Source organism: Variovorax sp. M-6, from assembly GCF_052114385.1.
Classification (GTDB): Bacteria; Pseudomonadota; Gammaproteobacteria; order Burkholderiales; family Burkholderiaceae_C; genus Variovorax.
Genome location: NZ_JBFREQ010000041.1, coordinates 1 through 52,840, shown reverse-complemented (window position 1 = coordinate 52,840; position 52,840 = coordinate 1). Strand labels below are relative to the sequence as shown.

Sequence of the window (52,840 nt, the reverse complement as noted above, 5' to 3'; positions counted from 1 at the left end):
GTGGTCGGCGCGCACGTCACCGAGCATGCGCTGGTGCTTCAGGTGCGCGACCACGGCCCCGGCCTGCCTGCCGCGCTGCGGGGCCGCGAGCAGACGCTGTTCGACAAGTTCACGCGCGGCCAGGCCGAGTCGGCGACGCCCGGGGTCGGACTCGGGCTGGCGATCTGCAAGGCGGTGGTGAGCGCGCACGGCGGCGAGATCGCGGCCGGGAATGCAACGGACGGCGGGGCAGAATTCACGGTCACGCTGCCGAGGCGTGAACCGCCGAACACCGTCGAAGACGGCGCCAGGTAGTCAGCAGGCTATGCGGGCGGGCCCTGCTGGAGGCCAAAGTCATGCATCTGCATCCAGCGCCCCGTCGAATTCTCCAGCAGCACGACCGAGTCGCACACGGCTTCGACAGGGAATTCGAGGGTGCCCATGCGACGCTGCAGTTCGGCCGCTGCCGCCTCGGCCTGGGCGGCGTCGCCGTGTGCGACAGTCAGGTGCGGAACGACGACACCCTCATGGGCGCCCCCATAGGGCTGGAAGTCCGGGAAGGCTTGCGCCAGCGCGTTGGTCAGTGCGACGAATGGGGCGGCCGGTTCCGGCACGAGGTACGCGGTCGTGGGGAAGCGCGCGACCGCGGCCAGCGAAAAGAAGAAGGCCGGGACGCGGTCCAGGGCCTGCTGCGCCCGCTCGAGCACGGCCGGCGTGATGCGCTGCGGTGGCATGAACGGAACCAGCACCGTGATGTGTGCCGGTACGCCCAGGCTCGCGGTGGCGTCAAACTGCGCGCGCAGATCGGCGACGAGCGGCTCGGCCGCGGGAACCTTGACTGCAAACGCGGAAATCGCCATGGCGCGATCGTAGCTGGCCCTGGGCGAGCAGAAGCCCCAGCACGATGGCGAGCAATGGGAGGTCGCGGCGACCGCGAGCAAGAGTACCGAATCCATCGGGACCTAGGCGGATTTCGTCTCGCTCGAAAGCAGCCGTTGGCCCTACCTCCAGCTCGGCGGGATCAGCGCAAGCGCGTCCGGGTCGGACAGCGCGTACTGCCGCACATAGGGCTCACGGTCGAAAATCTTGGCGTGGACCATCGGATCGATCCTGGGCTTGCGCAAGTCCTGCTTGCCGAGGAACGTCTTGACGCTCTCCATCGAGTCCCACAACGCCAGGATAACCACCTCGACCGTTCCGTCCGCCTGATCGCGAAACAGCACCGTCGACCGTAGATTGCCTGGGCTCGCGACCAATTCCCTGAGCGTGTTTGCTTCGAGGAACTCGCGACACTCATCGCGCAGCGAGGACAGGATCCAGAAGCCGTAGGTGCGCAGGATTGTCTCGGTGTTGCGCGTAGTCATGTTTGGCTTTGAAGGGGTGCGGTGATCCTATCGGCAACGGGCGATGAAATCGCTGCACAGGCCGCCGAGTTCCGCCACAAATTCCGGGCTAACGCGAAATACCACGTCTTTTTGCCCTCCGCATGCCAAGCAGCAGCCAAGATACGAGCAAGGGAAGTTTTCCGGCATAGGCCCTGAAATGAAGGCGAAAGCTCGGAAGGCGTCGGATGAATGCTGAAGAATTCTCGAAGGCCCGCGTCCAGTTCGTCAGGCATGCAGGCGCGAAAGGCTTTACCTCAGCCTGTGGGTAGAATCCGGCCCGGCGTGCATTTGAAGAGAAGATCATTCGATCGATCCATCAAGTTTCTGACGCCTTTTTGTCGCAAGCGTTCGTGAGGGCGAGCGACAAACTCCCTCCATTTCAAAGGTTCCAGACTCAATGACGAAGTCCTACGCGCAAATCAAATCCGCCATCGCCAAACTTGAAAAAGAAGCGGCCGCGCTCCGTGAAGCCGAGACGACAAAGGTGGTTGCGCAAATCAGGGAGTCGATTGCCACGTTTGGCCTGACCGTCGAGCAGCTCTTTGGCCGTGGCGCCAAAGCATTGAAGACAGCCGCCGGCAAGGCCCTCGGCGGTGGCAAAGCCGTGCGCAAGGGCGCAGGCATTCCCAAGTACCGCCACCCCAAGACGGGCAAGACCTGGACGGGATTCGGCAAGGCTCCCGGGTGGATTGCCACGGTTCGCAATCGTGACAAGTTCCTCATCGACCAATCTGGCGTCGTTGCAGCCGCTTCAGTCGAAAAGGCCGTGGCGCCTGTCGCTGCGGTGGCGAACAAGGCCACTCGTAAGGCCCGCACGGTTGCAGCACCGGTGAAGAAATCGGTTCGTGCCAACAAGGTCGCTGCCGCTCCTGTCGCAGTTTCCGAAGCCAAGGCTGAAAAGCCGGTCGCGAGGAAGGCTGCACCAAGGAAGAGCGCTCCTTCGAAGAAGGCGGCACCGGCAAACAAGGCGACGGCCGGCGCCAAGGCGCCAAAGGCTGTTGCGAGCACCACCAAGGGGGCCGCCGCCAGGGCGACCAAGTCGAAAGCTGCAGCCAAGACCCGCAGCCCGCGCACGTCCACGAACGCTGCGGCACCTGTTGTGAGCTCCGCCACGCCGGAGACGGTTGCATCCGCGAGCTGATATCGCAATCGGCCTCCTTCGGCCGAAGAGCACACACGAACGGGCCGCTCTGCGGCCCGTTTCTTTTCAGGGAAGCTTCCAGCTCTTGTCGCCCAATTCAAAGGCCATGCACAGACGGCCGGTGATCGTCGAATCCCGCCCCTGAAGGTTGCTCAAGCGTCTCGAGAAAGACAGGTTCATCTGGCCCTCGGCCGATGCGGTTGGCGTCGATGACTGGCACGGCACCCCGTGGCAGGAATCAGCCCAAGAGATCGCGCATGCAGTGAGTCGTGTGCATGCTGCTGCGGGAGGTCACAAAATCGAACCGCCTGATGAGTTGGGAGTGAATGAGATGGCGGTCGTGGTCGACGGCGGATTCGCCATGAGTTTCGCGTCCGCCGACCAATAGATGCGCGACTGGTCGTAGCTCGCGGGATACAAAGCGCTCAGGCGAGGCGAAAGGCTTGCGCTCTGATCATTGATGAACTTTCATGGACGTCGCAGGAAGCGGCCCTGGCAGCCCGGGCTATGCTCGGCTCCGCATGCTCTCCCTCTGCTCGCTGCGGCGGCTCTTCGCCCACCTCGCTCCCGCGCTGGTCCTGCTGGCACCGGACGGTGCGTCCGCCGGTTCGATCTGCCTCGACGCCGCCGCCCGGCCCACGCCGCCGGCTCGTGCATTGGCATGGGCCGCCGCGGCGCAACGAGAGCACCAGGCCTTCGGTGGCCAGACCATGGACGCCGAGGGCCGGCTCACCGAATCCGGGCTTTCGGAAGCCGAAGACGTCCGCGCCACGCTCTTGGCCAAGGCGCCATGGGAGCGGGTGCTCGGCTACTGGCAGGCGGTCGATCCGCAGCGTCGCCGCTTGCCCTCCCTCGTGCGATTCGGCGCCCTGCGCCCGGCCGATCGGGCGCTGCTGAAGCAGGCGCTGAACCAGGCCACGGATGCGCATCTGCAAGGCCTCGGCGTGGGGCCTGACCAGGGCCTGGCGTCGCACGAACTGCGCGCCGTCGAGGCCGCGGTCGACCGCGTCGCCGTGATCGACACGCCTTGGTCCTCCGCCTTCATGAGCTGGCTCGCGCGCGAGGCCGGGCTTGGCGCGGAAGAGTTCGTGTTCTCCGAAGCGCATGCTGACTACGCAGGCGCCGCGTGGCAGGCCGGCCTCGACGAGGCGTCGGGCGGGGCCACGCCCTACGCGATGCGCGCCTGCGACATCACGCGCACGCCGCCGCGTGTCGGCGACCTGGTGTGCCAGGCGCGCGGCGCCGGTGCCGACCTGGACACCTTCGACAAGATCGGTGAGGCATTGGCTGGCCGCCGAGCCGGCGCTGCCGCGCTGCCGATGCACTGCGACGTGGTGGTGGCAGTGGACGCCACGGGCTTCGATACCGTGGGCGGCAATGTGCTGCAGTCCGTCACCTTGCGCCGGCTGGCCTTCGCGCCCGGCACGAAGCTGCTGGATCCGAGCTATCTTCCCAGGGGCTGCAGCGCGTCGCAGGCCGGCTGCGTCGATCGCCACATGAGCCGCCAGCCCTGGTCGCTGCTGCTGCAGTGGCGTTGAACCGGCGTGGGTGAGCCGGCGATGTTCGCCGCAGGATTTCGATGCCATGCGGGGGCGCCGCCGCAATGGGACCAAGGTCCCATAGGAAGAGGATGCATGGCGGGGATCCCGCGGGTACATTGCTTGCGCACCTGCTTCATCCACATCCCTTCAGGAGCGAGGACCGTCGCCATGCCATCGATCCGACCGTCAAGGCTGCCGCTGCTGGCGGCGCTCTTCATCACGGGCTGCGCCTCCGGCCCGCCCTTCATCGACCAGATGCAACCGGAAGCCGTCTCGATGGCGACCCGACGCGGCCAGTTCGAGATGAATTGCCCGGCCGCGACCGGCGAGATGCTGTCGCGCGAGACCGTGCAGCCGCTGGTCCAGACCTGGCGCTTCCAGGGCACGGTGCGCGCCGAATACACCATCGGCGTCTCGGGCTGCGGCCAGCGCCAGACCTACGTGGTGATCTGCCCGGAGAACGGCGCCGGCTGCTTCGCGGCCGGTTCGCGGCAGGGCATCCTGCGTTAGGGCCTTTCACACGCGCCGAAGAGAACGGTTGATTCAATGCGCGAGCGCCGCATCGCTCGGTGATGCGTCCTCGCTGCCGCTGCCCAGCACCGCATCGACCACCGCGCGCGACAGCGTCGGCGCGAAGGACTCGATGAAGGCGTAGACGTAGGCGCGCAGGTAGTTGCCGCGGCGCACGGCCAGCTTGGTCAGGTTGATGCCGAACAGGTGACCGGCGTCGATGGCGCTCAACTGCGTGTCGCGTTCGGTCTCGAAGGCGATGCCGGCGACGATGCCGACGCCCATGCCGAGCTCGACATAGGTCTTGATCACGTCGGCGTCCATCGCCGTGATGGCGAAGTCGGGCTTGATCGCGCTCTGGGCAAAGGCCTCGTCGATGCGGGTGCGCCCGGTGAAGCCGCTGTCGTAGGTGACCAGCGGGAAGCGCGCCAGCCGCTCGATCGTGAGCGGGCCGTCGAGCAGCGGATGCCCGGGCGGCGCGATCACCGAGTGCGTCCAGCGGTAGCAGGGCAGGGCGACCAGCTGCGGGTAGTCGCCCAGCGCCTCGGTGGCGATGCCGACGTCGGCTTCGCCCTCGAGCAGCATTTGCGCCACCTGCTTGGGCGAGCCCTGGCGCAGGTGCAACTGCACGTTGGGGAACTTGCCGCGGAACTCCTGCACCGCAACCGGCAGTGCATAGCGCGCCTGCGAGTGAGTGGCCGCGATCGACAGCGAGCCGCTCTCCTGTGCGAGGAACTCCTGCCCCGCCTGGCGCAGGTTGTGGCTTTCGAGCAGCACGCGTTCGATGATCGGCAGCAGGTGGTCGCCGGGCGCGGTGAGTCCGGTCAGGCGCTTGCCGGCGCGGGCGAACAGGGCGATGCCGAGTTCGTCCTCGAGTTCGCGGATCTGCCGGCTGACGCCGGGCTGCGAGGTGTGAAGCGCATGGGCCGCTTCGGTCAGATTGAAGCCGCATCGCACGGCCTCGCGCACGGAGCGCAGCTGTTGGAAATTCATGGGAGCCAAACGGAAAGCCGTGCCAAGCTGCACGAGGTGGCCGATTCTGCGGGCGCGCCTTCCAATGCCGAACTACCGATTCGTTGCTTCCAAATAAGCGAAACATCTGTAGCCCGTGTTTATGCGATTTCCGGCTATCGATCTGCCCGGATCGATGCGCGCGCCCGCGGCGACGGCGCTACGATTTTCGGCAGTGACACATTCCCATCTCCCATCGCCGCCCACCGGCAGGCGGCTCGGCTTCTTCAGCCGGCTGCTCGACGACGCACCGGCGGCCGAGCGCTACCGGCTGGCCGCCGAGCAGATCGCGCATGCCGAGTCCTTCGGCTTCGATTCCGCCTGGGTGGCGCAACACCATTTCCATGAGGCCGAAGGCGGGCTGCCGTCGCCTCTCGTCTTCCTGGCCTACGTGGCGGCGCGGACCCGGCGCATCCGGCTCGGCACCGGCATCGTGACCCTGCCGCTCGAGAACGCGGTGCGGGTGGCCGAGGATGCGGTGGTGCTCGACCTGCTCTCGGGCGGGCGGCTCGAGTTCGGCGTCGGCACCGGAGGCACGCCCTCGTCGTTCACCGCCTTCGGGTTGCGCAGCGAGGACCGGGCCGAGGTCTTCGCCAGCCACCTGGCGCTGCTGCGCGAGGCATGGGCCGGGCGCCCGCTGGCCGGCGGCGACCGGCTGTACCCGTCCTCTCCGCGCCTGCTCGATCGGATCTGGCAGGCGACCTTCTCGGTCGCCGGTGGCGCACGGGCCGGCGCGGCGGGCGACGGCCTGATGCTCTCGCGCACCCAGCCGCGCTCGGAGGCGGCGCCGAGGGCGTCGCTCGCCGACCTCCAGCGCCCGATCATCGATGCCTACCTGGAGTGGCTGCCCGAGGGTCGCGCGCCGCGCATCATGGGCTCGCGTTCGGTGTTCGTCGCCGACGATCGCGGCGAAGCGCTCCGGCTGGCCGAACTCGGCCTGCGCCGCAGCGTCGCCCGCCTGGGCGATCCGAGCCGCCCGGGCGCCGACGCCCCGCTGCAGGCGCTGATCGCGGGCTACGACATGCACGTCGGCACGCCCGCGGAGGTGATCGCCTCGCTGGCCGCCGACGCCACGCTGGAGCGCGTGACCGACCTGGTGTTCCAGGTGCATTCGGTCGACCCGCCGCATCCGCTGATCCTGCGCTCGATCGAGCTGATCGCCACCGAGGTCGCGCCCGCGCTCGGCTCGCCCGGCCGGACCACCGCGCGCAGCGTCGACCCCTCCACCCACCCGCTCACCGCATGACCGCTTCCTCATCGCCCGACCTGATCGACCAACTGGCGGGCCTCGCGCCCGGCCACCCGCTCGATGCCATCCGCGCCCGCCGGGCGCAGGCGCGCCTCCACAGCCAGCAGAGCTATCTGGGGCTGTTCGAGCCGGCACCGCCATCGGCCTCCGAATTCACGCAGGTGGAGCGCTTCGCGGTCGCCGCCTTCGTCGCGGCCTGGCATCGGCAGGCGCAGGCCACGCGTTTCTATGCGGAAGGACTGGCGCGCCACGGTGCGCCTCCGCGCCTGCGTGCGGTCGGGCTCGACACGCTGGCGATCTCGGACCTGATCCAGGGTGCGGCCTTCTTCAATTGGGCCAACCGGTTGATGTTGTCCCTGGGCGAGCCGGCCGTCAGGGACTGAGGCCGCCAGGGCGGCTTCGGGGCCCCCGGCTCCGCGGCCGGGAGATTCAGTGGATGACTTTTGCAGGGCGCTGCGGAACAATCGCTTCGGCCCGACATTCGCTGATCAGGAGACGACCCCATGTCCAAGTTCAAGAGATGGTCCGCCGGCGCGCTGGCGGCGGCCGCATTGCTGCTCGGCGGCTGCACGACCACCGGCATGGGAGGCGGCGAGATCGTGCAGAAGGGCCAGCCCGACAAGCCGGTGCTGTTCTCGTGGAAGAGCACCGACGGCGGCATCACCGGCACCATGACCGCCACGCTGCCCAACGCCACCTACCAGGGGCCCTTCCTGCAGATCACGCAGCAGACCCGCAGCGAGGCCATGGACCCGATGTGGGGCGGCGGCTGGCCGGCGGGCTGGTCCGACTGGTCCTACTGGGGCTACGGCAGCGTCGCGGGAATGGGCGGCATGGGCATGATGCCGGGCTTCGACCCGGTCCAGTTCGCCACGGTCTACAGCGGCAAGGTGATCGCCAACCTGAAGAGCGCGCAGGGCGGCCTGATGCGCTGCCGGCTGCACATGTTGCGGCCTCAGCAAGGCATGTCGGGCGGCGGCACCGGTGAATGCCAGATCCAGGGCGGCGCCACGATCCAGGCCAGCTTCTGATTTCTGCAGCGAGGCGATTCGGCTTCGCCGACCGGGCGATTGCCTGTCCGATATTGACCTGCGTCATGGATGCGCCGGGTCCGGGGTCGGAATAGGAACTAGTATGCCGATGCCATCTACCAAAGGTGTATCGGATCCATGCGGCAGAAAAAAAACTACGGCGGCGAACTCAACTTCTACCTTCTGAAGTGCCTGGTGGCGCTGGTCGATCACTCGCATGTTTCGCGCGCCGCGGAGGCGTTGTCGGTCAGCCAGCCGGCCATGAGCCAGTTGCGCGCGATCACGGGCGATCCCATTCTCGTCAAGGGCGGCAGCAGGCTCATTCCGACCGCCAAGGCGCTCCAGCTGCGCGAGTTCGCCGAGCGCATCCTCGGGGAAATGAGCGATCTGCTGGGCAACGCGGTCGCCTTCGACCCGCACAGCACACGCTACCAGTTCCGGATGGTCGCGACCGACTATCTGGAGTGTCTGTTCATGGATCGACTGGTCCAGCATCTCGGTGGCCGCTTCCCGGGGATCGCGATGTCGGTCCGGCATCCGGTTCATCCCTCGGAGTTCAGCAAGGTGCTGGAGTCCGGCGAAGTGGACTTCGCGGTCGGCATCCTGCCGACCAGCATGCGCGAGCTGCGCCACCGGCTGCTGTTCCGCGATCGCATCGTCGGCGTGGCGCGCGCGGGTCACCGGGCGATCGGCCGGACGCTGTCGCCTGCGGCATTCGCCGCGCTCGAGCACGTGGTGATCATGCCGAACACGACCAACACCTTTGGCGAGGCGGTCGACGTTGCGCTCGAGGCCCAGGGCCTGGAGCGCAACCGCCGCTTCGTCACGCCGAACTACATCACCGCTTCGCACCTGTTGGAGAAAACGGACATGGTGGCGCTCCTGCCCCTGTCGCTGGCGTCACGCTTTCGCGATCGCTTCGGGCTCGCCGAACTGGCGTTGCCGGTGGACGTGCCGGAGTTCGAAGTCCACATCTCCTGGCACGATCGCACCCACCGTCACGCTGCCCACATCTGGTTTCGCGACCAGGTGATGCAAAGCCTGGACCCGCGTCAGCAGGGGATCGGCATGTTACGCGCAGACACTTTTATTCGATAAGTGCATAGGCCACATCCCTGCGCAGCATGGACAAGGCGCAGCGGACTCTCAATACTTGGGCGTTGCCGTTGATTCGGTCAGAAAGGATCCCGAGGATCGGCGCAGCCGGCCGTCGGGACGTATGTATTGATAGCTCCCCTTTATGTCACGAACGATACGATCCGTTGATGACCTCGCCCAACTTCCCGACGCCGAATTGCTTGCTTGTCTTGGCGCCCTGCGAACCGCCATCCACGAGGCGAAGCGTCAGCACGCGTCTGCGCTGCGCGAGCAGCTGATCCCGCCGGGCTCGTCGTTCGATTTTCCCTCGTTCGACTGGCGTCCCCGGGGAGCCCAGCGCTTCAGCATGCCCGATCAGCTGAGTCGCGAGACGCCGATCGACGAAATCTCGATGCGCGTGGGCGCCCGGGATGCGCTCAAGAACCTCAGCATCTTCTGCATCGACGACCTCTCGGCGATCAGCGAAGAGGACTTGCTGAAAGAGGAGGCGATCGGTGCCAAGACGGTGGGCCGCCTGCGCGAGGCGCTGGCCCGCGTGGGTCTCGACTTTCTGCCGAATGCCAGCGCGCCTCAGGGCCAGCGCCGCGGCGCCGAGTGGGCGCTGTCGACCGGGGACGGCGCCGGGAAGTCCGAAGAGGCCGCGAAGCCACGGTTCGTGCAGGTGAGAGAGCTGCTGAGTGAACAAGCGCGCCAGGCCCGCGATTTGAGCGAGAGCATGGACTGGATGGGCCTGTATGCCTACCCTTCGCAACTGATGAAGCTCAAGCCTGGCGACGTCGGTATCTTTGTCTGTCCGCCCGCCTGGAGGGGGCGGCTCGGCACGGTGTGCGGTGTCTGGGTCAAGGGGCGCACCGACTGGGCGTCCGGCTTTCCGCCCGGCACGCCATGGAAGGAAGTGTTCTGGACCGAGGCACACGTCGACGGCCTAAAGGTGGTGCGCGCGCCTTTGCCCGGCCAGTCCGGCGGCGAGCCCAGGCAGTTCGTGTTCGCACCCCGCATCGCGGCATCGACCACCGGCTCGGGTCTGCCCAAGCTCGACCAGGTGGTTTCGCGCTGGCGCGGTCTTTATGGCGCGGGCTCGCGCACGGACCTGGCCAGCCACGACCGGGCGATGTCCGACTGACGCCGTGCCGTCTGGCGGCGCAGTCCGATCGGCGGGCCCGGCGGGGGCCTCGCCTCCGGCCTCACGGAATTCCGTGATTGCCGGGACGTGCCTCCGACAACCTGATGTTTTTTTGTCTCTTTTCACGGAAACAATTTGTATCTGATTGTGTCGTGATCAGCGGGCCCGCGCAACCGTGGAGCCATCCCGCTGCTAGCTCGCAAAGCCTCCGGCTATTTCGCCGCCGTGCCGTGCGCGACCGAATCGCGACGGACAATTTCCGCCACCAGCGCCCGGAACTGCTTCTCGAGAACCATCCGCACGACCACGGTGCCGATCACCGGCGGCACCGGGAACTCGGGCGCCAGGCCGCCCGAATAGGACAGTCGCACCAGGCCCGACGGCAGCGGCTCGACCGCATAGCGGCCCTCCATGGCCCGGAGATTGCCCCGCACGGCATGTGCGACGATCCGCCGCTGCGGCGTCTCGACCACCTCGAGCCGCACCTCGACCGGCTGCGCGAAGAACAGGAAGGCCAACTCCCCGGCCAGGTCGACCTGCAGCTTGTTGCCGTCGCGCTGCACCACCTTCGAACTGCGCATGTACGGGATGAATTCGGCGAGATGGTCGTAGTCGGAAATCACGGCCCACACCGTGCGCGGGTCGACCTGAAGCTCCGCCGAAGCTGTCACCGCGATGAAGCCGTCGCGGTTCGCTGCAGCGACGTCGACCGGTTGCGCCATCGCCCCGCCGACCGCGCCCGGCACCCCCGGCAGGAGCAGGGCCAGGGCCAGGAGGGTTGCGATCGCCCGGACCGGCATGGCGGTCAATCCGCAAGGTCGCCCGGCAGCGCGGCGCGGCGCGACCGGATCCTGAAGCGCAGGCTCAACCGGTCCTGAACCTGCACCGCGCCGCCGAGGATGGAAAACGGCACGATGCCGAAGTCCGACTGGTTGAATTCGAACGAGCCGCCGACCTCCATCGCGTCGCCTCCGGCCTCGACCAGCGCCGGGACCGCGAAGGTGCGTGTCACGCCGCGCAGCGTGAGGGTGACATTCAGGCGCACGCCGCTTGCTGTGCGATCGACGCTGGCGACGTGGATCAGGGCATAGGGGAACGCCTGCGTGTCGAGCACCTTGTCGAGCATGTTGGTGCGCGTGCCGGCGATGTCGGAGGCGCTCGGCTGGGTGTCCAGGCCGGCCTCGGCGCGGAGTACCGGCTCGTCGACCGCGAGTTCCGCCAGCGGCACGAAAAGATCGGCGCGGCCGGCCTCCGGTGCGACCCATCCCTGGACCGCATGGCTGGCCACCACGTGATCGTGGCCAAGGTGCCCGAGCGATCCACCGCGTCGCACCGTGATCACGACCAGCGATTGCGCGGTATCCACGCGATGAACCGGACGCCCCCGCGCTGCGGCTTCCTCGTAGGCCTTGCGAAGAGACATCTGCGGCGCCAGGGCTGTCGCCGAACTCGGCTCCCGCACCGTCTCGCGGCCCTGTTGCGCGCACCCGGCCACGACCAGCGCGAGCAGGACGACGAGCCGCACCGGCCGCAGCACGGTCATCTCAGCCGTCCTTGCGCAGCCGTACGCGGAACTTGACGGTCACATCGGGGCCGATCACGTCGGTCGCGACCCATTCGCCGGTACCGATGCCGAAGGGCGCCCGCTTGATCACGAACTCGCCGGCCATCGTCGCGCCGTCGCCGGCCGGCGTCCAGCTGAACGGCACGTCGACCGGCTGCTGCACGCCCTTGAGCGTGAGCGTGCCGTGTGCCACGTAGCGATTCGCGGCGCGGACGATATCGGTGGCGTGGAACTCCGCTTGAGGGTGCCTGGCGAAATCGAACCACTCGACGCCGGCGATCGCCTTGTTGATGTCGGCACTGGCCATGTCCGCGCTGACCACCTTGATGGTGACATCGAGCCGACCGCCGGCCGGAGCCTGCGGATCGAAGCGGGTGCGGACGTCGAAGTCCTTGAACACACCCGGCGCCGGAATGGTCTCGAAGGAGGTGATGAACTCCAGGCGGCTGCCGGACGGCTCCATCTTCCAGTCGGCCGCGTGTGCGAGCTGGAAGACCGCGCAGGCAAGCAGCGAAACGAGGCAGGCCAGTCTTTTCATTTTGAAAGGGTCCTTGCGGGCAGCATGCGGATCAGCACATTGTCCCGCCGGATGAAGTGATGGCGCAGCGCCGCGCCGATGTGCACCAGCAGGAGCAGGGCCAGCAGCACGCCGAGCGAGAAATGCACGAGCGCCGCGACTTCCGCGGCGTGCTTGTCGACCGCGGTGATCGACGGCAGCGGAACGCGCCAGAAGATCTTGAACGGCACCCCCGACGCGGAATTGATGACCCAGCCGGTGAGCGGCATGCCGAGCATCACGACATAGAGCAACAGGTGGCTCGTGCGGGCCGCTGCCCGCTCCCAGGCCGGCATGGCGGCTGGAAGCGGTGGCGCGGGGGTCGCCAGCCTCCACACGAGGCGCAAGACCACGAGCGCCAGCACCACCATGCCGATGGACTTGTGCCAAACGAAGAGATCGAGCTTGGTCGGAGACAGCCGCCAGGTCGCGGCCAGCCAGCCGAGCGCGAACTGCGTGAAGATCAGCAGCGCGACCAGCCAGTGCAGGAACTTGACGACCCCGTTCCAAGACGGTTCGATGTCCGATGCCTTCATCCAGAGCCTGTGGGGCGCGCGAACGCCCGTCCTTGTGATTGCTTCCTTCGCGGAAAGCGGCGCAACAGTGCCGCGCATCGGTCGGAGTATCTGCCGCCAAGGGCATCTCGGCTACTGCCGGTCGACTTCGCCCACTCCTTTTGCCGAGGCCGGTTCAAGCAGGAGAAAGCGGGTGTTCCCGGCCTCCTGGAATGGTAGGCCTGGCGCATCTCATTGGTATGAAAATCATACCAATGGCCACGTAAGCTTCAGCGATTGAAGTCCGCTGTGGGTACGCATTGACTCTGAAAAACAAAGATTGACCGACGCCGAATGACCTACACCCTCAAACACTTGCAAACGCTGCTCTACGTTGCGCGCTACGGAAGCTTCTCTGTCGCGGCCCAGAAGTTGCGTATCGCGCGCCCCGGCGTGTCGGTGCTGATCAGGGAGTTGGAGGAGCGTCTCGGATTCGCGATCTTTGAACGCACGACCCGCAGCGTGGTGCTCACGGAAGACGGGCGCGCCTTTCTTCCGTTTGCGGAACGTGTTCTGGATGAGTACCAGGCCTCGGTATGGGCTGCGCGCAACATGTCGCGGCGCGACAGAAGCACGCTGAAGATCGGCAGCAGCCAGTTGATGGCCAGCGTGCTGATGCCGGACGCGATCGTCGCCTTCAATGCCCAGGGCCTGCAATGCGACATCGATCTGGTCGACCTGCAGAACGACGAGGTCATCAACGCTGTCGTCTCCGGTCAGGTCGAGATCGGTGTCGGGCCGGAGCGCCAGATCCCCGATGCGGTGTCAGCCCAGGTTCTCTTCAGTTCGCCGTTGGGATGCCTCTGCGCGGCTGAGCATCCCTTCGCGCTGGGGAAGCAGGCGAGCTGGCACGACATGGTCAACCAGACCATCATTTCCAGCGATCGGGGCGGCGCGCTCATGGTCATGCACGAACTGGACTATGAAATGCGCTTCAGCCCGGCGATTGAAGTGCGCAATGCCATGAGCGCCATTGCGCTGGTCTCGCGCAATCTCGGGGTGATGATTGCGACCTCCTTCGTCGAACCGCTGTTGTCGCCGTTCAACGTGCAGATGATCCCGCTGGTGGAACCCGTGATTCACCGCCGGACGATGCTCTACGCGCGCGCGGACGCGCAATTGACACCCGAGGCACGCGCCTTCTCCGACGTGCTCTTGCGCATGCCCGTGCCGGCGAGCCGCCAGCCCGTGCGGCGCGGAAAAAGATCCCCCTAGTCCCTTGTCAAACCGAAACGCCATGCCCAACCTGCCTGCCCCGCTCCGCGCTCTGCCTCTTCCCATCATCGCGGCGCCCTTGTTCATCGTGAACACCGCGCAAACGATCATCGCGCAATGCAAGGCCGGCGTCGTCGGGACGATGCCCTCGCTGAATGCCCGGCCCATCTCCCAATTGGAAGACTGGCTGGCGGAGATCTCGGAAACCCTGGACGCCCACAACCGCGCCAATCCGGAGCGTCCCGCTGCGCCCTACGGCATCAACCTGATCGTGCACAAGACCAACGATCGAGTGGAAAAAGACCTGGAGATCATTTCGCGCTTCAAGGTGCCGCTGGTCATCACCTCGCTCGGCGCGCGCCCCGAAGTGAACACCGCCGTGCACGACTACGGCGGCGTGGTGCTGCATGACATCATCAACAACAGCTTTGCGCGCAAGGCCATCGAAAAGGGCGCGGATGGCCTGATCGCGGTGGCGGCCGGCGCCGGGGGTCACGCCGGCACCAAGAGTCCCTTTGCGCTGATTCAGGAGATCCGCCACTGGTTCGATGGCCCGCTCGCACTGAGTGGTGCCATTTCGACCGGCGGCTCGATCCTCGCGGCCCAGGCCATGGGCGCGGATTTCGCCTACATCGGCTCCGCGTTCATCGCGACCCACGAGGCGCGTGCGAACGATGCCTACAAGCAGGCCATCGTCGACGGCGACTCGGACGACATCGTCTACTCGAACCTCTTTACCGGCGTACCCGGCAACTACCTCAAGAGTTCGATCCGTGCCGCCGGCATGGACCCCGACAACCTGCCGGCCAGCACGACCGGCATGCAGATCGGCAGCGAGCGCGCCGACCAGAAATGGCAGAGCCTGAAGTCCGGTGGCGCCTCCGAGCGCGCCCCAGTGACCATCGCGGCCAGCACCGGCGCCAAGGCCTGGAAGGACGTGTGGGGCTGCGGCCAGGGTATCGGCAACGTGACCGAAGTGTGCTCGGTGCCGGAGCTTGTGGCGCGCCTGGTGCGCGAGTACCACGAAGCGCGCGAGCGGCTGCTGGCAACCGCGTAGGTCCAGGACTCCAACGGAGCCTGTTGCCAGGCGATGCATGCGCGCCTGGCCTGCAGATCAAGAAATCAACAACACGGAGACATCGATGCCGCAGAAAGAAATTCAACGCCGGACTTTCACAAGAACGATGCTGGCATGCGCCGTTTCGCTCGCGCCACTGTCGCAGCAGGCGCTGGCGCAAGCTGCGCCTTACCCGAATCGCCCGCTGAAGATCATCGTCTCGTTTGCGGCGGGCGGCGGCTCGGACATCGCGGCGCGGCTGTTGGCCAAGCCCCTGTCGGAAGCCCTGGGCCAACCCGTGATCGTGGAAAACAAGCCTGGTGGCGATGGCACGATCGCGGGGCTGGAGGTGGCCCACGCGCCGCCGGATGGTCACACCTTGTTCCTCGCCACGGCCAGCCCGATCACCTACGTGCCTTCGATCCAGCTGACCAAGCCGCCGTACGACCCCTTGAAGGCCTTCGCCCCGGTCACGCACTTTACCTACTACACCTACATCCTCGTTGTTCACGAGAGCGTGCCTGCGCGCAACTTCAACGAGTTCGTTGCCTACGCCAAGGCCCATCCCGGGAAGATCTCGTATGGCGCAGGCAACGCGACCACGCATCTGGCCCTGGCGCAGCTGGCAAAGTCCAGCAACCTGGACATGACGCACATCCCGTACAAGGGCGACTCGGTGGCGCTGCCGGATCTTCGCGCAGGCCGCATCCAGGCCATGTTGGTGGCGCCCGACGCGATCTCCCAGATGGAAGGCCGAGTCAGGGCGATAGCGGTGCTGGGCGAGAAGCGCTCGCCCCTGATGCCCGAGATTCCAACCTTTGCAGAACTGGGTGTTCACGGCGTCGACATCGCACCCTGGAGCGGCATCTTCGTCACCGGTGGCACGCCGGCGCCCATCGTCGAGCGGCTCTCCGCAGAGCTGAACAAGATCTTCAAGTTGCCCGAGATCCAGGCGCAACTCAACCGCGCCGGCTCCACGCTGCAAGGCAGCAGCCCCGAGTACCTCCGTGATCTCGTGCAGTCGCAACTCGTGATCTGGAAGTCGGCCGTCAAGGCCGCCAACATCCCCACCCACTGACATGACCGTTCAATCACCTTCCGCAGCGCCATCCGATGCCATCGCGGCTTCTGCGCAGGCAGGAGCGGCCCCGGCGGTTTCGCACGCAGTCTCCGCTGGCAATGCAATGGTCTTCGTTCCCAGCGGAAGAACCGTCGGCTTCGACGAACTCGAACGCGAGACGAACAAGGTGGCGCGTGCCCTGAAAGCACTGGGATTGCAGGCGGGGGATGCGGTGGCGATCTGCCTTCGCAACACGCCCGAGCTGGTCTACGCGATGGCTGGGGCGATGCGCGTCGGCCTGTATTTCATCTTGCTGCCCTCCAACGGCTCGGCCAGCGACCTGGCCTATATCGTGCGCGATTCCAATGCCCGGCTGGCGTTGGTGGGCGCGGACATTTCCGCCTTGAACGGCCTGCAGGACATGCTGGCGAAGGAGCCGGCCGTGCCTGTGTACGTGCAGCGCAGCGGTGCCAACGAGGGCGAGCACCTGGCGCCTCGTGCATGGGACCATTTGGTACAAGAACAAGCCGATACCTTGCCGCAGGAACTTCGGCCCGGCCGGGAAATGCTGTACTCCTCCGGATCCACGGGCCGACCCAAGGGCGTGAGAAAGCCGATGCCCACGGGCGCCTGGAACGCGCCGGATCCGCGCAATGTGGCACTCGCACGCCAGTTGAACATTGATTCGTCGTCGAGATTCCTTTCCACCTCCCCGCTGTACCACAGCGCACCGCTGCGCTTCCTGCTGGCCGCGTTGAACGCCGGCGCTACGAGCGTGGTCATGGAGCGTTTCGATGCCGAGCTGGCGCTGGCATGCATCGAGACGCATGCGTGCACCCACAGCCTCTGGGTGCCCACCATGTTCCAGCGCATGCTGCGGTTGGATGACGCCACCCGGACGCGCTATTCGGTGCGCTCCATGACCCACGCCGTTCACGGGGCCGCGCCTTGCACCATTGCGGTCAAGGAAGAAATGATTGCCTGGTGGGGACCGGTTCTCCACGAGTACTACTCCGGCACCGAAGGCGTGGGCGCCACATGGATCAGCTCGCCGGAGTGGATGGCGCACAAGGGCTCGGTCGGCCGCCCGCAGGGTTGCGTTGCGCATGTCCTCGATGACGAAGGCGAGGAAGTTGGCGCGGGTGTCGACGGCAACATCTACTTCGAGAGCGAAGGGCAATTCAGCTACTGGAACGATCCCCAGAAGACCCGGGCCGCGACGAGCAAGGAGGGTTGGCGCACCTTCGGTGACATCGGCTATCTGGATGCCGACGGCTATCTCTATCTGACGGACCGGCGCGACTTCATGCTGGTGTCCGGTGGCGTGAACATCTACCCGCAGGAAGTGGAAAGCGCACTGTTGGAATATCCCGGCGTGACGGATGTGGCCGCCTTCGGCGTGCCCGACGATGACCTGGGTGAGCGGCTCGTGGCGATCGTCGAGCTGGTCGGCGCAAGCTCGCCCCCACCCACCATGGCGGCCGACATTCAAGCCTTCTGCCGCGAGCGCATGGGCAAGATCAAGGCGCCGAAGCAGATTGTCTTCGTCCGGCAGCTGCCCCGCCATGAGACGGGAAAACTGCAGAAGAAGCGCTTGCGCGAGCAGTTCCTGCGCGGCGAGTTCGCCGGATGAAGAAGAACAACCCGCTTCAATGCATTCACACCGAACTTGAGCTACCCGGAGAAAAAATCATGTCTGAAGTTGTGCTGACCGAACGCGACGGCCATGTGCTGATCGTGACGCTGAATCGCCCCGAGGCACGCAACGCCTGGAACCCGGCGCTCGTGCAAGCCTTGCGCGAGATCTGGCTGGACTTCGCCAGCTCCGACGAGCGCGTCTGTGTCGTCCGGGGGGCCGGGGCGATGTTCTCCGCCGGCATCGACCTGAAGGACACGCCCTCCGAAGGCGCCTGGGCCATGCCCAACATCGGTGTGCCTTGCAACAAGCCCATCCTCGTCGCCGTGGAGGGCGCTGCCATCGGCTATGGCGCCGTCATGTGCCAGTACGCCGACATGGTGTTCGCCGGGGCGGACGCGTACTTTCTCTACCCCGAAGCCAAGCTGGGGCTGTTCCAGGGCCTGATGGGCGGCTTCCCGGGCCGCCTTCAGTACAAGGGCGGACTGCAGTGGCTGCTGACGGCCGACAGCATCTCCGCCGAGCGCGCCCGCGAGATCGGCCTGATCAACGAGGTGGTGCCGCCCGGCCAGGCCTTCGATCGGGCGCTCGAAGTGGCGCACAAGGTGGCGCGCAACGCGCCGCTGGTGGTTCAGTCCATGAAAGCCATGGCCTTGAGCACGGTCACGAAGGGGCCGATGGAACAGAACTTCCACATCAACCGCGGGATCGAGCAGATCATGGCCAGCGACGACGGCAAGGAAGGGATTGCATCGTTCCGGGAGCGGCGTAGCGCCGAGTTTCGAGGTCGGTGATGCTTGCGCTGTGGTGCTCGCGCGATATCGGCCACCGTGCCCGCGCGGGAGCATAGGCGCCGAAGTGGTCCTCCCATTTCGGGAGGATTGGCCCTGCGCGAGCCTGGGTGAGGCGCTGCCTCGCTACTGCCCGACGACCGACCAGCCTGCCTGCTGGTTCGTCTTGTCGTTCTCGTACTCCCAGCGCGTGCCGCAGGCGTCGCACCGGTAGCTGGTAACGTTGACGGTGTGGCCGCCGCGGTCGCCGTCGCTGCGCTCTTCCTTGCGGCTGGACAGCTGCACCAGCTCCGCGTGCCCGGGTGCGCGGCGCCAGTTGCGCTGGATGCCGGCGCACGAGGCGCAAAGCACCATCCTCTTCAATTCGGCTTGTCGGTTGGACTCGTTCGCCATGCGGCTTGTGCTCTCTCTCTGGAATGGTTCGCTCGGTCGAGCATGTTAGCGCGCACGGACCGGGACGTCGCGGCCGCGACCCGGCACAATGAATGCACCATGCGTCCCCGGCATCTCGTCCTCGTGATGGTCACCATGCTCGGCGCCGTTTGCAGCGCCGAGGTGCTTCGCTGCGCGGACGCCGCGGGCCATGTCAGCTACACCGACGGTGCCTGCCCGGCAGGCGCCCGCCCCGTGGGGCGTGTGGCAATCCCGGAGCCGGCCGATCCGGCCGTCGAGGCCGACCGGCCGAGACCGTTGCAGCGCGAATCGACGGAGGCCGCCGCGCGCCCGCCACCGGCACCCGCAGGCCCCATCGTCATCGACTCGCGCGGCAACAGCGGCAGCGGCGTCGAGCCGGCCGGCGATTCGCGCTGGAGCGATCGCGGTGTCGATTCCTGGGTGCCGGACGATGGCTACGCCGCCCCGGGCGCCTATCGCCGGTCGCCGCCGCCGCGCGACATGCGGCCGCGCATCCGCCGCTGCGATGAAGCAGGTTGCGAGGACAGGCAGGGCAACCGATACAACCATTCCGGGCAGCTGGAGCGCTACCAGAGCCTCGACGGGAAGACCTGCCGGCCCATAGGGACGACCACGGTCTGCCGCTGAGCGTGTTCGTGCGCCGGCGTTGCCGCTATCTGGGGCAGTCGCCGCCGACGGACACGCTGCCGTCCTTGCACTCGGTCAGCATGGGTTCGCCGCGCCGGCGCGGCGCAGCGGTCTCGGGGCTGAAGCCGGCGCCGCGATCGCGCTGATAGACGATCTTGCGGCTGCCGAGTTCGCAGCTGCCCACCACCTGGCCTTCCGCGGGCGCCGCGGCATCGACCGTGGTGACCGTGAAGCGCGCCACGCCGGCCGCGGCGATCTTCGCTTCGATCTGGGCGCGCAGGGCCTCGCAGTTCTCGGCGGCGCTGGCGGCGCCGGCGAAAACCCAAGCACAGCCAATCAGCCAGGGTTTGATCATGGGCGTCGATGCTCGCACGCGCCGCCGCGATCCGCCAGCGCTTCCGGTGCGCGGCCTCGAAGCGGATGTAGCGAAAGGTAGCCACGCACCAAGCTGCGGCACGCTCGACCTGAAAACGCCCCAATATAGGGTTTTCCCGAACTTGTGCCGCACTCCCTGCCTTCATAAACTGCGCAACATTCCAGTAAATCAAATGTCATTCCATTAAACGGAATGATCAAGCAATGAGTCAGCACTTGCCCCAGACGGGCAGTTTCACGGCGCAAGACGGTGCCGTCCTTCGTTTCCTCGAGCGTCCGGCGCCTGCGGCTTCGTCCGGCACCGCCGTGCTGCTGCCGTCTCTTTTCTTCGGCGCATCGATGTTCGACGAGGCGGTCGCGGCCCTGCCGGTCGCATGGCGCGTGGTCTGCCCCGACCACCGCGGACAGGGCGGAAGCGAATCCGGTGCGCGGGCGCCGACCATGGTCCAGCTCGCCGCCGACATCGAGGCGCTGGTCGAGGCCCTGGGCGACGGTCCGGTGCACCTGGTCGGCAGCTCGATGGGCGGCTACGTCGCGATGGAACTCGCCCTGCGCCGGCCCGACCTTCTGCGCTCCTGCGTGCTGTCGTGCTGCACGGCCGAGGCCGAGCAGCAGCCCGAGCGCTTCGCCGCGCTCGAGGCCGCGCTGCGCGAGCAGGGGGCGGCCGCGCTGGTCGAGGGCCTGGTGAACACGATGTTCGGCAGCCGGTTCATCGAGTCCGCCAGTCCGGCGCTGGCCCGCTGGCGCCGGCACTTCGCCGCCCTCGACAGCCGCATTCCGGACGCCGTGCACGAAGTCTTCGCCCGTGCCGGCCATGTCGAGGACCTGCCGCGCCTCGCCATGCCGGTGCTGCTGTTCAGCGGCGCGCTGGACCGCGCCAAGAAGCCGGCCGACATGCAGTTCATCGCCGAGCGCGTGCCCGGCAGCCGCCACCTCGTGCTCGATGCGTCCGGCCACACGCCGCCCATCGAGCAGCCCGAGCGCTTCGCCAGTGAACTGGCGGCGTTCTGGGCCGCCTGACGCCCCATCCCCCCATTCCAATCACAACAGTCCTCATGTCCTCAGCATCCGTCACCACCACGTCAGGGTCGGCCTTCGCGGCCGATGCCCTGCCGTTCACCGACCTGGCCGTGTCCGACCAGCGCCCCTTCGAAATCCGCGACGGCGCGGTCTTCCTGCGCGGCAGCGTTTCGCGTTCCTCCGGCAGCCGCGCCTTTCCGGCGCGACTCGTTTGCCACGAGACCGGCGCCCGCGACATGGAGCCGATGAGCTTCGGCCCGCGCGGCACGCTCTACAGCTACTCGACGGTGCACGTGTCGTCGTCGCGTCCCACGCCCTACACCATCGGCTACGTGGACTTCGACAACGGCGTGCGCGTGCTCGCCCAGGTCGAGGCGGGCGGCGAGACGCTCGGCTGCGACCAGCCGGTCGAACTGCGCGCCGACGGCGCCCGCTGGTTCGTCTCGCCCATCGCCGCACAAGGAGCATCCGCATGAGCCAGGCCTACATCGTCGGCGCCGCCATGATTCCGATGGGCAAGCACCGCGAGTCCAGCTATTCGGGCCTGGCCCTGCCGGCCGTGCTCAACGCCTTGGCATCCGCCGGCATCGCGCCGTCCGAAGTCCAGTCGGTGGTGTGCGGCCATGCCTTCGGCGGCATGCTGACCGGCCAGCGCATCGTGAAGGAAATGGGCATCGCCTCGGTGCCTGTCACCAACGTGGACAACGCCTGCTCGGGCGGCGCCACCGCGCTGCACCTGGCGTACAAGGACATCCAGGCCGGCCGCCACGAGATCGTGCTGGTCATCGGCGTGGACAAGCTCACGCAGTTCGGCGGCGGCACCCTGCCGCTGGTGCTGGAAGATCCCGAGGTGCAGCAGGGCATGGTCATGCCCGCGCTGTACGCAATGCGCGCGCGCCGCTACCTGCACGAGCGCGGCGCCCAGCCGTCGGACCTTGCCGAGGTCAGCGTCAAGGCCCGCCGCCACGGCGCGAAGAACCCGTACGCGCAGTTCCGCAAGGAAGTCACGGCCGACGAAGTGCTGGCCTCGCGCTACATCTGCGAGCCGCTGACGCTCCTGCAGTGCTGTCCGACCGGCGATGGCGCCGCCGCCGTGCTGGTGGTGTCGGATGCGGTGCGCAAGCGCCTGGGCCTGCCGGCGGTGCGCATCGCCGCGTCCATCCTGCATTCGGGCTCGATGACCACCGGCTTTCGCGACATGCTGCGTCCCGAGATCACCTACCACTCGGCCAGCGACGCCTACGAAGCCGCAGGCATCGGCGCGGCCGACGTCGACGTGGTCGAGCTGCACGACGCCTTCACCATCGCCGAGCTGGTCTATTACGAGGCGCTGGGCCTGTGCAAGCCGGGCGAGTCGGCCGACTATCTCAAGTCCGGCAAGACAACCTACGGCGGCGACGTGGTCGTGAACCCGAGCGGTGGCCTGCTGTCCAAGGGCCACCCGGTCGGCTGCAGCGGCGTCGCGCAGGCGGTCGAGATGTACTGGCAACTGACCGGCCAGGCCGGCGAGCGCCAGGTCGACGAGGCGCGCATCGGCTTGTCGCATGTCACGGGCGGCGGCATCGCCGGCCTCGATCACGGCGCCTGCACCGTCCACCTGTTCGAACGCACGCTGTAATGACCGATACGAACCTTTCCGCGGCGGTGGCCGCTTCCGAGGGCGCCGGCACCGGCACCGTGAGCCGTGCGCTGGCGCTGCTGACCGTGCTGGCCGATGCCGGCGGCAGCGTGACGGTCAAGCAGGTCAGCGACTCGATGCAGGTGCCGCCTTCGACCGCGCACCGCCTGCTGCAGTTGCTGCGCAAGGAAGGTTTTGTCGACGCCGCGGCCGGTGGCCAGTACGGCATCGGCCCGCAGTTCTACCGCGTGGCGGCGCGCGTCGTCGGCGGCAAGTCGCCGACCGCCGTCGCCCAGCCTGCGATCGAGGCGATTGCCGGCATCTTCAACGAGACCGTGGTCTTCGGGCTCTACCTGCCGACCGAAGGCTCGCTGAGTTTTGCGGCGCGCGCCGACGGCCAGCAGAAGCTCAAGTACCAGATCGACCTGCACCAGCCGCTGTCGCTGGTCTGGGGCGCGTCGGGCAAGTCCGTGCTGGCCTTCCTGCCCGAGCCGGTGATTGCATCCATCCTCGCGGCCGAGGGTCCGTCGCCCGCGACCGGCGCGTCGCCGCCGCTTCCGGCTGCGCTGGCCGCCGAGCTGGCCGAGATCCGCGCGCGCGGCTGGGCCGTCAGCGAAAGCGAAAAGCTGCCCGACGCCCGTGGCATCGCCGCACCGGTGTTCGGTCCGGCCGGCGTCATCGGCTGCATCTGTCTCACTTCTCCCAAGGCGCGCATGCCGCACGCCAGCATCGATGCCATCGGCCAGGAGGTCGCCGCGCGCGCCAAGGCGTTGTCGCACGACCTCGGAGCCGTCAACAAATGAATCCCGAATCTTCCCGTCCCCAGCCGCTCGCCGGCTACCGCATCGTCGACCTGACGACTTTCCTGTCGGGCCCGTTCTGCACGCAGATCCTGGCCGACCTCGGCGCGGAGGTCGTCAAGGTCGAGGCGCCCGAAGGCGACTCCAGCCGCGCGATCCCACCGCACTTCGTCGGCAGCGACAGCGCCTACTACCTCGGCATCAACCGCAACAAGCAAAGCGTCGCCATCGACATCAAGCAGCCCGAGGGGCTGGCACTCGTCAAGCGGCTCATTGCCGAAGCCGATGTCGTGGTCGAGAACTACCGTCCCGGCGTGGCCGCCCGCATCGGGCTGGACATCGCCGCCCTGCGTGCCGCCAAGCCGGCGCTGATCTGGGCGTCGGTCAGCGGCTTCGGCCAGACCGGCCCGTGGCGCGACAAGCCCGCCTACGACATGATCGTGCAGGCACTGTCGGGCGTGATGAGCCTGACCGGCGAGCCTGGCCGCCCGGCCGTCCGCCTGGGCATCCCGGCCGGCGACATGGTGGCCGGCATGTACGCGGCGATCGCGGTCAACGCCGCGCTGGCCGATCGCGAACGCAGCGGCGAAGGCCGTGTCATCGACGTGTCCATGCTCGACTGCCAGCTTGCCATGCTGTCCTACCAGAGCACCTATGCGCTGGTCGCCGGCACCACGCCGCAGCCGCAGGGCGCGCGCCATGATTCCATCCCCACGTACCGCTCCTTCGTCGCCGGCGACGGCCGCGAACTGGTGGTGACCGCGAACACCGAACGCATGTGGAAAGGCCTGTGCGAAGCGCTGGGCCTGGCCGCGCTCGTGGCCGACGAACGCTTCGACAGCGGCGGCAAGCGCCTGAAGAACCGCGAGGCCTTGTGGCCCCTGCTCGAAGACGCATTCCGTGCCCGCGCCGCGGCCGAGTGGATCGCCCCGCTGCAGAACAACGGCGTGCCGGTCGCGCTGATCAAGAACGTGCCCGAAGCGCTGCAGGATGCGCGCGAGTCCGGCCGCGGCATGGTCCTGCCGCTGGACGGCACGCACGGCGAGCACATCGAGGTCGTCGGCAACCCGATCCGTTTCGTCGGCGAAGCCGAACGCGTTGCGAGCTACCCGCCGCGCCTGGGCGAGAACGCCGGGCAGGTGCTCGCCGACTGGCTGGGCACGGCCGCCGGCGAGGTGGCCGCCCTGATCGAACGCGGCGTGCTGGTGCAGCGCGAGCCGGTCGCTGCATGACCTCCGTCGTCGCGATCCGCAGCGCGGCCGAATCGCTCCGCGGCTTCCGCACGGAAGTCGTTCGCAGCGGCGACGGCACGGCGGGCACGGTGCTCGCCCTGCATTCGCTGGGGCTGGACCGGCATGCCTTCGACGCCCTGCGGCTGGCGCTGGGCGAGCGCTGGCGCGTGGTGTCCTTCGATCAGCGGGGCCACGGCGCCAGCGCGGGCGAGGCCAGCGCCTCGCTCGAGCAGTATGTGCAAGACGCCGGCGCGGCCCTTGCGACCTGCGGCGACGCGCCCGTGCACCTGATGGGGCATTCGATGGGCGGCGCCGTCGCGGCACTGCTCGCGGCCACCGTCCTGCGCGAAGCACCCGGGCGCATCGCGTCGCTGGCGCTGCTGTCGACGCCGGCGGGCGGCGGCGCGGTGTTCGAACAGCGCGGCGCCGACGTGCTGGCCGGCGGCGTGGCGGCCGCGTCGGTGCAGACCATGGCGCGCTGGTTCGGCGAGGTCGGCGCCGCGCGGGATGCCGCGCCGCAACGCTATGCGCGCGCCGCGCTCGCCGCCATGCGGCCGCAAGGCCTCGCCGGCGCGTGGCACGCGTTGTCGCGGTTCCCCGGCTATGCCGGCCTGGTGCATGACCTGCCTTCCACGCTGTGCATCGCCGCCACCGACGACCTCTCCACGCCGCCCAAGGCCATGCAGGCCATCGTCGATGCATTCGCCGCGGCCGGCCGTGCGGACCAGGTCGACTTCTCAACACTTGACGGCGGCGGCCACATGGCGCCGCTGTTCGCCGCCCCGGCGCTGGTCGAGGCGCTCACCGCGCACTGGCGCCAACGCGATACACACCGATGACTTCCACCACTGATTCCTTCCAAGGCCGCATCGCGGTCGTCACCGGCGGCGCCGCCGGCATCGGCCAGGCCGTTGTCCAGGTGCTGCACGACCTCGGCTGCGTCGTCGCGTCGATCGACCTCGGCGTCGATGGCGTGCCCGCCGGCGCGACCGCGCTGGTCGCCGACGTGCGCGACCAGGCCGCGCTCGACAAGGCCATCGGCGCCTTCGGCGAGGCGCACGGCCGCATCGACATCCTCGTCAACAACGCCGGCGTGAGTTTCGTCGGCACCATCGAAGACGGCAGCGACGCCGACTGGCACCGCATCTTCGACATCAACGTCGTCGGCATGATGCGCGCCACCCGCGCGGCCTTGCCCTGGCTGCGCAAATCGGCAGATGCCGCGATCGTCAACATGTCGTCCTGCACCGCCGTCAACGGGCTGCCGCAGCGGGCGCTGTACTCGGCCACCAAGGGCGCGGTGCAGTCCATGACCATGGCCATGGCCGCCGACCTCGTCACCGAAGGCATTCGCGTCAACTGCGTCAGCCCCGGCACCGTCGACACGCCGTTCATGGCCGAGCTCGCCGCCCGTGCGCCGGACCCCGCCGCCAAGCGCGCGCAGTTCGAGGCGCGCCAGCCCACGGGCCGCATGGTGTCGCCGCAGGAAGTCGGCGAGGCGGTGGCCTACCTGGCCCGTGCCGGCGCCCATTCGTCGGTCGGCAGCGTCATCAACCTCGACGGCGGCATGACGGCGCTGCGCATGCCGCGCTGACCGCCGCACTCCCTTCTTTCTTTCAACACCTCATTTTTTCTACAAAGAGCATCGTCATGGATTTCAAGGACAAAGTCGTCGTCATCACCGGTTCGGGCCAGGGCATCGGCCGCGCATACGCGCAGGAGTTCGCCAAGGCCGGCGCGTCCGTCGTGGTTGCCGACCTCAACGGCGAGCAGGCCGCCAAGGTCGCCGGCGAAGTCGTCGCCGCCGGCGGCAAGGCCATTGCCGTGACCGTCGACGTGGCCGACAAGGCCAGCGCGCAAGCCATGGTCGATGCCGCGATCGCCGCCTTCGGCCGCGTCGATGTGCTGATCAACAACGCCGCGATCTTCTCGACGCTGAAGATGAAGCCTTTCGAGGAGATCGATGGCGACGAATGGGACCGCGTGATGGCGGTCAATGCCCGCGGCGTGTTCTTCTGCGCCCAGGCGGCCTCGAAGCCGATGCGCGCCCAGGGCAGCGGGAAGATCATCAACATCTCGTCGAGCGTCGTCGTCACCGGCCGCGCCAACTATGCGCACTACGTCGCATCCAAGGGTGCCGTGGTCGCGCTGACGCGCGCGCTGGCCACCGAGCTCGGCGATGCCGGCATCAACGTCAACGCCATCAGCCCGCACGGCATCGTGACCGAAGTGCCGCGCGACACCATCAAGCCGGAGCAGTGGGACGCCATCCTCTCGGCCCAGGCGCTCAAGCGCAAGGGCGACGTGAGCGACATGATCGGCGCGACCATGTTCCTGGCTTCCGACGCCAGCAAGTACATCACGGGCCAGACGCTCAACGTCGACGCCGGCCTGCGCTTCAACTGAACATTCCCGACACAAGGAGACAAGCATGAGCACTTCAACGGCTCAGATCGAGCGCGCCACCAGCCGCCGCCATCGCATCGCGGTCATCGACGGCCCGAACATGTCCAACCTTGGCGCACGCAGCAAGAAGGTCTACGGCAAGATCGGCTCGCTGGACGAACTCAAGGCCTACGTCGCGGCCTTCGGCACGCGGCTGGGCGTCGACGTCGAGGCCTTCTCGTCCAATCACCAGGGCGACATCCTGGAGTTCATCCACGGCTCGGCCGAGCGCGTGGACGGCTACATCATCAACCCGGCCGGCCTCACGACGGTGGGCGAGGGCGTGCGCCATGCGCTGGAAGACACCGGTCGCCCGGTGATCGAGGTCCACTTCGCCAACATCTCGGCCGCTGCCGGCGGCGCACGCGGGCTGGGCGGCGGCAGCATCCAGTCGAGCTTCACGCACACCGCCACCGGCATGTGCATGGGCATGCGCCAGTACAGCTACATCGGCGCCCTGACGGCGATGGTGCTCGCGCTGGACGACGAGGACTTTCTCGGCAGCGCGCATGCCGCGGCCGACAAGGCCTGACCCCCGATTCGCCCTCGTTCTTCCCGCCAATCCCGCCTTCCCGGTCCGCCCATCGCGGCACCGTGAAACGGCGCCCCTATCCGGAGATATTTCATGACCACCCTCAACCGTCGCCACCTCCTGTCCGGCTCCGCAGCGCTTGCCAGCGCCGCCTTGCTGCCCCGCTTCGCCTTCGCCGCCGAATTCGAATTCAAGATCGCCAGCGACACGCCCGCCAGCCACCCCTGCAACGTGCGCACGCTGGAAGCCTGCGCGCGCATCAAGGAAGAAACGGGCGGGCGCGTCGACATCAAGCTCTTCCCGAACAACCAGCTCGGCAGCGGCCCCGACATGCTGAACCAGCTGCGCTCCGGCGCCCTGGACTACTTCATGTACTCCACGCAGCTCGTCGCTCCGCTGGTCGCCGCCACCGCGCTGCCGGGTGTCGGCTTCGCGTTCAAGGACACGGCCACCGCGCTCAAGGCGATGGACGGCGAGGTGGGCAGCCACTTGCGCAAGCAGGTCGAAAAGGCCGGCCTGATCGCCATGCCGCGCATCTGGACCAGCGGCTATCGCCAGGTCACGAGCAGCTCGGTGCCGATCCGCACGCCCGAAGACTTCAACGGCTTCAAGATCCGCGTGCCGGCCAGCCCGATGTGGGTGTCGTTGTTCAAGGGCTTCGGCGCCAGCCCGACCGCGATCAACTTCTCCGAGTTGTACACCTCGCTGCAGACCAAGGTCGTCAACGGCCAGGAAAACCCGCTGGTCATTCTGGAAACCAACCGCCTGTACGAAGTGCAGCAGTTCTGTTCGCTGACCAACCACATGTGGGACGGCTACTGGGTGCTGGGCAACCGCCGTTCGTTCCAGCGCATGTCGCCCGAGCTGCAGGCCATCGTGACCAAGCACTTCGACCGCTCGGCGCTCGACCAGCGCGAGGACATGGCCAAGCAGGATGCGCAGCTGCGCCAGAGCCTCAGCGCCAAGGGCATGAAGTTCAACGAGGTGGACAACGCGCCCTTCCGCGAAAAGCTCAAGGCGGCCGGCTACTACGCCGACTGGAAACAGAAGTTCGGCCCCGAAGCCTGGGCGCTGCTGGAAAAGTACAGCGGCAACCTGAGCTGACGTGGAGGCGGCAACCGATATGGAGAACCCTCAACGCCATGGCCGCGCGCCGGGCAGGGGCGCGCTGGCGGCGGCCGACCGGTGGCTCGGCCATCTGGTCGAAATTCCGGCGGCGCTCCTGGTGCTGGCGGAAGTCCTGGTCCTGCTGACCGGCGTCGTGTCCCGCTACGTGCTGCACCACCCGGTGGTGTGGTCGGACGAGCTGGCCTCGATCCTGTTCCTCTGGCTCGCCATGCTCGGTGCGGTGGTCGCGTTCCGTCGCGGCGAGCACATGCGAATGACCGCGCTGGTGAACATGGCTTCCGAAAGCAAGCGCGCGATGTTCGACGTGATCGCCATCGCCGCGGCGCTGGCTTTCCTGGCGCTGCTGATGGTCCCGGCGTACGAGTACGCGGCCGACGAAGCCTTCATCACCACGCCGGCGCTCGAGATCGCGAACTCGTGGCGTGCCGCGGCGCTGCCGGTCGGCATCGTGCTGATGATCGTCACCGCGCTCATCCGCCTGGTGCAGGTCGGCAACCTCCGCCTGGTCGCCGGCGCACTGGTCGCGGTGGCCGCGATCTGCGGCCTGCTGTATGCGATGCAGCCGGTCTTCAAGGGCCTCGGCAACATCAACCTGGTGGTGTTCTTCGTCGTCATCGTGGCGGCCACCGTGCTGGCCGGCGTGCCGATCGCGTTCTGCTTCGGCCTGGCGACCTTCGGCTACCTCGCGCTGACGACCACCATGCCGCTGACCGTCGTGGTGAGCCGCATGGACGAAGGCATGTCGCACCTGATCCTGCTCGCGGTGCCGCTGTTCGTGTTTCTCGGCCTGCTGATCGAGATGACCGGCATGGCGCGCGCCATGGTGCGCTTCCTGGCCAGCCTGCTGGGGCATGTGCGCGGCGGCCTGAGCTATGTGCTGGTCGGGGCGATGTACCTGGTGTCCGGCATTTCCGGCTCGAAGGCCGCCGACATGGCGGCGGTCGCGCCGGTGCTCTTTCCCGAGATGGAAAAGCGCGGCGCCAAGCGCGGCGAACTCGTTGCGCTGCTGTCGGCCACGGGCGCCCAGACCGAAACCGTGCCGCCCAGCCTGGTGCTGATCACCGTCGGCTCGGTCACCGGCCTGTCGATCTCGGCGCTGTTCACCGGCGGCCTGATGCCGGCGGTGGTGCTGGGCATCGGCCTGTGCTTCGTCGTCTGGTGGCGCCACCGCGGCGAGAGCCTGGCCGGCGTGACCAAGGCCAGCCGTGGCGAGATCGGACGCTCGCTGGTTGCCGCCCTGCCAGCGATCGCCTTGCCTTTCGTCATCCGCGCCGCGGTCATCGAAGGCGTGGCGACCGCGACCGAAGTCTCGACCATCGGCATCGCCTATGCGGTCGTCATGGGCCTGCTGGTCTATCGCCAGTTCGACTGGAGCCGCCTGCGGCCCATGCTGGTCGACACCGCGTCGCTGTCGGGCGCCATCCTGCTGATCATCGGTGCCGCCACCGCGATGGCCTGGGCGTTGACGCAGTCCGGCTTCTCCAATGCACTTGCCCGGTTCATGGGCGATCTGCCCGGCGGCGCCGCGACCTTCCTGGCCGTGTCCGTGCTGGCTTTCATCGTGCTGGGCAGCCTGCTCGAGGGCATTCCGGCGATCGTGCTGTTCGGGCCCCTGATGTTCCCGATCGCGCACACGCTCGGCATCCACGAGATCCACTATGCGATGGTCGTGGTGCTGTCGATGGGGCTGGGCCTGTTCGCGCCGCCTTTCGGGGTCGGCTACTACGCCGCCTGCGCCATCAGCCGCGTGCATCCCGACGAAGGCATGAAGCCGATCATCGGCTACATGATCGCGCTGTTCATCGGGCTGGTCTTCGTCACCGCGATCCCCTGGATCTCGACCGGGTTCCTGCACTGAGCGCTGCCGGCCGCGAGAACGGCGATGAAGGCGCCAAGGGTGCGCAGGTCCATGGGTCGCCGTTCTCCCGCGGCGGCCCCGCCCCGGGTCTGTCAGTAAACTAGGCCCGTGACCCGACCTACCCCCGCAGCCCACCCGATCCTCCTCGGTTGCATCGCCGACGATTTCACCGGCGCCACCGATCTGGCCAACAACCTGGTGCGCGCCGGCCTGCGCGTGGTCCAGACCATCGGCGTGCCGGAAGGCCCGCTCGGCGCCGAGGTCGACGCCGTCGTGGTGGCGCTGAAGTCGCGCACCATCGCCCCGGCCGAGGCCGTGGCGCAATCGCTGGCTGCGCTGCATTGGCTGCAGGCGCAGGGCGCGCGGCAGATCTACTTCAAGTACTGCTCCACCTTCGACAGCACGCCCGCAGGCAACATCGGCCCCGTGACCGAGGCGCTGATGGACGCGCTGCACTGCGACTTCACGATCGCCACGCCGGCCTTCCCCGACAACAAGCGCACCGTGTTCAAGGGCTACCTGTTCGCGGGCGAGGTGCTGCTCAACGAGAGCGGCATGCAGAACCATCCGCTCACGCCGATGACCGATGCCAACCTGGTGCGGGTGCTGCAGGCACAGTGCCGACGCAAGGTCGGCCTGATCGACCACGTCGCGGTGGCGCAGGGCGCCGAGGCGATCCGCGCGCGCATCGCGCAGCTGCGCAGCGAAGGCGTGGGCATCGCGATCGTCGACGCGGTGTCCAACGACGACCTGCTGCGCCTGGGCCCCGCGCTGGCCGACCTGCCGCTGGTGACCGCCGGTTCGGGCGTCGCGATCGGCCTGCCGGCGAATTTCGGCATCGCTCCCTCGTCGACCGCGAGCGCGCTGCCGGCGCCGACCGGTCACCGGGCGGTGGTGTCGGGCAGCTGCTCGCTGGCCACCAACCGCCAGGTGGCGGCGTTCATCGCATCGGGCCGGCCGGCGCTGGCGGTCGATCCGCTGCAGCTTGCGGCCGGCATCGACGTCGTCGGGCAGGCGCTGGCCTGGGCCGAGCCGCTGCTGGACGGCGGCCCGGTACTGGTCTATTCCACTGCCGACCCGTCCGCCGTGAAGGCGGTGCAGGGCCGCCTGGGCGTGGAGGAGGCGGGTGCGATGGTCGAGCGCGCGATCGCCGCGATCGCGCGCGGGCTGGTGGCGCGCGGCGTGCGCCAGCTGGTGGTCGCGGGCGGCGAGACCTCCGGTGCCTGCGTGCAGGCGCTGGGCATCGCGCAGCTGCAGATCGGCGCCCAGATCGACCCTGGCGTGCCCTGGTGCCATGCGGCCAGCGAGGCGGCCGGCGGCGCGGGGCTGCACATTGCGCTCAAGTCCGGCAACTTCGGCAGCGACGATTTCTTCACCAAGGCCTTCGAGCTTCTGTGACGCACGAGCATCGCGCCCGCGAGGAGATCTGCCGCATCGGCCGCAGCCTGTTCGAGCGCGGCTACGTGCACGCCACCGCGGGCAACATCAGCGTGCGGCTCGACGACGGCTTCCTGATCACGCCCACCGATGCCTGTCTCGGCTTCCTCGATCCGGCCAGGCTGGCGCGGCTCGACAGCGGCCTGCGCCAGATCCACGGCGACCGCGCCAGCAAGACCATCGCGCTGCATGCGCGCATCTACGGGGCGGCGAGCGGCTTCGATGCCGGCACGCGCTGCGTGATCCACACCCACAGCACGCACTGCGTGGCGCTCACGCTGCGCCAGACCGGCGACGAATTGCTGCCGGCCCTGACGCCGTACTTCGTGATGAAGGTCGGCCATGTGCCGGTGATCCGCTACCACCGCCCGGGCGCGCCCGAGGCGGCGGCACTGGTGGCGCAGGCCATCGAGCGCTATGGCGCCGCCGGCACGCCGATCCGAGCGGTGATGCTCGAGCGCCTGGGGCCCAACGTCTGGCAGGACACGCCGGCCGCGGCGATGGCGGTGCTCGAAGAGCTGGAGGAAACGGCCAGGCTCTGGCTGCTCGCGAACGGGGGCGCGGATCCGCCTGATGTGCTGGGCGAGGCCGAGATCAACGAGCTGCGGCGCAGTTTCGGGGCCCGCTGGTAGTTGGGGTCACAGCGATCTACTTCGGCAGCAACACTCCACATGGAGCATCCATGAAGACGCAGAGCTTTCTTTTGGCCGCAGTACTTGTCTCGTCTCCCGCTTGGGCCGCTCCGGAGCCAGCAGCTGGAGGAACTTGCCAGGCCAAGCGCGAGGAAATCAGTCGCAACCTGGACGAAGCAAGGGCCAAGGGCCAAAAGCAGCGCGTTCGAGGGTTGGAGCATGCGCTGTCGGAGGTCGACGCCCATTGCAGCGACGCGAAGCTGCAGGCCGAGCAGCAGCGGCGTATTCAACGCCAGGAAGAAGCGGTCGCGGCGCGAGAGCGCGATCTGAAGGAGGCGGAACGCGACGGCAATGCAAAGAAAGTGGCGCGCCGAAAGAGCAAGCTGCTCGAGGAGCAGGCCAAGCTCCAGCAATTGAAAGAGGCTCGCCTCAACTGAGCCCGCGATGCCGATGCGCAGCGAAGCTCCATTCGCCACACCAGTCCGATCCGGGCCGTCTTCGGTTCGCAGCTGCGGCTGAAACTGGCCGGATTGGCCGCGGTCACGCGCGGCGATTGGTCAGGTCATGGCGGCAACAATGCCCGCCGGGCGGCGGCCATGAGCTGTCGAGTCAATTCGTCGAGCAGGGCGGATGCGGCGCGCGCCTGCTGCCAGTAGAGCGGCACGTCCAGCGGCGCGTGTGGCACCAGTTCAACGAGCGAGCCGTCCGTAAGGTACGGGTCGATCAACGCCTGAGGGTGCAGGCCCCAACCCATTCCGGCCACGGTCGCGGTCACGAAAGCCTGGGAGGAGGGAAGGGTGTGCCGGGGTAGCTCCACGTGGCGATGGCACAGGCGGCGCGCCCATTTCGCCTGCAACTCGTCCTTGGCGTTGAACACCAGGCTGGGCGCGCGGGCCAGGCTGCCGGCCCCGACGCCGCCGACGAAATGGCGAGCCATGAAAGCGGGGCTGGCGGCGGCCAGGTAGCGCATGGAACCCAGCGGCTGGCTGTTGCAGCCGGCGGCGGGCCGGGGGGTGCCGGTCACCGCGGCCAGTACCGCACCGCTGCGCAGCCACTCGGTGGTGTGATCCTGGTCGTCGACCGCTATTTCCATCAGCACCGGCGCCTCGGCCGCAAAGGCGGCGACAGCGGGGGCGAACCACGTGGCCAGGCTGTCGGCATTCACCGCGACGGGCAGAGGCACGCGGGCAATCCCCACCGGCGCAAGCGCCGGGACGGCGCCCTCCAGGTCCTGCTCCAGCAGGCGGACACGGTCGACGTGCTGGCACAGGCGTCGGCCGGCATCCGTGGCGCGACAAGGCTGCTCCCGCACCACCAGGGCGCAACCGACCCGCTCTTCCAGCATCCGAATGCGCTGCGAGATGGCCGAGGGCGTCACATGAAGGCTGCGCGCCGCGCGCTCGAAGCTTCCCTCTCGCACGACTGCGGCCAATGCAGCCAGCGCCGAATAGTCCAGCATAAAGTTAGTCTTGCTAAAGTTGCGTTAGCAAAGATAGTTTGTTTTCATTGATTCGCGCTGGCAAGCTTGGCCGGTGCTGACTTTTCCAGACTCCGCTTCGCTCGCGTTTCCGGTCTTCATCCAGGGCCTGGCCCTGAGCCTGGGGCTCATCGTGGCCATCGGTGCCCAGAACGCTTTCGTGCTGCGCCAGGGGCTGCGCCGCGAGCACGTGGGCACCATCGTGTTGTTCTGTGCGGTGGCCGACGGGGCGCTGATCGCCGCGGGTGTCATGGGCATGGCGCAGGCCCTGGGCGACCGTCCCGGTCTGGCACGCGCGCTTGCGCTGGCCGGCTCCGCCTTCCTGGCGGTCTATGGCGTCCAGGCACTGCGCCGTGCGCGCCATCCGCATCCGCTGCAGGCAGCGGAAGGGGGAGCGGCCCTCCGCCGGGGTGCGGCCGTGGCGCAGGCCGCAGCCTTCACGCTCCTCAACCCGCATGTCTACCTGGACACCGTGCTCCTGGTGGGCAGCATCGGCGCCCAGCAGCCCGGGGCGCTGCGTGGCTGGTTCGTCGCTGGCGCCAGCACGGCCAGCGTGTTCTGGTTCGGGCTCCTGGGCTATGGCGCGCGCTGGCTCGCGCCCTGGTTTGCGCGTCCGCGGGCCTGGCGGATACTGGACGGGCTCGTCGGTCTCACCATGATGGTGCTGGCTGCCCTGCTGGTCCGCCGCGCCTCCATTGGCTTCTGAGGGCCAGGTCGCTTCACTCCCGGCCCTGTGTCGAGTGCACTTCCTCGAACAGGGCTTCCCTTAGCTTCGCCGCTGCAGGCGACAAAGCTGTGTCGACACGCTGCAGGGAGCCGATCACCCGCTCCACCACCCGACCCTGCAAGGCGATGCTCGCCAGTTCGGCGCAGTCGATCAGGGCAAGCGCAAGCCGGGGAAGGACGCTCAAGCCCAAGCCGGCAGCGACCATCGCTCCGATGAGGGAGAGATGGTCGACCTCGTACTTCACGTTCACGGTGAGGCCCATCTGGATGAACGCGCGGTCCAGGGTCGGTCTGACGCTGCTGGCGTGCGTGAACCCTATGAAGGGTCTGCTTGCGAGGGTCGTCCACGGCAGGACCTTCTTCCTGGCCAGTGGATCGTCCCGGCGGCAGAGGAGGACGTATTCATCGACCAGGATCTTCTCGAAGCGGAACCACTCCGCGGCAGCAGGTTGCGTGACGACGGCGAAGTCGGCGGTCCCGTCGCGCACCGCCGCCAGGACCTGCTGTTCCGGCAATCCGAGCACCTTCACCTCCACGTGGGGCGCAATGGCTGCAAGGCCGCGCAGAGCTCCCGGCATCAACGCGACAACCACCGAAGGAAGGCCGGCCAGGACGACCCGCCCTGCCTGTCCGTCCAGCACGTTGCCAAGGTCGCCAAAGGACTCGTAGTACTCCCCGACCAGCCGCTTCGCGACAGGCAGCAGGGCGGTGCCTGCGGCGGTCAGTTCCACCACGCGAGTGCTGCGTTTGAAAAGGGGCGTTTCGAGGTCCTCTTCCATGAGACGCAGCGTGCGGCTCAGTGCAGGCTGCGACACATGGAGGCGTGCGGCCGCGCTCGTGACGTTGCGCAGCGCCTCAATGACCAGGAAAGCCTCGAGCTGCTTGATGGAAGGCGGCCGCCGCATGAAGGTCCCGATTGATCACTTAAAGGTATGAATCCAATCAGTTCATTGTATTTGTTTGGATGGATCAAGGTGCCTACAGTGACGTCCACCAAGGAGACAAAGCTTGAACCCATTGATCTTGTCGGGCGTGAAGGTCCTCGAACTCGGCCAGATGCTGGCTGGGCCCTACGCGGGTGCCGTTCTGGCGGACCTGGGGGCAGACGTCATCAAGATCGAACGTCCCGAGGGAGGGGACGACGCCCGTCGCATGGGGCCCGCGTTCCTGAACGATGACGCGCTCGCATTTCATGTCTTCAACCGCGGCAAGCGTTCGATGGCGCTGAATCTGGCGGAGCCGGCGGAGCTTGCCGTCTTTCACGGTCTGGCTCAAAACGCAGACATCCTCATCAACAACTTGCGCCCCGGCGTTTCCGAGGGTTTCGGCATTGACGGGGAGACGCTGTGCGCACAGCATCCGCAACTCATCTACTGCCAGATCTCCGCATTCGGGCATGTCGGGCCGATGCGGATGGATCCCGGCTTCGAGCCGCTGGTCCAGGCGTTCAGCGGACTGTCCAGTACCAACGGCGGGCCGGACGACCCTCCGACCCGGCTGGGCGCTTCGGTATGCGACCAGGGGACGGGGATGTGGGCCGTGATCGGCGCACTGGCGCTTCTTTCTCAGCGCGCCCGCACCGGCCGCGGCGGGATCGTCAGCCTTTCGCTGCTCGAAACTGCGCTCGCTTGGAACGCGCAGAAGGCAGACGGTCTGACCAACGAGGGATCGCTCCCGCCGAGGCACCGATCCGGTCACCCCATGTTGTGCCCCTATGAGGCATTTCCCACCAAGGATGATCCCATCCTGATCTGCTGCGGCAACGATCGCCTCTTCGCACGTCTGGCGGGCGCAGTGGACCGCGATCTATGGATCGCCGATGCGAGGTATCGCACCAATCGGGAACGGCTGGCCAACAAGGAGGCGCTGCTCGCCGAGCTCGGTCAGGTCTTGGCCGCCAAGCCGCGCAATGAGTGGCTGGAAACGTTCCGCGAAGCAGGCGTGCCATGCTGTGAAATCCACGCGGTAGCGCAGGCGCTGCAACACCCCCAGGTGAAGTCGCTCGGACTGATGCAGCATGTCGGCGACACGGCGATGGTGCTCACCGGGCTGCCGCTGTCCATCAACGGTCAGCGACCGCGGCTTCAGGCAGAAGCCCCGCGCCTTGGCGCAGACAACGCCCGCCTGGCCTGGTAGCGCGCCGATTTTTCTACCCACGAATCCAAAGAGAGACAAACATGCGCAGATCCTTCCTCGCCCTTGCAGTTCTTCTGCCCTTGCTGGCAGCCACCAGCCATGCACAAGAGAGCTTTCCGTCGAAGCCCATCCGGCTGGTCGTGCCGGGACCGGCCGGCAACTCCTCGGACACCTACGCGCGCTACTTCGCCGCCCGCATGACCAATTTGCTCGGCAACCGGTGACCGTCGACAACAAGGCGGGCGGCAACGGGTTCATTGGCGCGACAGCCGTGCTTCAGGCACCGCCGGACGGCCACACCATCTTCATTGCCGGCAGTTCGCCGATGGCGCAGAACACCGTACTCTTCAAGTCGATGCCATACGACCCGCTGAAGGACTTCCGCTGGATCGCCGGCATCTTCGAGGGCATGGCGGTCGTGGTCGTGCCGGCAAACTCGCCGCACAAGAATCTCGGCGACCTGGTCGCCGCTGCCAAGCAGCAACCGAAGAAACTCAACTACGGGTCGTATGCGGCGGCCTATCGCCTCTCCACGGAGTGGCTGAACCAGGCGGCGGGCATCCAGACGACCCTGGTGAACTACAAGGGCGCGCCTCAAGTGACCACCGACCTGATCGGAGGCCAGATCGACTTCGCGATGATCGATGCGGTTGCGGTGGCGCAGTTGATCCAGGGCGGGCAGCTGCGTGCTCTTGCGGTGACTGGTGACGTGCGGCATCCCCTGATGCCCAACACCCCGACGCTCAAGGAAGCCGGCCTGCCGTCCTATGGCCGCTCCGCGTGGGTGTCCATGGCGGTGCGAGCCGACACGCCGCCGGCGATCGCGCAAAAGCTCACCGCCACCATGATGAAGATCCTGGCCGACCCCGCCACCAGGAAGTTTTCGGACGAGCAAGGAGCTTTTCTGCTTCCCTATGACGACAGGCAGATGGCGGCCTTCCATCTGAGCGAGCTCGAGAAGTACAAGACGATTGCCACGGCGGCACACATCCAGGCAGAGTGACCTCGTCGAGTACGCCATGAACCGACGGGACCCTGCCACCCCGACCATCGACTCCGTCGCCTGCGTGGACAGCGCCATCGAACAACGCCGCTCGATTCGGGCCTTCCTGTCGACGCCCGTGTCTCCAGAAACGGTCAAGGACATCCTGAGGGTCGCCAGCAGGGCGCCCTCGGGAACGAACATCCAGCCCTGGAAGGTCTATGTCCTGACTGGCGCCGCCAAGGACCGCCTTTCGCGTGACTTGTTGGCGGCGCATGACGATCCTGAAGCATCGACCAAGCACCGTCATGAGCAAGCCTACTACCCGAGTGAATGGCCGGCACCTTACAGCGAGCGGCGAAAGGCACTGGGCGTGACGCTCTACAGACTGTTGGGACTGACGCGAGAGAACAAGCGGGGCATGCGGCATCAGCATGGCCGCAACCTGACCTTCTTCGATGCGCCTGTCGGGATGATCTTCAGCATCAGCCGTCGACTGCACCTTGGTTCCTGGATCGACTACGGCTGCTTTCTTCAGAACATCGCCGTGGCGGCGCAGGCACGCGGACTCGGGACCTGCATCCAGGCGGCGTTCGCTCCACTGCACCAGGTGGTGCGCGAGAACCTGGTGCTGTCAGAAGACGAGATGGTGGTTTCCGGTCTGAGCCTCGGCTATCCGGACTACGCCAAGGTCGAGAACTCGCTGGTGTCCGAGCGGGAGCCCGTGAGTGCCTTCGCGGACTTCCGCTCCTAGGATCGGAGACGCCAATGGCCGACTTGCCACGCTTCGTCACCATCCACGAAGAGGGGCCGCGTGAGGGCTTCCAGAGTGAAGCCCGCGTCTTCCCGACGAAAGACAAGCTTCGGTTGATCCACGCACTCGCAGGCACGGGGCTGCGCGACATTCAGTGCACTTCTTTCGTCAATCCCGAGCGCGTGCCCCAGATGGCGGACGCGCAGGAACTGTCCGCGGGCATCGAGCGCAGGCCGGGCGTTCGGTATACCGGCTTGTGGCTCAATCGACAGGGCTTCGAGCGGTCCATGCAGAGCGGCCTCGACGCCCGCACGTCCGTGATCACGAGCGCCTCCACCACGTTCTCGGTCAAGAACAATGGATGCGGCTCCGCGGAACTCACGCAACGCCAGGGTCGCATGGTGCAGGCATACCGGGATGCGGGCCTTCCCGTGGATGTCGCCTATGTCTTCGCGGCGTTTGGTTGCCACTACGAAGGCAAGGTCACGCCGGCAAGGGCCGTGGTCGCCGCATCGGCGTTGCTCGATGTTTGCGCCGAGCACGGAGCGGCGCCTCGGCTCCTCTACTTCTGCGACACGGTCGGTGTGGCGAACCCGGCACAGGTGGAGGCCTTGTTGGGCGAAGCGCGATCGCGTTGGCCCGGGCAGGAGTTTGCCTTGCACCTTCACGACACGCGGGGAATGGGCCTCGCGAACGCCCTGGCCGGATTGAAGCTTGGCGTGTCGCACTTCGATGCCTCGTGTGGCGGCCTCGGCGGCTGTCCCTTTGCCGGCGCCAAAGACGCGCCGGGCAACGTCTGCACCGAAGACCTGGCCTTCATGTGCGAGGAAATGGGCATCGAGACCGGCATCGACCTGGAAGCCCTGTGCGACTGCACGAGGCTGGCGGAGTCCATTCTCGGCCGTTCACTTCCGGGACGCCTGGTGCGCAGTGGCTACGGGGCTGCTTGGTGAGGGCCATCGTCGGCGAGCGCGGGCACCATATCCGAGCGCAACACATTTCTATTTGTGCGCGGCGAATCCGGTGCTGACGTCTTGCCAGAAAAAGGCAAGCACGGCGAATACCGCAAATCCAGTCCCCCAAAGTAGTATCCAGCGGGCAATCGCCATTTGTGCTTCACTTTCGTCTTGGCGCGCCGTTGCTACAAAAGGAACCAGGACCAACACGCAAAATGCGATTCCCGCGGGAATGAGATACCACAAATCTTGAATTTCCCAATTTCGGTCGCCACTGTGTTTTCCCGTATACCCAACGAACCCCATGAACGCCAGTAGCAGCGTCGCGAGGCCGATTGCGGAGGAACACACGCCTTGAACTGCTCCGTTGAGATGTTTCAACATTTCGAATCCTAGCGCTCAGTCGAAATTGCTCGCTGCCCTTCGTCGGCTGGCTCAACACGACGGTCTCACCCTGGAAAGCCGCGTCCGCGAAATGCGATTTCGACTTGTTCGTCGCCTGAATGGCTGACGTCTGCCCGCACCCGGCTGTAGCTGGCTCGAGATGGGGTTCAAGCTTGCGGCTCAAGAAAACTGAACGGCCGAGACGAACGTCAGGTCCATTTTTGTGACAACACGCTGGCCGTTGCGAACAAATGAACCTGCTCCTGCCCCACCATGAATGTGCTCCTCATCGTCGAGCATCGACGCTCCGCGCCATTGATCGAACGCGATGACAGCAACGATGAGGCGGGCCGGTGCAAACAAGGCCCAGGTTGAAAATCAGGTCGGCAAGAACTCCGAGCAGCTAGCCCATCGCTTTTTCACGGGAGCAAATTGGCGGTGGCCATAGGGTGGCCGGAACCGCACGCTTGTGATCGAAAAGCGCCCAGCGCCTTTTCGATCAGGCACCGAAAGCCGGTCAATTGCCGGTGGCTTGCTTCTTGGCCGCCGCCTTGGCATCGCGCGCGTCGACTCTGGCCTGTCCCGCATTCGCGGCCTTGCCGCCGCTGGCCTCAGGATTGAGTTCAGAACTGTTGGCCAGGTCGCCCATCGGCTTCTTCGCCATGCCCTGGGGTTTGGCGTTGGCCCTGTTCTGGGCTGCCGTGGCAGCCTTGCCGCCGCTGGCCTCAGGATTGAGTTCCGGGCTATAGGCTTGGTCGCCGGTCGGCTTCTTCACTTTGCCTTGGGGGCGGGCTTCCACCCTGTCCTGGGCGCGATTTTGGGCCTTGCTGTTAGTTACAGGTTGTTGCTCCGACGATACTCCCGCCGGGTTTTGAGCGTAGGCGCCTGTTGCCAAGAGGCCGGTGAGCATGACTGCGAGAACTTTGGTCATTGCATATCCTTGGGAGTTGGAGGTCGATTCTCCTCGCCATCGGCAGAGGTTAGAGCAAAACGATGGCCTTGGGCCTTCGGTTGACAGGGATTCACGACGGCGGGCGGCGCCATCGGTCGGTCGTCCTTCCGGAACCAGCGCGCGTCGTTGCGCGCGGACTGAGCTTCACCTGAAGTTGAACGGCGCATCCCAAGCCTGCACGTCGACCAGTTCCCACTCCTGGTTGGCGGCGTTGGGTGCACTGAACCCGGCAATGCACTCTCGGACCAGCAAGGTGTTGCCTTGTTCGGGCAGCCCGGGAATCGGACCATTCGCCGCATCCATGCACCGCCCGCGGCCGTAAAAGTTCTCAAGGACCGTTCGCCGTGGCATGAAGCACCGGCTTTGTGTCGGGCATTCGACCGCGGTCATGACGAGTGTCCGCAAACGCCACAACTGGGAAGCGTCTCCACTGCACGACTCCTGCACGACTGTTGCGCCGGGCCTGAAGCTGTTGGTCTTCAGGCATTTCCCTGAATGCCTCGCCCGCAGCAGAAACCACTGATCCTGCAGGGGCCCGGGGTCGTCGGACCGGGGTAGCCGCTGGATGCTGAACTGCTGGCTCGCGCCGCCGTAGTTCGGCCAGAGGACAACCGGCGCGCCATCATCAAGGCGGCGCGCAAGGACCTCGGCCATCATCCGCGTGCCCGTATTGACTACGTAGAAGTACGGGACCTCGTCGGCAACAGCAGTTCGAGAAAATGCGGCGAGCGCTGCCGCGGCGGCCAGGATCAGTGCGGCAGCGCGTCGAGGCTTGAGGGCCGCGGAACGGGGAAGCGCATTGGAATCGGCATGCATGACAACCTCCGTCCGCGACGCGCCTGACTCGATGCCCCAACCACTGCGACACCGCCCGCCAGTCCGGACACGGCAAGACTGAACCTTCCGCCTTCGTGCGTCAATATGGGGAAAGGCGCGGGGCGCTGCACTTCCTGCGCCATTTCGATGATTGTTGATTTCCGCAGGCCTTGGGGCGTCCAGTGCGGCTACCACGGTGGAACGGTGGCCAGCATCGCCAGGCCGATGACCAGATGTATGTTCCGGTAGGTGGTCTGAAGACGGCGGATGCCGACATAGCTGAGTCCGTCCTGCAAAGTCCGCCACGCCGCACGCAGATGAACCGCGTACAGAACGATGGCCAGCGAGAAGACCGTAGGGACCCGTCCGTGCAGCGCGAGCGCGGTCAACAGCACATAGGCCACGGTGAACAGAAACAGGCCCGCCAGAAAGGTCCGCCGCTTGCCGAAGGCCACTGCGTTGGTGCGGATGCCGCCTTGCAGGTCGCCATCGTGGTCTCGCGTCTCGTGCGTCAGGTGTCCGGCGGCGAAGACCAGCCCGAAGTAGCAGCCGATGGCCACGCTGTTCTGCGAAATGGGCGACAGTGCCGCGTAGCCCAGCAGAAAGTGAAGCGGGCCGCCCAGGAGATGAAGCAGCGAGTTCAGCAGGGGCACGCCCTTGCCATGAATACCCGGAAAGGAATAGATGCCGCTGAGCGCCGCGATCATCAACGCGATGGCCAGCGACGCTTGGCTGACCAGGTTGAAGAGCAGCAGCGCGAGTGCCAGAAGGATCAGCGCCAGCGTGCCCATTCTCCTCGCGTTTTCTCCCCGGGCCACGAAGGTTCGTGCAGCCCGGTTGGGATCGCTCAAGTCGCCATGAATGCCCGCCCAGTCATTGAGCACGAAGACGTGCGCGACCAGACAGAAGTTGCCTGCCACGAGCAGGGCGATCGCGAGCAGCGTGCTGGCACTGAAGTCGGCCATCGCGAAAAGCGCGCCAATCACCGGCGCGCCTTGCAGCACGCAGACCTCGTCGATGCGGATGCAGGACAAGAGGCGCAGCAGCGAGGGGCGGCGCACCTTTGTGGCCGCGGCCTGGACCTCGGGCCGCATCATTGGCCGGGGCCCGACTGTGGGTTGCCGGAAGCCTCAGGCTGGGCAGCGATGCCCTTGGTTCCGTCGTAGAGCCTGAGCCAGAGTGCATAGCCCAGGTCCGGCGACCAGTAGTGGCGTTGCACGGTGGCGGTGGCGTCGTTGTGGTAGAGCAGAGGTGGATCGCTTGCCAGCGCCGAAAAGTCGTTGGCCGCGATCTGTCGCAGGAGTCCGGTCGCTTCGGCTTTGGCCGTCAAGGCTGGCGCGCTGCCTTCCAGTTGCTGCACGAGCGAGGCCGCCCGCACCCACAGGTTCTGGCCAGGCACGTCGGTCTGCAGTCGCGATGCCGGCAACTGCAGCGGGCAGCCTGCGCGATGCAGATCGGCAAGCCGCAGCAGCACGATGGGCGGCGCCCCCGAGTAATAGACCCAGATGCTGCTGTCGTCGGCCCGCCGCATCAGGGCGTTGCACAAGTCGCGTGCGGCAGCCGGATCGCGCTGGGCGAGCAGCAGGTAGATGTGCATCTGGATGCCGATGTCCGCCGGATTCGGGTCTGCGCCTGGGTCCAGGCATTGGTAGTCGGCGCGCTTTGCGAGCCAGGTGCGATACAGCCCGTCGCTGGTACGGAACTTTCGGATGGTCTGGTACGCCGCCGCCAGCTTGTTATCGTGGCTGTCGCCCGGCGCCACCCGCCACACCAGGGCCGTGTCGTCCGAGTCCGGCGTGATGGCGCAGCCAAGCACGCCGATGGTCGGCGCATCGGGCCGGCCGTGGTAGCGCACGAGTCCGTCGGCCTCGATCTGGCTCGCGAGGTAGCTGCGCGCCTTGTCCAGCATCGGCTGCATCTGCGCGGCAGAAGCGATGGGGCCCGCGACGTCCAGCATGATCGCGTTGAGATAGGTATTGAGTTCGGGCTGGGGCTTCTCGAAGCGAGTGCCGCCGGTGAACGAGGTCAGCCAATAGCCAGGGGCCTGCTGCCCCTGGGCGATACGCTCGACCGCGATACGTGCGGCATGCTCGAGCAACCGGTCCGCCGGATCCGCGATGTCGTGGGCCGGCAGATCGAAGGAGCGTTCACGCAGAAGGCGCACCTCGCCACCAGGGTCTGCGCGAACGAGGATCGCCAACACATGCTTTCCAGCCTCGAGATGGCCGATGGGGATGCTCAGCCGCCATCCGGCAGGACTTCTTTCGCCAAGGGCCTGGACCACATCGGGGCGCTCGAAGAAGCGGCTCGTCCCCGCCGCCTCCCGCCCATCGATCAGCACCGCGACGTCCTGGGGCGATCGCGAATCCACGAGCGCCCATCCGGCGACATCGAGCTGCCGTTCGATCCGGTCGCCCGCCGCTGGGTCATGGATGACGACATCGATCGTGTCGATCAGGTCCACGTTGCCACGCAAATTGACGAAGAGATCGGCCGGTGCGCGCGGATGAACCAGCTCGGCGATGAACGCGGCATTGCGGATCTCCCACATGGGCTGCATCCTGTCGGCCGAGCGGGTGGTTAGCACCGCCGTGTCGATGGCCCCGGTGTACCAGAAGGCACCGACAGCCTGGATGGCGACGGACAGGACGCACGCCGCGCCGAACAGGACGCGCCCCGCCCGCGTCAGGGTCGCAACGATGGGGGGCAGCATCCACATGAGCAGCGGCAGCATGTCCGTGAGCCATCGTGGCCCCCACGCGATGCCTTGCCGCCAGTCGACCATCGCATAGCCGACGACCTGCACGAGCATGGCCGCACACAGCACCAGGGTAAGGCCCCGCGAACTCCGCTCCCGAAGCGCGCGGAAAATCAGGCACGGCACGAACAGCAGGAAAGGCGAGAAGACGAACAGTCCCCGCGTCGGACTGACGAGCAGGCCGGCGATGCCCGCGACGATGTCGTCGTTGAGGTCTTCGGGATAGACCCTCAGGGCATAGGCGCCGGCCAGATGGCCGACGGTGCCCAGGTTGTAGGCCACCGTGAGGACGACCGGCACAGCGCCGGACAGCACGAACAGCGGCCACTTGCGACCTGCCCAGACCAGGCCGTAGAGACCGAGCGCGGCGGCCAGGATGGCATCGGGCTGCCGGTTGGCGGCGATCAGCGCGCACAGCAAGCCCGCCAACGCCGCGCGACGCGTGGTGCAGGGTCCGGTGATCAGCAACATCGTGGAGATGATGAGCAGCTGCGCCAGGCCGTGCAGCCACAGCGCCTGGCTGCTGATCACCCACGTCGTCGTGCCGAAGGCGTAGACCAGGCTGAGGAGCGCCGCTGTGCGGGGGCTGCTGCGTCTTCGCAGAAGCAGGTAGAGCAATGCCACCGATGTCGCTGCGATGAGGGAAGCGCAAAGTTTCTCCATGATCCGGGCCACCGTGTCGAAGACATGCGGATCCCAGGCGATCGAATCGAGGTAGCGGACGGCCGGGACATAGAGCGGCGCAATGACGATCGGAACGACGAGCGGGTATTTGGAGACGAGCTGCTCGTTGCGCCCCCTCAGGATCCAGGGCGCCGACCCGTCTTCTCCCCGGGCAGCCGGAGGGCTCCGCCCTTGCGCGACGGCGCTCACCACCGGATCGAGCAGGACGCTGTGATTGCGCAGGATGGAGAACGGCAGGTAGCGCGCTGCAAAGGTGTCGGCGGCCGAGATCAGGCGCCCGTTGGCGTTGAAGACCAGAAAGGCGACGACCGCCAGCAGCACGGCGATCAGCACGTCGCGGCGCGCGCACCCAGGCGGCGGTTGTTGTTCTTTTTCGCTCGGTCGCCAGCTGTTTTCTCTTGCGCTCATCGACATCATAGTTTTCGAAATGCCAGCTTCCGTTGGCTCACCTTAAACTCCGGGCGTTCCGTGCCGTCTCCCTTCGGCAAATACTTCTTACCCAGTGCCGCAATTCCGGCCGCCGACAAATTCTCTTGTCCCCGAATCCTGCAATCTTCACGATCTGCGCGAGCAACTATCTCGCCCATGCTTGCGTCCTCGGCGCTTCGGTCAGCGAACATCATCCGGGGGCCAGGCTGGTCATCTTCCTGCTCGATGAAACGCCTGAGGGCGTCGCGCTGCCCGAGTGGGTGACCATCGTTTCGGCCGAGGCGGTCTTCGAGCGTCGGGAATGGAACCACCGTCGGTGCCACTACAGCATCCTCGAGTTCGCGACGAGCGTGAAGGCGGCGTGCTTTCGCTTCCTGTTCGACACGGGCGCTCAGCATGCCATCTACCTCGATCCGGACATTCGAGTCTATCAACGCGTCGATCAGTTCTGGAACGGCGATGTCAACGATGCCGAGCTGGTGCTCACGCCGCACATCCTGTCGCCGCTGCCGGACGATGGATGCCGGCCCGACGACCTCGACATCCTGCGCGCCGGCCTCTACAACCTCGGCTTTGCGGCGCTTCGCAACACGCAGCGTGCGCGCTTCCTGCTGGATTGGTGGGACCACAAGCTGCGCACGCTCTGCCTGGAGGATGTGCAGTCGGGCGTCTTCACCGACCAGAAATGGATGGAGTACGCGCCCGTGCTGGTGCCTGGCGCATTGGTGCTCCGTCATCTGGGCTTCAATGCCGCCTACTGGAACCTTCATGAACGCACGCCGCGATGGCTGAATGGACGCTGGTCCATGGAAGGCCCGGGAGGCGATGCGCACGACCTCGTCTTCTTTCACTTCAGCGGCTTCAACCCCGACCGGAAGAAGCTCTCGCGCCACGAGACCCGATTCGGCTGGGAACTTCCAGGCGACACGCAACGCTTGTTCGGCGACTATGCCAGGGCCTTGATGGACGCCGGCATCTCCAGGTTCCGGGCTCTCGAGATTCCGCAGGTCAGGTTCGTTGACGGCACCGGCTGGGACCGTGCCTGCCGCGCCCTGTATCGCCAGTCGCTGGCCGAAGGCCTGGATCTGGGCGACCCGCTGGAGGATTCGGACTTCCTGGACTGGGCGGCAAGCCCGGCACCGGGCGACCATGTGACGAGATACCTGCGTACGGTGCTGCGCGAGCGCCCCGAGCTGGCGAGCGCCTTCAACGATGGCCGCGATCGAGTTGGCCTGATGGCTTGGCTGCGCACCTTGGGCCCGCAGGAAGCCGGCCTGGACCGGGATGTCATCGAGCGCTTGGGCGATCCGGACGACGCCCGGCGCTTGAGCATCAACTACGTGGGCTACCTCAGCTCGCACCTGGGTGTGGGCGAGGCGGCGCGCAACAGTATCGCGGCCCTGGACGCGGCCGGGATCGCGATCCACAGCCACGACATCTCGCCCGACGTCGCGGCGCCGACCGGCGACTATGCGCTGCCGTGCAAGCGATGGCTCACTGGGGCGGCCGCGGTCACGATCCTGGGCTGCAATGCGGACATGCTTCCGACGGTGCTGTCCGGGCTGCCGGCAGCGCTTCTTCCCGCCTATCGCATCGGCTGCTGGTACTGGGAGACGCCCACCTTTCCCGATGAATGGTCAGACCGCTTCGACCTGGTGGACGAGATCTGGGCCGGTACGCAGTTCATTGCCGATGCGATCCGGCAGAAAGCGAAGGTCCCGGTGGTGGTGATGCCACCCATGGTGATGCCGCCGCCTGTCCCGCGGGACCGTGCCTGGCTCGCTTCGCTGCTGCCTGAGCTGAACAGCGATGAGTTCGTGTTCCTGTTCCAGTTCGACGTGGCTTCCGTCCCGTTCCGCAAGAACCCCGAGGGCGTGATGGCGGCGTTTGCCAAGGCCTTCAGGCCCGCAGAGCCGGTGCGCCTGATCGTCAAGGCGCTCAACGGCAGGGCTGCGCCCGAACTCTTGGCCTCCTTTCGCGCGGCAGCCCAGGGGCATCGCATCTCGTTCCTGACCGAGGCGTTGGAGAGTACCGATCGTTTTCGCCTGCTGGCCTCGGTCGACAGCTTCGTTTCGCTCCACCGGTCCGAAGGCTTCGGCCTCTCGATTGCAGAGGCAATGGCCTACGGCCTTCCCGTGGTGGCGACAGGGTGGAGCGGCAACACCGATTTCACGCATGCCCACAATGCGGCCTTGGTGCCTTTCGACCTCGTGCGCAGCCAGGTCGCGCACGGCCCCTATGAAGCCGGCACGCTTTGGGCCGAGCCCAGGCTTGATGAGGCCGCCCGGCTGATACGGCGCGTATGGATCGACCCTGCGTGGCGCGCGCAGATCGCGCGAGCCGGCCAGGAGACTGTGGCGACGAATCTGTCCGCCAGCGCCGTCGGCTCCGCTATGCGCGCCCGCCTGGAAGAGATTGCTGGCCAGTCCCGGGGGCGCGCCAATTTGAGGAAGGCGGCGGCGCCGGATGCCGCCCGTGCGACCGCCATTCGGGCCGCGCCGCTGTGGGGCCGGATCGTGCAGGACATGCTGCGCTTTCCCGGCTACTACGCGATGCGGCTGCACCGCGTTCCCCTGTTGATGTGGCGCTATGGCGTTGCCGGTACCCTGATGAGAGCCGAGGTGGTTGCCAGCGGGGCGGTGGAAGGCAAGGCGCAGTACCTGCTCTCGGAAATCCTGGTGCGATTTCGAAGACGGCTTCAGCGCTGGCGATACGACAATTGGGGCCGTTGAACCTCGGACTTCGCCTCTGGACAAGGGAAGCGAGCCGCAAGTGCTTGCCAGCTGAAAACGGGAAGGGCGCGACGTACTTCTTTTTGGCCCGAGACCCGTAGCCTAGAACGCGCTTTTCGTACAGCCGCCGTCGACGCGAAGCGCCGCCCCTGTCGTCCCCGATGAAAGCGGGCTGGCAATGTAGGCCACCATGGAGGCAATCTCCGCTGGAGTTTCGAATCTCTTGATAAGGGAGGTCGGTCGCACCTTTTCGAAAAACTCCCTCTCATAGGCATCGAAGGACTTGCCATCGGCCTTGGCGAGCGCCTCGACGAATTCGCCCACACCCCGCGATTTGGTCGGACCTGGCAGGATGCTGTTGACGGTGATTCCAGAGCCGGCGACGGCCTCGGCCAATCCGCGGGAGACGGCCAACTGCGCTGTCTTCGTCATGCCGTAGTGAATCATCTCCGAAGGAATCTGGACCGCACTCTCGCTTGAGATGAAGATGATGCGCCCCCAGTTGGCGCGCCTCATCGCGGGCAAGACCAAACGCGCGAGGCGGACGCCGCTCAGGACATTCACATCGAAAAAGCGCGTCCAGTCCTCATCCGGAATTTCTTCGAACGGCTTGGGTTCGAAGATGCCGAGGTTGTTGACCAGAATCTCGATGTCAGGGTACTTCGTCACCAAGGCTTGCGCAGCAGCGGCCGTGCTCAGGTCGCCGGCGAAGCCGATCACTTCGCTGCCTTCCGCCGCCTTGATTTGAGCGACCGCGACGTCCACCGATTTCTGCGAACGCCCATTGACGATGACGCGTGCACCCTCCGCTGCCAGGGCATGCGCGATGGCGAATCCGATACCTGCCGTGCTGCCAGTGACCAGCGCCAGCTTGCTTGTGAGTTGGAGGTTCATCGCGCGTGTCCTTCAAAGAGAAATGACGGGCTCGGCCAGGCGGCGTCAGTCGTCGACGTTTTGGTATTGCTCGATTTGGCACGCGTAGGTACCCGGCTGAGTCGAGCACACCGAATAGTTGTGAGGGGCGGTGCTTGCGCACCCGGCCAGGGCCGACAGAAGAAGCGCACTCGCTAGCTTTTGCACGGTCCCCCCTTCAGCGGTTCGACAGCGGGTTGAGGAAAATGCCTTCGCGGTTGGTGCCAGCATAGCCATTTGGGGTGTCGTCGGGAAGGTCCGGTCCTGGTCTGCTGCTCGATACTGGGCCTGGTGACGGCCTCGCAGATGGCCAGGCCCGTCTGATGAAGGCTTGAGGCTGAAGGAATGCGCATCGGCTGCCGATATACGTGCCAGGAGGCTCCTTCGACCGGAGCCCCACAACCTGGCCCGTGAGGAAAGAACCTTGTTTGCAATTCTGAATGCCGTGTACCTGGCGGCGTTTCTGCTATCGAGCATCATGCTCATCCCCGAAGGCGAGACGACGGTGTCTGTCGAGAAGGACTCTGTCGTCGAAATCAGTTTCTACCGCGAATGGTGGCGTGACGATGGCCGCGGCAAATGCGAGTACAAGGGCGTTGTCGTCCCCTACAGCCGCACCTGGTCTGAAGAAGTCCAGCGCGGCGGGGACACGGTGATTCTTCCCCCGGAGCCTGAAAAGATTGCCGGCTACGTGGCCGTCGTGAACCGCAAGGAATGCAAGGACCAACCCGCCGTCGCGATCCTGCGCGCCGGGCTGCCCCGACCCCAGAAATATTTCTTCCGCAGCGAGCAGGTCTTCGACAAGACCGGCCACTTCCCGGCAGGCGACCTGCTGGACACCCCTGCGGACAAGATTCCGCCGTGGTTTCCGCAGGTCATCGAGCGCATGGAACTCCTTGCGCAGAAGGATGAGAAGGCCAAGAACTTCCTCATCGCCTCTGCCACCGAGCTGGACAAGGTGCTGCCCGCGCGTGCGCCCGCTGCCGCCTGGCAGGTTCCCGCCGCCGAGGAAGCCAGGTCGCCGACGGAAGAGGTCCGGGCAAGCGGTGCCCCGCGATGAAAGCCACCGATGACGCCGGTTGCGGGCATGCCCGAGAATCTCCGCATGCCCCACGCCGTCTCCCTCCTGCGCGCCGCCCGCCTGGCGCGCAGCACCAAGCCCTTTCTCGCCCGTGGTGGTTTCAAGCGCGAACGCTGCGCGGATTGCCGGCTCGTGCCCAGCCACTGCATGTGTGCCTTGCGCCCGTCGGTGGCCACACGCGCAGGGGTGTGCCTGCTCATGGCCGACATCGAGCCGCTCAAGCCGACCAACACGGGCTGGTTGATCGCCGACGTGGTGGCCGACACCTTTGCCTTCGGCTGGGCGCGCACCGAAACCGACCCCGCACTTCTGACCTTGCTCGGCGACCCGCAGTGGCAACCCTATGTGGTGTTTCCGGGCCAGTATGCGGCGCCGGAGCGGGTGGTGCGCACCGTTCAGCCGCCCGCCAGCCTCCGTGGGGATGCCGACAAACGCCCGCTGTTCATCCTCCTGGACGCGACCTGGTCCGAGGCCCGCAAGATGTTTCGAAGAAGCCCGTACCTGGACCCACTGCCGGTGCTCAGCCTGGAGCCTGACCAGATATCGCAATACAAGCTGCGCCGCTCCGGCCGCGACGACCACTTCTGCACCAGCGAGGTGGCCGCCCTGTGCATGAACCTGGCGGGCGAACACGTTGCCGAGCAAACTCTGGAGGCTTACCTGGCGGTGTTCACCCATCACTACCTGCATGCGAAAAACCAGCAGCCCGTTGCATGGGATGGCCCTGCGCACCGGCGATTGCGCGCTGCCACAGAAGAACGACCGGTTGAACCCGCCGAGCCTGTCCGCTACGCCTGAGTTGACGCGAACGCCGCGCCGGGGCAACCGCCGGAGCTACTCCACGACGGCGCCGATCGACAGGAACGGATTCACCTTGCTCACGTTGTTCACCGGATCGAACGTGGTGAACTGCTGGTTCACGCCGTTCATCAGCAAGCCATGCACAGGACCCACTTTCACCATCACGCCTTTGTCGCCCGCCTTGAAGATCGGTGTGCTGCCCGACAGGAAATCCCTGTTCGCCGTCACGTTCACGAGGCCGGGCCGGGTCTGTGCGAAGTCCAGCGCAAGATCGGACGACGCCATCGATGTGAAGGGATTCAGCAGCGCGGCCGATGCGGGCTTGAACACCGTGGCACCGTAGTTCACCCCGGCATCGCGTGACGCACTGGCATCGAGGCAGGCCCCGGACGACGGATAGATCGTCTGTCCATTGACCGGCGTCGGAAAGGAACTCTGGCCGACCGACGTGACCGCGCCGCAGACGGAGGCGCTGTTCGCGCCGACGTAGCCGCCCGTCAAGGCCGCCTGCGCAATCGTTGTCGCGGGCGCGAGCAGCGAGATGCCGACCTGGTCGTCGAGCGTGTTCGCGAGCAGATTGTTCGCGTCCGTGCGATGCGGCTGGGACGCAGTGGGGAAAGTGGTTCGATGGGGGCACGGGCGCTGTGCATGAAGGGCTCGTACATGGAATCAGGCACCAGGCGCGGCGCAACAAAATGTCAACCCTTGTAAGGATAACCACTGCATCGAAAACAGTCGCCCACGGAAAACCGTGAGTGAGCACTGAAAACCGGGAGAAAAAGGGCGCGCAGGCTGTCCCAAGCCGCGTTTGCCAAATATGTACGTTCCTCTCGCAGGAGCGACCCGGGGATCCATGCGCGCCGCAGCGATCGACCGTACGATCGCGCCAGAGCTCGGTCAGAAACCCGAAGGGGATTGAACAATGGACAAGCGCAACGAGGACGTTGAAACGGTGCCTCATCGTCTGGACAGCTACACATCGCGGCCCAAAACAGATGCCAGGAAGTTCGCCAACGCCGTGGCGAGTTTCTTCCGGAAAAGCGGCGGTGTGGACGCACCCGAGACCATGGTTGCCAGCGCGGTAACGACTGGGCAGGCACCTGAATTTGCCCAGCGCGCGCAAGCGGTGTCGCAGGCGAACCTGTACAGGCATTGGGACGCCATCAAGGCTGAAGGCATCACGGCGTCGCAGTTCATCGCGTTCCTGCAGCCCCTCGCCGACCTGGATGGCATCACGGTCTCATACGCCTACAGCGACGAGGATGGCCAGGCGCACGTCTACAACCGCAGGCGCGAAGACGCCTCGTACGAGAATCCGCTTTCACATGCCATTCGCGACCGGAAGGTCACCAAGGAAAAGGCGCTCACGTTCGCCCTGAACGAGGAGGGCAAGGTCTGGATCGAGAGCAATTTCATCGAGCTGAAATAGTCGCGCTGCTCCGGCAAGGACGGCGACGCGAGTTGGATGTTTGGCAGGCCGACTAGTGGGCGTCGCTGCACCTGCATCGAAAGTCCCCCGAGATGATGGCGGAGTACGAACCGTTGAAGGATCTCGACGACGCAGCGATATCGTTGATTGGACTTCCGCGCGCAACACGCTCCTTCGATTCTGACCTTCTGGGTGGCCCTGATGAACGCCGA

Annotated in this window: 58 protein-coding genes and 1 pseudogene; 40 read left to right on the top strand and 19 right to left on the bottom strand. The window is 66.6% G+C overall.

Annotated elements, in window-relative coordinates:
- Positions 1 to 294: ATP-binding protein (locus tag AB4Z46_RS31065; RefSeq protein WP_442287415.1), on the top strand; the 294-nt coding region annotated here is incomplete at its 5' end.
- Between the two features lie 8 nt (positions 295 to 302).
- On the opposite strand, the gene AB4Z46_RS31060 is transcribed toward AB4Z46_RS31065, so the two are convergent.
- Positions 303 to 839, bottom strand: coding sequence for a 2'-5' RNA ligase family protein (locus AB4Z46_RS31060; protein WP_442287414.1), 537 nt, complete (start codon positions 837 to 839; stop codon positions 303 to 305).
- Positions 840 to 980: 141 nt separating this feature from the next.
- Positions 981 to 1,343, bottom strand: coding sequence for a hypothetical protein (locus AB4Z46_RS31055; RefSeq protein WP_442287413.1), 363 nt, complete (start codon positions 1,341 to 1,343; stop codon positions 981 to 983).
- 418 nt (positions 1,344 to 1,761) lie between these two features.
- Here AB4Z46_RS31055 and AB4Z46_RS31050 point away from each other — a divergent pair, with 418 nt between their 5' ends.
- The 4 genes from AB4Z46_RS31050 (at position 1,762) to AB4Z46_RS31035 (ending at position 4,556) form a co-directional block, all read left to right on the top strand.
- A complete protein-coding gene (locus AB4Z46_RS31050) occupies positions 1,762 to 2,505 on the top strand; it encodes an H-NS family nucleoid-associated regulatory protein (protein ID WP_442287412.1) in 744 nt (247 codons plus the stop codon).
- A 148-nt stretch (positions 2,506 to 2,653) separates the two neighbouring features.
- Positions 2,654 to 2,893: a hypothetical protein gene (locus AB4Z46_RS31045; protein ID WP_442287411.1), complete on the top strand. Its 240-nt coding sequence runs from the start codon at positions 2,654 to 2,656 to the stop codon at positions 2,891 to 2,893.
- Positions 2,894 to 3,026: 133 nt separating this feature from the next.
- Positions 3,027 to 4,043, top strand: a complete 1,017-nt coding sequence (locus AB4Z46_RS31040) for a DUF2272 domain-containing protein (RefSeq protein WP_442287410.1) — start codon at positions 3,027 to 3,029, stop codon at positions 4,041 to 4,043.
- Positions 4,044 to 4,214: 171 nt separating this feature from the next.
- Positions 4,215 to 4,556, top strand: coding sequence for a hypothetical protein (locus tag AB4Z46_RS31035; RefSeq protein WP_442287409.1), 342 nt, complete (start codon positions 4,215 to 4,217; stop codon positions 4,554 to 4,556).
- 33 nt (positions 4,557 to 4,589) lie between these two features.
- Here AB4Z46_RS31035 and AB4Z46_RS31030 read toward each other — a convergent pair whose 3' ends face one another.
- The gene (locus tag AB4Z46_RS31030; protein WP_442287408.1) at positions 4,590 to 5,549 is read right to left on the bottom strand and encodes a CysB family HTH-type transcriptional regulator; all 960 of its coding nucleotides are present in this window, start codon (positions 5,547 to 5,549) and stop codon (positions 4,590 to 4,592) included.
- Between the two features lie 193 nt (positions 5,550 to 5,742).
- On the opposite strand from AB4Z46_RS31030, the gene AB4Z46_RS31025 reads away from it, so the two are divergent.
- The 5 genes and pseudogenes from AB4Z46_RS31025 (at position 5,743) to AB4Z46_RS31005 (ending at position 10,068) form a co-directional block, all read left to right on the top strand.
- The gene (locus tag AB4Z46_RS31025; protein WP_442287407.1) at positions 5,743 to 6,813 is read left to right on the top strand and encodes a putative FMN-dependent luciferase-like monooxygenase; all 1,071 of its coding nucleotides are present in this window, start codon (positions 5,743 to 5,745) and stop codon (positions 6,811 to 6,813) included.
- 269 nt (positions 6,814 to 7,082) lie between these two features.
- Positions 7,083 to 7,199: pseudogene (locus tag AB4Z46_RS31020) on the top strand (alkylhydroperoxidase domain protein); the annotation flags it as partial.
- 120 nt (positions 7,200 to 7,319) lie between these two features.
- Positions 7,320 to 7,847, top strand: coding sequence for a hypothetical protein (locus AB4Z46_RS31015; protein WP_442287406.1), 528 nt, complete (start codon positions 7,320 to 7,322; stop codon positions 7,845 to 7,847).
- Positions 7,848 to 7,985: 138 nt separating this feature from the next.
- A complete protein-coding gene (locus tag AB4Z46_RS31010) occupies positions 7,986 to 8,945 on the top strand; it encodes a LysR family transcriptional regulator (protein WP_442287405.1) in 960 nt (319 codons plus the stop codon).
- Between the two features lie 142 nt (positions 8,946 to 9,087).
- A complete protein-coding gene (locus tag AB4Z46_RS31005; protein WP_442287404.1) occupies positions 9,088 to 10,068 on the top strand; it encodes a hypothetical protein in 981 nt (326 codons plus the stop codon).
- A gap of 212 nt (positions 10,069 to 10,280) precedes the next feature.
- On the opposite strand, the gene AB4Z46_RS31000 is transcribed toward AB4Z46_RS31005, so the two are convergent.
- From AB4Z46_RS31000 to AB4Z46_RS30985, 4 genes are read right to left on the bottom strand one after another with little or no spacing between them, the layout of a single operon-like run.
- Entirely contained in the window at positions 10,281 to 10,868 is a 588-nt protein-coding gene (locus AB4Z46_RS31000) for an SRPBCC family protein (RefSeq protein ID WP_442287403.1), read from the bottom strand.
- Positions 10,869 to 10,873: 5 nt separating this feature from the next.
- Positions 10,874 to 11,611 (bottom strand): YceI family protein, encoded by a 738-nt coding sequence (locus tag AB4Z46_RS30995; RefSeq protein ID WP_442287402.1) that lies wholly within the window; start codon positions 11,609 to 11,611, stop codon positions 10,874 to 10,876.
- 1 nt (position 11,612) lies between these two features.
- Positions 11,613 to 12,170, bottom strand: a complete 558-nt coding sequence (locus AB4Z46_RS30990) for a YceI family protein (protein ID WP_442287401.1) — start codon at positions 12,168 to 12,170, stop codon at positions 11,613 to 11,615.
- Positions 12,167 to 12,724 carry a cytochrome b gene (locus AB4Z46_RS30985; protein ID WP_442287400.1) on the bottom strand — a complete coding sequence of 186 codons (558 nt, stop codon included), beginning with the start codon at positions 12,722 to 12,724 and terminating at the stop codon, positions 12,167 to 12,169. Before AB4Z46_RS30985 ends, AB4Z46_RS30990 begins: the two co-directional genes overlap by 4 nt.
- 312 nt (positions 12,725 to 13,036) lie before the next feature.
- Here AB4Z46_RS30985 and AB4Z46_RS30980 point away from each other — a divergent pair, with 312 nt between their 5' ends.
- The 5 genes from AB4Z46_RS30980 (at position 13,037) to AB4Z46_RS30960 (ending at position 18,504) form a co-directional block, all read left to right on the top strand.
- The gene (locus AB4Z46_RS30980; protein ID WP_442287399.1) at positions 13,037 to 13,957 is read left to right on the top strand and encodes a LysR family transcriptional regulator; all 921 of its coding nucleotides are present in this window, start codon (positions 13,037 to 13,039) and stop codon (positions 13,955 to 13,957) included.
- A gap of 22 nt (positions 13,958 to 13,979) precedes the next feature.
- On the top strand, positions 13,980 to 15,014 hold the full coding sequence (locus AB4Z46_RS30975; RefSeq protein WP_442287398.1) for an NAD(P)H-dependent flavin oxidoreductase: 1,035 nt from the start codon (positions 13,980 to 13,982) through the stop codon (positions 15,012 to 15,014).
- A gap of 85 nt (positions 15,015 to 15,099) precedes the next feature.
- Positions 15,100 to 16,092, top strand: a complete 993-nt coding sequence (locus tag AB4Z46_RS30970) for a Bug family tripartite tricarboxylate transporter substrate binding protein (RefSeq protein ID WP_442287397.1) — start codon at positions 15,100 to 15,102, stop codon at positions 16,090 to 16,092.
- 1 nt (position 16,093) lies between these two features.
- Positions 16,094 to 17,707, top strand: coding sequence for an AMP-binding protein (locus AB4Z46_RS30965; RefSeq protein WP_442287396.1), 1,614 nt, complete (start codon positions 16,094 to 16,096; stop codon positions 17,705 to 17,707).
- A 59-nt stretch (positions 17,708 to 17,766) separates the two neighbouring features.
- A complete protein-coding gene (locus tag AB4Z46_RS30960; RefSeq protein ID WP_442287395.1) occupies positions 17,767 to 18,504 on the top strand; it encodes an enoyl-CoA hydratase/isomerase family protein in 738 nt (245 codons plus the stop codon).
- A gap of 123 nt (positions 18,505 to 18,627) precedes the next feature.
- Here AB4Z46_RS30960 and AB4Z46_RS30955 read toward each other — a convergent pair whose 3' ends face one another.
- Positions 18,628 to 18,894 (bottom strand): hypothetical protein, encoded by a 267-nt coding sequence (locus AB4Z46_RS30955; RefSeq protein WP_442287394.1) that lies wholly within the window; start codon positions 18,892 to 18,894, stop codon positions 18,628 to 18,630.
- Between the two features lie 99 nt (positions 18,895 to 18,993).
- On the opposite strand from AB4Z46_RS30955, the gene AB4Z46_RS30950 reads away from it, so the two are divergent.
- Complete coding sequence (locus tag AB4Z46_RS30950) at positions 18,994 to 19,542, top strand: DUF4124 domain-containing protein (protein WP_442287393.1); 549 nt, start codon at positions 18,994 to 18,996, stop codon at positions 19,540 to 19,542.
- Positions 19,543 to 19,567: 25 nt separating this feature from the next.
- Here AB4Z46_RS30950 and AB4Z46_RS30945 read toward each other — a convergent pair whose 3' ends face one another.
- On the bottom strand, positions 19,568 to 19,897 hold the full coding sequence (locus AB4Z46_RS30945; protein ID WP_442287392.1) for a DUF1161 domain-containing protein: 330 nt from the start codon (positions 19,895 to 19,897) through the stop codon (positions 19,568 to 19,570).
- 224 nt (positions 19,898 to 20,121) lie between these two features.
- Between AB4Z46_RS30945 and AB4Z46_RS30940 the strand changes: the two genes are divergently transcribed.
- The 14 genes from AB4Z46_RS30940 to AB4Z46_RS30875 all read left to right on the top strand — a co-directional run bounded on the left by AB4Z46_RS30940 (position 20,122) and on the right by AB4Z46_RS30875 (position 33,056).
- Positions 20,122 to 20,937: an alpha/beta fold hydrolase gene (locus AB4Z46_RS30940; RefSeq protein ID WP_442287391.1), complete on the top strand. Its 816-nt coding sequence runs from the start codon at positions 20,122 to 20,124 to the stop codon at positions 20,935 to 20,937.
- A gap of 35 nt (positions 20,938 to 20,972) precedes the next feature.
- Positions 20,973 to 21,413: a Zn-ribbon domain-containing OB-fold protein gene (locus AB4Z46_RS30935; protein WP_442287390.1), complete on the top strand. Its 441-nt coding sequence runs from the start codon at positions 20,973 to 20,975 to the stop codon at positions 21,411 to 21,413.
- Positions 21,410 to 22,555, top strand: a complete 1,146-nt coding sequence (locus AB4Z46_RS30930; RefSeq protein WP_442287389.1) for a thiolase family protein — start codon at positions 21,410 to 21,412, stop codon at positions 22,553 to 22,555. Before AB4Z46_RS30935 ends, AB4Z46_RS30930 begins: the two co-directional genes overlap by 4 nt.
- A complete protein-coding gene (locus tag AB4Z46_RS30925) occupies positions 22,555 to 23,358 on the top strand; it encodes an IclR family transcriptional regulator (protein WP_442287388.1) in 804 nt (267 codons plus the stop codon). Before AB4Z46_RS30930 ends, AB4Z46_RS30925 begins: the two co-directional genes overlap by 1 nt.
- On the top strand, positions 23,355 to 24,587 hold the full coding sequence (locus tag AB4Z46_RS30920; RefSeq protein WP_442287387.1) for a CaiB/BaiF CoA transferase family protein: 1,233 nt from the start codon (positions 23,355 to 23,357) through the stop codon (positions 24,585 to 24,587). The genes AB4Z46_RS30925 and AB4Z46_RS30920 overlap by 4 nt, the downstream gene beginning before the upstream one ends.
- Positions 24,584 to 25,426, top strand: coding sequence for an alpha/beta fold hydrolase (locus AB4Z46_RS30915; RefSeq protein WP_442287386.1), 843 nt, complete (start codon positions 24,584 to 24,586; stop codon positions 25,424 to 25,426). Before AB4Z46_RS30920 ends, AB4Z46_RS30915 begins: the two co-directional genes overlap by 4 nt.
- Complete coding sequence (locus AB4Z46_RS30910) at positions 25,423 to 26,181, top strand: SDR family NAD(P)-dependent oxidoreductase (protein WP_442287385.1); 759 nt, start codon at positions 25,423 to 25,425, stop codon at positions 26,179 to 26,181. The genes AB4Z46_RS30915 and AB4Z46_RS30910 overlap by 4 nt, the downstream gene beginning before the upstream one ends.
- 56 nt (positions 26,182 to 26,237) lie before the next feature.
- Positions 26,238 to 26,993: an SDR family NAD(P)-dependent oxidoreductase gene (locus AB4Z46_RS30905; protein WP_442287384.1), complete on the top strand. Its 756-nt coding sequence runs from the start codon at positions 26,238 to 26,240 to the stop codon at positions 26,991 to 26,993.
- 25 nt (positions 26,994 to 27,018) lie between these two features.
- Positions 27,019 to 27,564 (top strand): type II 3-dehydroquinate dehydratase, encoded by a 546-nt coding sequence (locus tag AB4Z46_RS30900; RefSeq protein ID WP_442287383.1) that lies wholly within the window; start codon positions 27,019 to 27,021, stop codon positions 27,562 to 27,564.
- A gap of 93 nt (positions 27,565 to 27,657) precedes the next feature.
- Entirely contained in the window at positions 27,658 to 28,668 is a 1,011-nt protein-coding gene (locus AB4Z46_RS30895) for a TRAP transporter substrate-binding protein (RefSeq protein WP_442287382.1), read from the top strand.
- A gap of 19 nt (positions 28,669 to 28,687) precedes the next feature.
- Positions 28,688 to 30,550, top strand: coding sequence for a TRAP transporter large permease (locus AB4Z46_RS30890; RefSeq protein ID WP_442287381.1), 1,863 nt, complete (start codon positions 28,688 to 28,690; stop codon positions 30,548 to 30,550).
- A gap of 108 nt (positions 30,551 to 30,658) precedes the next feature.
- Positions 30,659 to 31,948 (top strand): 3-oxo-tetronate kinase, encoded by a 1,290-nt coding sequence (otnK, locus tag AB4Z46_RS30885; protein WP_442287380.1) that lies wholly within the window; start codon positions 30,659 to 30,661, stop codon positions 31,946 to 31,948.
- Positions 31,945 to 32,619, top strand: coding sequence for a class II aldolase/adducin family protein (locus tag AB4Z46_RS30880; RefSeq protein ID WP_442287379.1), 675 nt, complete (start codon positions 31,945 to 31,947; stop codon positions 32,617 to 32,619). The genes otnK and AB4Z46_RS30880 overlap by 4 nt, the downstream gene beginning before the upstream one ends.
- Positions 32,620 to 32,669: 50 nt before the next feature.
- Positions 32,670 to 33,056, top strand: a complete 387-nt coding sequence (locus tag AB4Z46_RS30875; RefSeq protein WP_442287378.1) for a DUF1090 domain-containing protein — start codon at positions 32,670 to 32,672, stop codon at positions 33,054 to 33,056.
- A gap of 125 nt (positions 33,057 to 33,181) precedes the next feature.
- Here AB4Z46_RS30875 and AB4Z46_RS30870 read toward each other — a convergent pair whose 3' ends face one another.
- Positions 33,182 to 34,078: a LysR family transcriptional regulator ArgP gene (locus tag AB4Z46_RS30870; RefSeq protein WP_442287377.1), complete on the bottom strand. Its 897-nt coding sequence runs from the start codon at positions 34,076 to 34,078 to the stop codon at positions 33,182 to 33,184.
- Positions 34,079 to 34,151: 73 nt separating this feature from the next.
- On the opposite strand from AB4Z46_RS30870, the gene AB4Z46_RS30865 reads away from it, so the two are divergent.
- Positions 34,152 to 34,802, top strand: coding sequence for a LysE/ArgO family amino acid transporter (locus AB4Z46_RS30865; protein WP_442287376.1), 651 nt, complete (start codon positions 34,152 to 34,154; stop codon positions 34,800 to 34,802).
- Between the two features lie 13 nt (positions 34,803 to 34,815).
- On the opposite strand, the gene AB4Z46_RS30860 is transcribed toward AB4Z46_RS30865, so the two are convergent.
- Positions 34,816 to 35,727: a LysR family transcriptional regulator gene (locus tag AB4Z46_RS30860; protein WP_442287375.1), complete on the bottom strand. Its 912-nt coding sequence runs from the start codon at positions 35,725 to 35,727 to the stop codon at positions 34,816 to 34,818.
- Between the two features lie 103 nt (positions 35,728 to 35,830).
- On the opposite strand from AB4Z46_RS30860, the gene AB4Z46_RS30855 reads away from it, so the two are divergent.
- The 5 genes from AB4Z46_RS30855 to AB4Z46_RS30835 are packed head-to-tail and all read left to right on the top strand — an operon-like array spanning position 35,831 to position 39,647.
- The gene (locus tag AB4Z46_RS30855; protein WP_442287374.1) at positions 35,831 to 36,958 is read left to right on the top strand and encodes a CaiB/BaiF CoA transferase family protein; all 1,128 of its coding nucleotides are present in this window, start codon (positions 35,831 to 35,833) and stop codon (positions 36,956 to 36,958) included.
- A gap of 41 nt (positions 36,959 to 36,999) precedes the next feature.
- Entirely contained in the window at positions 37,000 to 37,182 is a 183-nt protein-coding gene (locus AB4Z46_RS30850; protein ID WP_442287373.1) for a hypothetical protein, read from the top strand.
- On the top strand, positions 37,179 to 37,961 hold the full coding sequence (locus AB4Z46_RS30845; RefSeq protein ID WP_442287372.1) for a tripartite tricarboxylate transporter substrate binding protein: 783 nt from the start codon (positions 37,179 to 37,181) through the stop codon (positions 37,959 to 37,961). Before AB4Z46_RS30850 ends, AB4Z46_RS30845 begins: the two co-directional genes overlap by 4 nt.
- 16 nt (positions 37,962 to 37,977) lie before the next feature.
- A complete protein-coding gene (locus tag AB4Z46_RS30840) occupies positions 37,978 to 38,694 on the top strand; it encodes a nitroreductase (protein WP_442287371.1) in 717 nt (238 codons plus the stop codon).
- A gap of 14 nt (positions 38,695 to 38,708) precedes the next feature.
- Positions 38,709 to 39,647 (top strand): hydroxymethylglutaryl-CoA lyase, encoded by a 939-nt coding sequence (locus AB4Z46_RS30835; protein WP_442287370.1) that lies wholly within the window; start codon positions 38,709 to 38,711, stop codon positions 39,645 to 39,647.
- Between the two features lie 48 nt (positions 39,648 to 39,695).
- Here AB4Z46_RS30835 and AB4Z46_RS30830 read toward each other — a convergent pair whose 3' ends face one another.
- The 6 genes from AB4Z46_RS30830 to AB4Z46_RS30805 all read right to left on the bottom strand — a co-directional run bounded on the left by AB4Z46_RS30830 (position 39,696) and on the right by AB4Z46_RS30805 (position 45,658).
- A complete protein-coding gene (locus AB4Z46_RS30830) occupies positions 39,696 to 40,034 on the bottom strand; it encodes a hypothetical protein (protein ID WP_442287369.1) in 339 nt (112 codons plus the stop codon).
- Between the two features lie 180 nt (positions 40,035 to 40,214).
- On the bottom strand, positions 40,215 to 40,397 hold the full coding sequence (locus AB4Z46_RS30825; RefSeq protein WP_442287368.1) for a hypothetical protein: 183 nt from the start codon (positions 40,395 to 40,397) through the stop codon (positions 40,215 to 40,217).
- Between the two features lie 154 nt (positions 40,398 to 40,551).
- The gene (locus tag AB4Z46_RS30820) at positions 40,552 to 40,965 is read right to left on the bottom strand and encodes a cell envelope biogenesis protein TolA (RefSeq protein WP_442287367.1); all 414 of its coding nucleotides are present in this window, start codon (positions 40,963 to 40,965) and stop codon (positions 40,552 to 40,554) included.
- A gap of 165 nt (positions 40,966 to 41,130) precedes the next feature.
- Positions 41,131 to 41,802 (bottom strand): RICIN domain-containing protein, encoded by a 672-nt coding sequence (locus AB4Z46_RS30815; RefSeq protein WP_442287366.1) that lies wholly within the window; start codon positions 41,800 to 41,802, stop codon positions 41,131 to 41,133.
- Positions 41,803 to 41,990: 188 nt separating this feature from the next.
- A complete protein-coding gene (locus AB4Z46_RS30810) occupies positions 41,991 to 42,899 on the bottom strand; it encodes a UbiA family prenyltransferase (protein WP_442287365.1) in 909 nt (302 codons plus the stop codon).
- A complete protein-coding gene (locus tag AB4Z46_RS30805) occupies positions 42,896 to 45,658 on the bottom strand; it encodes a hypothetical protein (protein WP_442287364.1) in 2,763 nt (920 codons plus the stop codon). Before AB4Z46_RS30805 ends, AB4Z46_RS30810 begins: the two co-directional genes overlap by 4 nt.
- A 26-nt stretch (positions 45,659 to 45,684) precedes the next feature.
- On the opposite strand from AB4Z46_RS30805, the gene AB4Z46_RS30800 reads away from it, so the two are divergent.
- Positions 45,685 to 48,405, top strand: coding sequence for a glycosyltransferase family 4 protein (locus AB4Z46_RS30800; protein ID WP_442287363.1), 2,721 nt, complete (start codon positions 45,685 to 45,687; stop codon positions 48,403 to 48,405).
- Between the two features lie 102 nt (positions 48,406 to 48,507).
- Here the strand turns inward: AB4Z46_RS30800 and AB4Z46_RS30795 are convergent, their stop codons facing one another.
- The gene (locus AB4Z46_RS30795; RefSeq protein WP_442287362.1) at positions 48,508 to 49,299 is read right to left on the bottom strand and encodes an SDR family NAD(P)-dependent oxidoreductase; all 792 of its coding nucleotides are present in this window, start codon (positions 49,297 to 49,299) and stop codon (positions 48,508 to 48,510) included.
- A 442-nt stretch (positions 49,300 to 49,741) separates the two neighbouring features.
- Between AB4Z46_RS30795 and AB4Z46_RS30790 the strand changes: the two genes are divergently transcribed.
- Positions 49,742 to 50,377: a hypothetical protein gene (locus AB4Z46_RS30790; RefSeq protein WP_442287361.1), complete on the top strand. Its 636-nt coding sequence runs from the start codon at positions 49,742 to 49,744 to the stop codon at positions 50,375 to 50,377.
- 45 nt (positions 50,378 to 50,422) lie between these two features.
- A complete protein-coding gene (locus AB4Z46_RS30785; protein WP_442287360.1) occupies positions 50,423 to 51,196 on the top strand; it encodes a tRNA-uridine aminocarboxypropyltransferase in 774 nt (257 codons plus the stop codon).
- Positions 51,197 to 51,232: 36 nt separating this feature from the next.
- Here AB4Z46_RS30785 and AB4Z46_RS30780 read toward each other — a convergent pair whose 3' ends face one another.
- Entirely contained in the window at positions 51,233 to 51,775 is a 543-nt protein-coding gene (locus AB4Z46_RS30780) for a DUF2957 domain-containing protein (protein WP_442287416.1), read from the bottom strand.
- A 346-nt stretch (positions 51,776 to 52,121) separates the two neighbouring features.
- On the opposite strand from AB4Z46_RS30780, the gene AB4Z46_RS30775 reads away from it, so the two are divergent.
- Positions 52,122 to 52,628 (top strand): hypothetical protein, encoded by a 507-nt coding sequence (locus AB4Z46_RS30775; RefSeq protein WP_442287359.1) that lies wholly within the window; start codon positions 52,122 to 52,124, stop codon positions 52,626 to 52,628.
- Positions 52,629 to 52,840: the final 212 nt, after the last annotated feature.

Excerpts from the sequence above, each read along its gene's own strand:
- AB4Z46_RS30910 (WP_442287385.1), top strand. The coding sequence starts at position 25,423 with ATGACTTCCACCACTGATTCCTTCCAAGGCCGCATCGCGGTCGTCACC.
- AB4Z46_RS30860 (WP_442287375.1), bottom strand. The coding sequence starts at position 35,727 with ATGCGGCGGCCGCCTTCCATCAAGCAGCTCGAGGCTTTCCTGGTCATT.
- AB4Z46_RS30925 (WP_442287388.1), top strand. The coding sequence starts at position 22,555 with ATGACCGATACGAACCTTTCCGCGGCGGTGGCCGCTTCCGAGGGCGCC.
- AB4Z46_RS31015 (WP_442287406.1), top strand. The coding sequence starts at position 7,320 with ATGTCCAAGTTCAAGAGATGGTCCGCCGGCGCGCTGGCGGCGGCCGCA.
- AB4Z46_RS30805 (WP_442287364.1), bottom strand. The coding sequence starts at position 45,658 with ATGTCGATGAGCGCAAGAGAAAACAGCTGGCGACCGAGCGAAAAAGAA.
- AB4Z46_RS30940 (WP_442287391.1), top strand. The coding sequence starts at position 20,122 with ATGAGTCAGCACTTGCCCCAGACGGGCAGTTTCACGGCGCAAGACGGT.
- AB4Z46_RS30835 (WP_442287370.1), top strand. The coding sequence starts at position 38,709 with ATGGCCGACTTGCCACGCTTCGTCACCATCCACGAAGAGGGGCCGCGT.
- AB4Z46_RS30915 (WP_442287386.1), top strand. The coding sequence starts at position 24,584 with ATGACCTCCGTCGTCGCGATCCGCAGCGCGGCCGAATCGCTCCGCGGC.
- AB4Z46_RS30870 (WP_442287377.1), bottom strand. The coding sequence starts at position 34,078 with ATGCTGGACTATTCGGCGCTGGCTGCATTGGCCGCAGTCGTGCGAGAG.
- AB4Z46_RS30960 (WP_442287395.1), top strand. The coding sequence starts at position 17,767 with ATGTCTGAAGTTGTGCTGACCGAACGCGACGGCCATGTGCTGATCGTG.
- AB4Z46_RS30840 (WP_442287371.1), top strand. The coding sequence starts at position 37,978 with ATGAACCGACGGGACCCTGCCACCCCGACCATCGACTCCGTCGCCTGC.
- AB4Z46_RS30785 (WP_442287360.1), top strand. The coding sequence starts at position 50,423 with ATGCCCCACGCCGTCTCCCTCCTGCGCGCCGCCCGCCTGGCGCGCAGC.
- AB4Z46_RS30975 (WP_442287398.1), top strand. The coding sequence starts at position 13,980 with ATGCCCAACCTGCCTGCCCCGCTCCGCGCTCTGCCTCTTCCCATCATC.
- AB4Z46_RS30775 (WP_442287359.1), top strand. The coding sequence starts at position 52,122 with ATGGACAAGCGCAACGAGGACGTTGAAACGGTGCCTCATCGTCTGGAC.
- AB4Z46_RS30820 (WP_442287367.1), bottom strand. The coding sequence starts at position 40,965 with ATGACCAAAGTTCTCGCAGTCATGCTCACCGGCCTCTTGGCAACAGGC.
- AB4Z46_RS31035 (WP_442287409.1), top strand. The coding sequence starts at position 4,215 with ATGCCATCGATCCGACCGTCAAGGCTGCCGCTGCTGGCGGCGCTCTTC.
- AB4Z46_RS30875 (WP_442287378.1), top strand. The coding sequence starts at position 32,670 with ATGAAGACGCAGAGCTTTCTTTTGGCCGCAGTACTTGTCTCGTCTCCC.
- AB4Z46_RS30980 (WP_442287399.1), top strand. The coding sequence starts at position 13,037 with ATGACCTACACCCTCAAACACTTGCAAACGCTGCTCTACGTTGCGCGC.
- AB4Z46_RS31010 (WP_442287405.1), top strand. The coding sequence starts at position 7,986 with ATGCGGCAGAAAAAAAACTACGGCGGCGAACTCAACTTCTACCTTCTG.
- AB4Z46_RS31000 (WP_442287403.1), bottom strand. The coding sequence starts at position 10,868 with ATGCCGGTCCGGGCGATCGCAACCCTCCTGGCCCTGGCCCTGCTCCTG.
- AB4Z46_RS30950 (WP_442287393.1), top strand. The coding sequence starts at position 18,994 with ATGCGTCCCCGGCATCTCGTCCTCGTGATGGTCACCATGCTCGGCGCC.
- AB4Z46_RS30955 (WP_442287394.1), bottom strand. The coding sequence starts at position 18,894 with ATGGCGAACGAGTCCAACCGACAAGCCGAATTGAAGAGGATGGTGCTT.
- AB4Z46_RS31050 (WP_442287412.1), top strand. The coding sequence starts at position 1,762 with ATGACGAAGTCCTACGCGCAAATCAAATCCGCCATCGCCAAACTTGAA.
- AB4Z46_RS30895 (WP_442287382.1), top strand. The coding sequence starts at position 27,658 with ATGACCACCCTCAACCGTCGCCACCTCCTGTCCGGCTCCGCAGCGCTT.
- AB4Z46_RS31005 (WP_442287404.1), top strand. The coding sequence starts at position 9,088 with ATGTCACGAACGATACGATCCGTTGATGACCTCGCCCAACTTCCCGAC.
- AB4Z46_RS30985 (WP_442287400.1), bottom strand. The coding sequence starts at position 12,724 with ATGAAGGCATCGGACATCGAACCGTCTTGGAACGGGGTCGTCAAGTTC.
- AB4Z46_RS30995 (WP_442287402.1), bottom strand. The coding sequence starts at position 11,611 with ATGACCGTGCTGCGGCCGGTGCGGCTCGTCGTCCTGCTCGCGCTGGTC.
- AB4Z46_RS30920 (WP_442287387.1), top strand. The coding sequence starts at position 23,355 with ATGAATCCCGAATCTTCCCGTCCCCAGCCGCTCGCCGGCTACCGCATC.
- AB4Z46_RS30935 (WP_442287390.1), top strand. The coding sequence starts at position 20,973 with ATGTCCTCAGCATCCGTCACCACCACGTCAGGGTCGGCCTTCGCGGCC.
- AB4Z46_RS30810 (WP_442287365.1), bottom strand. The coding sequence starts at position 42,899 with ATGATGCGGCCCGAGGTCCAGGCCGCGGCCACAAAGGTGCGCCGCCCC.
- AB4Z46_RS30970 (WP_442287397.1), top strand. The coding sequence starts at position 15,100 with ATGCCGCAGAAAGAAATTCAACGCCGGACTTTCACAAGAACGATGCTG.
- AB4Z46_RS31030 (WP_442287408.1), bottom strand. The coding sequence starts at position 5,549 with ATGAATTTCCAACAGCTGCGCTCCGTGCGCGAGGCCGTGCGATGCGGC.
- AB4Z46_RS30965 (WP_442287396.1), top strand. The coding sequence starts at position 16,094 with ATGACCGTTCAATCACCTTCCGCAGCGCCATCCGATGCCATCGCGGCT.
- AB4Z46_RS30945 (WP_442287392.1), bottom strand. The coding sequence starts at position 19,897 with ATGATCAAACCCTGGCTGATTGGCTGTGCTTGGGTTTTCGCCGGCGCC.
- AB4Z46_RS30900 (WP_442287383.1), top strand. The coding sequence starts at position 27,019 with ATGAGCACTTCAACGGCTCAGATCGAGCGCGCCACCAGCCGCCGCCAT.
- AB4Z46_RS30830 (WP_442287369.1), bottom strand. The coding sequence starts at position 40,034 with ATGTTGAAACATCTCAACGGAGCAGTTCAAGGCGTGTGTTCCTCCGCA.
- AB4Z46_RS30890 (WP_442287381.1), top strand. The coding sequence starts at position 28,688 with ATGGAGAACCCTCAACGCCATGGCCGCGCGCCGGGCAGGGGCGCGCTG.
- AB4Z46_RS31040 (WP_442287410.1), top strand. The coding sequence starts at position 3,027 with ATGCTCTCCCTCTGCTCGCTGCGGCGGCTCTTCGCCCACCTCGCTCCC.
- AB4Z46_RS31055 (WP_442287413.1), bottom strand. The coding sequence starts at position 1,343 with ATGACTACGCGCAACACCGAGACAATCCTGCGCACCTACGGCTTCTGG.
- AB4Z46_RS30815 (WP_442287366.1), bottom strand. The coding sequence starts at position 41,802 with ATGCATGCCGATTCCAATGCGCTTCCCCGTTCCGCGGCCCTCAAGCCT.
- AB4Z46_RS30930 (WP_442287389.1), top strand. The coding sequence starts at position 21,410 with ATGAGCCAGGCCTACATCGTCGGCGCCGCCATGATTCCGATGGGCAAG.
- AB4Z46_RS30795 (WP_442287362.1), bottom strand. The coding sequence starts at position 49,299 with ATGAACCTCCAACTCACAAGCAAGCTGGCGCTGGTCACTGGCAGCACG.
- AB4Z46_RS30905 (WP_442287384.1), top strand. The coding sequence starts at position 26,238 with ATGGATTTCAAGGACAAAGTCGTCGTCATCACCGGTTCGGGCCAGGGC.
- AB4Z46_RS30990 (WP_442287401.1), bottom strand. The coding sequence starts at position 12,170 with ATGAAAAGACTGGCCTGCCTCGTTTCGCTGCTTGCCTGCGCGGTCTTC.
- AB4Z46_RS31060 (WP_442287414.1), bottom strand. The coding sequence starts at position 839 with ATGGCGATTTCCGCGTTTGCAGTCAAGGTTCCCGCGGCCGAGCCGCTC.
- AB4Z46_RS30850 (WP_442287373.1), top strand. The coding sequence starts at position 37,000 with ATGCGCAGATCCTTCCTCGCCCTTGCAGTTCTTCTGCCCTTGCTGGCA.